Origin of the sequence: Flavitalea sp. (assembly GCF_035489435.1) — a bacterium.
In the GTDB taxonomy this organism is placed as follows: domain Bacteria; phylum Bacteroidota; class Bacteroidia; order Chitinophagales; family Chitinophagaceae; genus DATHKG01.
On sequence record NZ_DATHKG010000093.1, the window covers coordinates 1 to 57,671 of the forward strand.

At 41.4% G+C, this 57,671-nt stretch carries 52 protein-coding genes and 1 tRNA gene (1 of these 53 running past the window's edge); 34 read left to right on the forward strand and 19 right to left on the reverse strand.

Translation table 11 applies throughout. The annotated features are described in order from the left end of the window. Positions 1-420 precede the first annotated feature (420 nt). Positions 421-495, forward strand: a tRNA-Val gene (locus VK664_RS14490). 169 nt (positions 496-664) lie between these two features. Here the strand turns inward: VK664_RS14490 and VK664_RS14495 are convergent. Together VK664_RS14495 and VK664_RS14500 are read right to left on the reverse strand one after the other, a co-directional pair. Continuing rightward, on the reverse strand, positions 665-1,243 hold the full coding sequence (locus tag VK664_RS14495; protein ID WP_461399394.1) for a cupin domain-containing protein: 579 nt from the start codon (positions 1,241-1,243) through the stop codon (positions 665-667). Positions 1,244-1,508: 265 nt separating this feature from the next. Next, positions 1,509-2,120 carry a DUF1684 domain-containing protein gene (locus tag VK664_RS14500; RefSeq protein WP_461399395.1) on the reverse strand — a complete coding sequence of 204 codons (612 nt, stop codon included), beginning with the start codon at positions 2,118-2,120 and terminating at the stop codon, positions 1,509-1,511. A 457-nt stretch (positions 2,121-2,577) separates the two neighbouring features. Between VK664_RS14500 and VK664_RS14505 the strand changes: the two genes are divergently transcribed. The 10 genes from VK664_RS14505 (at position 2,578) to VK664_RS14550 (ending at position 12,344) form a co-directional block, all read left to right on the forward strand. Then, entirely contained in the window at positions 2,578-3,360 is a 783-nt protein-coding gene (locus VK664_RS14505) for a hypothetical protein (RefSeq protein WP_461399396.1), read from the forward strand. A gap of 161 nt (positions 3,361-3,521) precedes the next feature. Next, positions 3,522-4,418: a hypothetical protein gene (locus tag VK664_RS14510; protein WP_461399397.1), complete on the forward strand. Its 897-nt coding sequence runs from the start codon at positions 3,522-3,524 to the stop codon at positions 4,416-4,418. Between the two features lie 167 nt (positions 4,419-4,585). Then, entirely contained in the window at positions 4,586-5,401 is an 816-nt protein-coding gene (locus tag VK664_RS14515) for a thymidylate synthase (RefSeq protein ID WP_461399398.1), read from the forward strand. 28 nt (positions 5,402-5,429) lie between these two features. Then, the gene (locus tag VK664_RS14520; protein ID WP_461399399.1) at positions 5,430-5,927 is read left to right on the forward strand and encodes a dihydrofolate reductase; all 498 of its coding nucleotides are present in this window, start codon (positions 5,430-5,432) and stop codon (positions 5,925-5,927) included. A gap of 18 nt (positions 5,928-5,945) precedes the next feature. Then, on the forward strand, positions 5,946-6,743 hold the full coding sequence (locus tag VK664_RS14525) for an O-methyltransferase (RefSeq protein WP_461399400.1): 798 nt from the start codon (positions 5,946-5,948) through the stop codon (positions 6,741-6,743). 59 nt (positions 6,744-6,802) lie between these two features. Then, positions 6,803-7,933 (forward strand): Re/Si-specific NAD(P)(+) transhydrogenase subunit alpha, encoded by a 1,131-nt coding sequence (locus tag VK664_RS14530; protein ID WP_461399401.1) that lies wholly within the window; start codon positions 6,803-6,805, stop codon positions 7,931-7,933. A gap of 42 nt (positions 7,934-7,975) precedes the next feature. Continuing rightward, positions 7,976-8,284, forward strand: a complete 309-nt coding sequence (locus VK664_RS14535; protein WP_461399402.1) for an NAD(P) transhydrogenase subunit alpha part 2 — start codon at positions 7,976-7,978, stop codon at positions 8,282-8,284. A 12-nt stretch (positions 8,285-8,296) separates the two neighbouring features. Beyond that, positions 8,297-9,814, forward strand: a complete 1,518-nt coding sequence (locus VK664_RS14540) for an NAD(P)(+) transhydrogenase (Re/Si-specific) subunit beta (RefSeq protein ID WP_461399403.1) — start codon at positions 8,297-8,299, stop codon at positions 9,812-9,814. Between the two features lie 68 nt (positions 9,815-9,882). Next, positions 9,883-11,265, forward strand: a complete 1,383-nt coding sequence (locus VK664_RS14545; protein ID WP_461399404.1) for a methyltransferase RsmF C-terminal domain-like protein — start codon at positions 9,883-9,885, stop codon at positions 11,263-11,265. 41 nt (positions 11,266-11,306) lie between these two features. Next, complete coding sequence (locus VK664_RS14550; protein WP_461399405.1) at positions 11,307-12,344, forward strand: LysM peptidoglycan-binding domain-containing protein; 1,038 nt, start codon at positions 11,307-11,309, stop codon at positions 12,342-12,344. Between the two features lie 11 nt (positions 12,345-12,355). Here the strand turns inward: VK664_RS14550 and VK664_RS14555 are convergent, their stop codons facing one another. Beyond that, complete coding sequence (locus VK664_RS14555) at positions 12,356-13,156, reverse strand: 3-keto-disaccharide hydrolase (protein ID WP_461399406.1); 801 nt, start codon at positions 13,154-13,156, stop codon at positions 12,356-12,358. A 36-nt stretch (positions 13,157-13,192) separates the two neighbouring features. Next, positions 13,193-14,107, reverse strand: a complete 915-nt coding sequence (gene fmt, locus VK664_RS14560) for a methionyl-tRNA formyltransferase (protein ID WP_461399407.1) — start codon at positions 14,105-14,107, stop codon at positions 13,193-13,195. A gap of 207 nt (positions 14,108-14,314) precedes the next feature. Between fmt and VK664_RS14565 the strand changes: the two genes are divergently transcribed. Next, positions 14,315-14,770: an FKBP-type peptidyl-prolyl cis-trans isomerase gene (locus VK664_RS14565; RefSeq protein WP_461399408.1), complete on the forward strand. Its 456-nt coding sequence runs from the start codon at positions 14,315-14,317 to the stop codon at positions 14,768-14,770. A gap of 164 nt (positions 14,771-14,934) precedes the next feature. Here VK664_RS14565 and VK664_RS14570 read toward each other — a convergent pair whose 3' ends face one another. Further along, complete coding sequence (locus tag VK664_RS14570) at positions 14,935-15,831, reverse strand: lysostaphin resistance A-like protein (RefSeq protein WP_461399409.1); 897 nt, start codon at positions 15,829-15,831, stop codon at positions 14,935-14,937. A gap of 38 nt (positions 15,832-15,869) precedes the next feature. Between VK664_RS14570 and pepT the strand changes: the two genes are divergently transcribed. Further along, the gene (gene pepT, locus VK664_RS14575; RefSeq protein WP_461399410.1) at positions 15,870-17,117 is read left to right on the forward strand and encodes a peptidase T; all 1,248 of its coding nucleotides are present in this window, start codon (positions 15,870-15,872) and stop codon (positions 17,115-17,117) included. 66 nt (positions 17,118-17,183) lie between these two features. Here the strand turns inward: pepT and VK664_RS14580 are convergent, their stop codons facing one another. Further along, a complete protein-coding gene (locus tag VK664_RS14580; RefSeq protein WP_461399411.1) occupies positions 17,184-18,191 on the reverse strand; it encodes a YpdA family putative bacillithiol disulfide reductase in 1,008 nt (335 codons plus the stop codon). A gap of 355 nt (positions 18,192-18,546) precedes the next feature. Between VK664_RS14580 and VK664_RS14585 the strand changes: the two genes are divergently transcribed. The 3 genes from VK664_RS14585 to VK664_RS14595 all read left to right on the forward strand — a co-directional run bounded on the left by VK664_RS14585 (position 18,547) and on the right by VK664_RS14595 (position 20,752). Beyond that, positions 18,547-19,473, forward strand: a complete 927-nt coding sequence (locus tag VK664_RS14585) for an SPFH domain-containing protein (RefSeq protein WP_461399412.1) — start codon at positions 18,547-18,549, stop codon at positions 19,471-19,473. A 93-nt stretch (positions 19,474-19,566) separates the two neighbouring features. Continuing rightward, positions 19,567-20,256, forward strand: a complete 690-nt coding sequence (locus VK664_RS14590) for a MotA/TolQ/ExbB proton channel family protein (protein ID WP_461399413.1) — start codon at positions 19,567-19,569, stop codon at positions 20,254-20,256. Between the two features lie 91 nt (positions 20,257-20,347). Beyond that, positions 20,348-20,752, forward strand: coding sequence for an ExbD/TolR family protein (locus VK664_RS14595; protein ID WP_461399414.1), 405 nt, complete (start codon positions 20,348-20,350; stop codon positions 20,750-20,752). Between the two features lie 11 nt (positions 20,753-20,763). On the opposite strand, the gene prmC is transcribed toward VK664_RS14595, so the two are convergent. Beyond that, a complete protein-coding gene (gene prmC / locus VK664_RS14600; protein WP_461399415.1) occupies positions 20,764-21,612 on the reverse strand; it encodes a peptide chain release factor N(5)-glutamine methyltransferase in 849 nt (282 codons plus the stop codon). A gap of 129 nt (positions 21,613-21,741) precedes the next feature. Between prmC and ribD the strand changes: the two genes are divergently transcribed. Both ribD and VK664_RS14610 read left to right on the forward strand, forming a co-directional pair. Then, a complete protein-coding gene (gene ribD / locus VK664_RS14605) occupies positions 21,742-22,815 on the forward strand; it encodes a bifunctional diaminohydroxyphosphoribosylaminopyrimidine deaminase/5-amino-6-(5-phosphoribosylamino)uracil reductase RibD (protein WP_461399416.1) in 1,074 nt (357 codons plus the stop codon). Positions 22,816-22,903: 88 nt separating this feature from the next. After that, positions 22,904-23,569, forward strand: a complete 666-nt coding sequence (locus VK664_RS14610; protein ID WP_461399417.1) for an IMPACT family protein — start codon at positions 22,904-22,906, stop codon at positions 23,567-23,569. A 44-nt stretch (positions 23,570-23,613) separates the two neighbouring features. Here the strand turns inward: VK664_RS14610 and VK664_RS14615 are convergent, their stop codons facing one another. Both VK664_RS14615 and VK664_RS14620 read right to left on the reverse strand, forming a co-directional pair. Then, complete coding sequence (locus tag VK664_RS14615) at positions 23,614-24,504, reverse strand: 3-hydroxyacyl-CoA dehydrogenase NAD-binding domain-containing protein (protein WP_461399418.1); 891 nt, start codon at positions 24,502-24,504, stop codon at positions 23,614-23,616. Between the two features lie 17 nt (positions 24,505-24,521). Further along, positions 24,522-25,163 carry a carboxypeptidase-like regulatory domain-containing protein gene (locus VK664_RS14620; protein WP_461399419.1) on the reverse strand — a complete coding sequence of 214 codons (642 nt, stop codon included), beginning with the start codon at positions 25,161-25,163 and terminating at the stop codon, positions 24,522-24,524. A gap of 204 nt (positions 25,164-25,367) precedes the next feature. Here VK664_RS14620 and VK664_RS14625 point away from each other — a divergent pair, with 204 nt between their 5' ends. From VK664_RS14625 to VK664_RS14655, 7 genes are all read left to right on the forward strand, one after another. Further along, a complete protein-coding gene (locus VK664_RS14625) occupies positions 25,368-26,450 on the forward strand; it encodes an Mrp/NBP35 family ATP-binding protein (protein ID WP_461399420.1) in 1,083 nt (360 codons plus the stop codon). A gap of 27 nt (positions 26,451-26,477) precedes the next feature. Next, positions 26,478-27,116, forward strand: coding sequence for an FMN-binding negative transcriptional regulator (locus tag VK664_RS14630; RefSeq protein WP_461399421.1), 639 nt, complete (start codon positions 26,478-26,480; stop codon positions 27,114-27,116). Positions 27,117-27,286: 170 nt separating this feature from the next. Next, the gene (locus VK664_RS14635; protein ID WP_461399422.1) at positions 27,287-28,204 is read left to right on the forward strand and encodes a glycerophosphodiester phosphodiesterase family protein; all 918 of its coding nucleotides are present in this window, start codon (positions 27,287-27,289) and stop codon (positions 28,202-28,204) included. Between the two features lie 51 nt (positions 28,205-28,255). Next, a complete protein-coding gene (locus VK664_RS14640) occupies positions 28,256-29,041 on the forward strand; it encodes an SDR family oxidoreductase (protein ID WP_461399423.1) in 786 nt (261 codons plus the stop codon). A 31-nt stretch (positions 29,042-29,072) separates the two neighbouring features. After that, entirely contained in the window at positions 29,073-30,347 is a 1,275-nt protein-coding gene (kynU, locus tag VK664_RS14645) for a kynureninase (protein WP_461399424.1), read from the forward strand. A gap of 47 nt (positions 30,348-30,394) precedes the next feature. Beyond that, the gene (pyrF, locus tag VK664_RS14650) at positions 30,395-31,195 is read left to right on the forward strand and encodes an orotidine-5'-phosphate decarboxylase (RefSeq protein ID WP_461399425.1); all 801 of its coding nucleotides are present in this window, start codon (positions 30,395-30,397) and stop codon (positions 31,193-31,195) included. Between the two features lie 244 nt (positions 31,196-31,439). Further along, positions 31,440-31,655, forward strand: a complete 216-nt coding sequence (locus VK664_RS14655; protein ID WP_461399426.1) for a hypothetical protein — start codon at positions 31,440-31,442, stop codon at positions 31,653-31,655. A gap of 301 nt (positions 31,656-31,956) precedes the next feature. Here the strand turns inward: VK664_RS14655 and VK664_RS14660 are convergent, their stop codons facing one another. From VK664_RS14660 to VK664_RS14670, 3 genes are read right to left on the reverse strand one after another with little or no spacing between them, the layout of a single operon-like run. Then, positions 31,957-32,952, reverse strand: a complete 996-nt coding sequence (locus VK664_RS14660; protein ID WP_461399427.1) for a DUF4097 family beta strand repeat-containing protein — start codon at positions 32,950-32,952, stop codon at positions 31,957-31,959. Beyond that, positions 32,927-33,526, reverse strand: a complete 600-nt coding sequence (locus VK664_RS14665) for a hypothetical protein (RefSeq protein ID WP_461399428.1) — start codon at positions 33,524-33,526, stop codon at positions 32,927-32,929. The genes VK664_RS14660 and VK664_RS14665 overlap by 26 nt, the downstream gene beginning before the upstream one ends. Continuing rightward, complete coding sequence (locus VK664_RS14670; RefSeq protein WP_461399429.1) at positions 33,523-34,080, reverse strand: RNA polymerase sigma factor; 558 nt, start codon at positions 34,078-34,080, stop codon at positions 33,523-33,525. Before VK664_RS14670 ends, VK664_RS14665 begins: the two co-directional genes overlap by 4 nt. Positions 34,081-34,349: 269 nt before the next feature. On the opposite strand from VK664_RS14670, the gene VK664_RS14675 reads away from it, so the two are divergent. The 3 genes from VK664_RS14675 to VK664_RS14685 all read left to right on the forward strand — a co-directional run bounded on the left by VK664_RS14675 (position 34,350) and on the right by VK664_RS14685 (position 36,573). Next, on the forward strand, positions 34,350-35,534 hold the full coding sequence (locus tag VK664_RS14675) for an acyl-CoA dehydrogenase family protein (protein WP_461399430.1): 1,185 nt from the start codon (positions 34,350-34,352) through the stop codon (positions 35,532-35,534). A 141-nt stretch (positions 35,535-35,675) separates the two neighbouring features. Beyond that, a complete protein-coding gene (locus VK664_RS14680) occupies positions 35,676-36,185 on the forward strand; it encodes a shikimate kinase (RefSeq protein ID WP_461399431.1) in 510 nt (169 codons plus the stop codon). Then, entirely contained in the window at positions 36,178-36,573 is a 396-nt protein-coding gene (locus VK664_RS14685) for a DUF423 domain-containing protein (RefSeq protein ID WP_461399432.1), read from the forward strand. Before VK664_RS14680 ends, VK664_RS14685 begins: the two co-directional genes overlap by 8 nt. A gap of 78 nt (positions 36,574-36,651) precedes the next feature. Here the strand turns inward: VK664_RS14685 and VK664_RS14690 are convergent, their stop codons facing one another. After that, positions 36,652-38,622, reverse strand: coding sequence for a sensor histidine kinase (locus VK664_RS14690; RefSeq protein ID WP_461399433.1), 1,971 nt, complete (start codon positions 38,620-38,622; stop codon positions 36,652-36,654). A 166-nt stretch (positions 38,623-38,788) separates the two neighbouring features. Between VK664_RS14690 and VK664_RS14695 the strand changes: the two genes are divergently transcribed. Both VK664_RS14695 and VK664_RS14700 read left to right on the forward strand, forming a co-directional pair. Further along, positions 38,789-41,329 carry an FtsK/SpoIIIE family DNA translocase gene (locus VK664_RS14695; protein WP_461399434.1) on the forward strand — a complete coding sequence of 847 codons (2,541 nt, stop codon included), beginning with the start codon at positions 38,789-38,791 and terminating at the stop codon, positions 41,327-41,329. A 322-nt stretch (positions 41,330-41,651) separates the two neighbouring features. Beyond that, positions 41,652-42,311: a LolA family protein gene (locus VK664_RS14700; protein WP_461399435.1), complete on the forward strand. Its 660-nt coding sequence runs from the start codon at positions 41,652-41,654 to the stop codon at positions 42,309-42,311. Between the two features lie 244 nt (positions 42,312-42,555). Here VK664_RS14700 and VK664_RS14705 read toward each other — a convergent pair whose 3' ends face one another. Beyond that, complete coding sequence (locus VK664_RS14705; RefSeq protein ID WP_461399436.1) at positions 42,556-43,125, reverse strand: UbiX family flavin prenyltransferase; 570 nt, start codon at positions 43,123-43,125, stop codon at positions 42,556-42,558. Between the two features lie 37 nt (positions 43,126-43,162). On the opposite strand from VK664_RS14705, the gene VK664_RS14710 reads away from it, so the two are divergent. Then, positions 43,163-43,714, forward strand: a complete 552-nt coding sequence (locus tag VK664_RS14710; RefSeq protein WP_461399437.1) for a thioredoxin family protein — start codon at positions 43,163-43,165, stop codon at positions 43,712-43,714. A 676-nt stretch (positions 43,715-44,390) separates the two neighbouring features. Here VK664_RS14710 and VK664_RS14715 read toward each other — a convergent pair. Further along, entirely contained in the window at positions 44,391-45,653 is a 1,263-nt protein-coding gene (locus VK664_RS14715) for an aminotransferase class I/II-fold pyridoxal phosphate-dependent enzyme (protein ID WP_461399438.1), read from the reverse strand. A gap of 133 nt (positions 45,654-45,786) precedes the next feature. Between VK664_RS14715 and pafA the strand changes: the two genes are divergently transcribed. The 3 genes from pafA to VK664_RS14730 all read left to right on the forward strand — a co-directional run bounded on the left by pafA (position 45,787) and on the right by VK664_RS14730 (position 52,044). Next, positions 45,787-47,439, forward strand: a complete 1,653-nt coding sequence (gene pafA, locus VK664_RS14720) for an alkaline phosphatase PafA (RefSeq protein ID WP_461399439.1) — start codon at positions 45,787-45,789, stop codon at positions 47,437-47,439. Positions 47,440-47,744: 305 nt separating this feature from the next. Further along, the gene (locus VK664_RS14725) at positions 47,745-50,594 is read left to right on the forward strand and encodes a M16 family metallopeptidase (protein ID WP_461399440.1); all 2,850 of its coding nucleotides are present in this window, start codon (positions 47,745-47,747) and stop codon (positions 50,592-50,594) included. A gap of 736 nt (positions 50,595-51,330) precedes the next feature. Continuing rightward, positions 51,331-52,044, forward strand: a complete 714-nt coding sequence (locus tag VK664_RS14730; protein ID WP_461399441.1) for a DUF4397 domain-containing protein — start codon at positions 51,331-51,333, stop codon at positions 52,042-52,044. 281 nt (positions 52,045-52,325) lie between these two features. On the opposite strand, the gene fbaA is transcribed toward VK664_RS14730, so the two are convergent. From fbaA to VK664_RS14750, 4 genes are all read right to left on the reverse strand, one after another. Continuing rightward, a complete protein-coding gene (gene fbaA, locus VK664_RS14735) occupies positions 52,326-53,393 on the reverse strand; it encodes a class II fructose-bisphosphate aldolase (protein ID WP_461399442.1) in 1,068 nt (355 codons plus the stop codon). A 280-nt stretch (positions 53,394-53,673) separates the two neighbouring features. Further along, the gene (locus VK664_RS14740; RefSeq protein WP_461399443.1) at positions 53,674-54,759 is read right to left on the reverse strand and encodes a hypothetical protein; all 1,086 of its coding nucleotides are present in this window, start codon (positions 54,757-54,759) and stop codon (positions 53,674-53,676) included. Then, complete coding sequence (locus VK664_RS14745; RefSeq protein WP_461399444.1) at positions 54,740-55,564, reverse strand: ABC transporter substrate-binding protein; 825 nt, start codon at positions 55,562-55,564, stop codon at positions 54,740-54,742. Before VK664_RS14745 ends, VK664_RS14740 begins: the two co-directional genes overlap by 20 nt. A 975-nt stretch (positions 55,565-56,539) precedes the next feature. Further along, positions 56,540-57,671, reverse strand: partial view of a pyridoxal-phosphate dependent enzyme gene (locus tag VK664_RS14750; protein WP_461399445.1) — the 3' portion only. 236 nt of this gene lie beyond the right edge of the window; the window shows 1,132 of its 1,368 coding nt (coding positions 237-1,368); its start codon lies off the right edge, out of view; its stop codon occupies positions 56,540-56,542.

Sequence of the window (57,671 nt, forward strand, 5' to 3'; positions counted from 1 at the left end):
TTTATGCCCGTCAACATGGATGAATACAAAGAAAAACAACGGAAACAACAAATAGCTACCTTAGAAAAAAAACTCGCTAAATTAACAAACCAAGCAGCATGATTGAGCTCGGTGAAAGAAGTTATATAAAAGTGGTAAGTGATGAGAGTGTCACTTGTCACTTTCTGTATTTGGTTGTCATATTGTTAAACTAAAATAGCACAATGTCACTTCCTGAATTTGGAGTTAAGAATTTTTGTTAAGGCAAAGGGGACATTTTATCCTGATAATAGCTGTGAGCGTTTCTAATTACTTGACAATAGGAATGAGTGTTTATAATAAGTTTGAGTGAGGCCGGGTGTCGGCTAAAAAAATAAGATGAAATGAATGTTAGATGAGGGTTGAAATGGACATTAATTATTTTATATTTGCCGCTCAAAAGGACCGCTAGCTCAGTTGGTTTAGAGCATTACTTTGACAGAGTAGGGGTCACTGGTTCGAATCCAGTGCGGTTCACCTACGCCCTTGGGCGGTTGATGGTTTTAGAGAGGTTGAATATTAAGGGCTTCGGCGGACACGGTCCACTTAGATCGCTTTAAGCGTCCCTTTAAGGGTCCATTTAAGGGTTGACTTTTGAATGGGTAGATTTTTAAGGGCACCGGTGTACCAAATCCACTTACTCTGTTTAGTTTTCGGCATCCTCTGCTCTTAAACCGGGACCGACAATTTCCATTTCATGGTCTGTAAATATCTTATGCATTTCGGCAGGTGTAGGGTCGTGGGTTAATGAAGCGATTGCTACAAAAAATGCTTCCAGTTTTCCGGCTGGCTGCATAGTGATGTTGGCTTTGCCTGTTTCACTTAGCTGTATCCAGGCATGAGGGCTTTTTCTAGGGAGATAGATAGAGTCACCGGCATTGAGCCGATATTTGTCATCCCCCAACTTAAACAAATATTCTCCCTCAGTTACATAAAAAGTTTTATCCTGGGAATGGTGAACGTGCCTGGGCCAGCCGCGACCGGGTAAGACGGCTGTTTGTTCAAATATCGCAAGGTCTCCGTCGGTATCTTTACCGGATATTTTTACATCAACAATGCTGGTCAGAGCCACCTGCATTTCAATGTGTCCATGAATTCTTCCCTCACCGGCTTTTACTTTGAATCCTTTATCATTGCGGAACAGACTTCTCTTTAGTTGCGAAAAGGAGCCAAAGGGAATAGCCATTGACCCAAACAGTGATACAATGAATTTATTTCTTTTCATTCGTTCCTTTTTTGTTGTGAGGTCATGTACATTTTAGTAGGTCCCACACTTTATAGTTAAGTCCTGCGCATCAAGTTCGGGGCAACTTATTATTATAGGTTTTCTTGTTATTGTTGGTCAACTCATTGTTGATGAGTTTTGCTCTTTCTCGTTATTACCTGGTCTACTCATTATTGATGAGTTCTGCTCTTTCTCGTTATTACCTGATCTACTCATTATTGACGAGTTCTGCTCTTTAATATTAATCTCTGCTCAAACCTGCTTTTCACTTCCACTTCTTTCCATAGGCTTTTTCACCGGCTTTAATATGGGCTTGCAACTGGTTTTCCGGCGGTGGGATAGGACAGTTATAGCCATCAACAAAAGCACAATAGGGATTATAGGCCTTATTGAAATCTATTACAAGGGATGATCCGTTTTTGATATCTGATAACTTAAAATCCAGGTATCTCCCGGTAGCGTAAGTTTCTTCACCGCTGGTAGCATCTGTAAAAGGAATGAAAAATAAATCCTGTTGGTCAGGATTTGTTCTCAGGGCCAGGAGTTGATAAGCCGATAGCTGGTATGTCCGGTTGTTGATAGAAAACTTAACCAGGCCAATCTTCTGCGCCTGCTTTGTTTTTCCACTGGAGGTTCCCATACTAAAAACGGGCTGATTTCTTAATGGTTCATAAACTGCTTCGAGGCGATACGCAGACTGTACATCATAAAAGCTGACAAACGAAGTATCCTTTTTGATTATACCGGCGAGTTCCACTTTGTAATCTTGCTGATGCTCCTTAAGCTCAGTTATATACTTTAAGTTATCATCACCCTTTTGTGAAAACACTTTTATAAACGATATAATGAAAATCAGGCACAGTGAAAAACGGTTCATATTATCAGAAATTAGCTACGAATCAGATTTTAAGTCAGCTGCGATTTACATTGTCAGCTGCGATTTACATTGTCAACGGCGATTTGCATTGTCAGTTAAAGTGAGATTATCAGTTAGGGCGATTATCAGTTAGGGCGATTATCAGTTAATGTGTTTGTCAGTTAATGCGTTTGTCAGTTAGTGCGTTTGTCAGTTAATACGTTTGTCAGTTAGTGCGTTTGTCAATTAGTACATTTTTAAATAAGATTGTTTACAAAGATACATCTCTGGGTCACAAGGAATCGCATACCTCAAACCAACCTTTTTGTTGTTTTGACCACAAAAGAATAAACATGGTAATATCAGGACGAGTATCTAAATTTGAAAGAATTGCCTTGCATCAAAATATGAAACGAATTATGAAGCAATTCTCCCGGTTTCATAATTCATAACTCATAATTCATAATTCTCTTGCACCATGCCCAACAGACGTCAACTTTTCCGACTTATTGTTTTCTTGTTTGTATTAATGATTGGTAATAGCTTCCGGAATAACGATAACCCTCCAGCGAAAACTGGCAAAAGCGATCCTCAGGGTGAACTGCAGGCAGCTGATCCTCTAAAAGGCGCCTGGAAAACAACAGACAATTCCGGCGACCAGGTACTCATTTTTATTGACAATTATTTCACCCATACAGCATATTCCACGAATGCAAAAAAGTTTTTTTCTAGCAAAGGTGGTAAGTACAGGATTGATGGAAACAAACTGGTCATCAATTTCGAATTCAGCACTGTTGACAAAAATACAATCGGCACAGAAGCTGTATTTAGTTTCACAGTCCAGGGTAATAAACTCAATTCAGATATTAACGGCGGCAAATCGACCTGGAACAGGTCGGATGATGGTACAGGGGCACTTGCAGGTAATTGGCAGATCACCGGTCGGGTGCAGGGGGATAAAATGAATGAAATGAGGCCCGGAGCCCGCAAAACGATCAAGATTTTATCCGGCTCGAGGTTTCAATGGGCAGCAATAAATACTGAAACCAAAGAATTTTCAGGCTCTGGTGGGGGGAATTATACATTTAAAGACGGCAAATACACGGAAAATATAGAATTTTTCTCCCGTGACAGTACCCGGGTGGGGGCTTCCTTAACCTTTGAAGGTAGCATAGAAAACGGCAAATGGATTCATAAAGGATTGAGCAGCAGGGGCGAAAAGATCCACGAAGTTTGGAGCCGTCCTTCTCAGCCCATGTAGAACCGCTGCTTGTGCAAACAATTGCTTAAAATTGACTTTTTAGGTTTGATTACCCGGTTTCTGGATCTTATTTTGCAGAATGTCCTTAATCGCTATCCAATGATGACCCTGGTTTTTGCCCGATCAGTAACCCCAACATTGCGTTACTTAAACTGTTTGACATGGTATTATTGCTTGCATTTTTTGATGAGTTTACTTTATTTCTAAAAATAGTCTTGTGGATCGCTGTACCGCTCATAATTGTTAGCTTCCTGGTAACCACTATTTTTCATTATCGCCAAAAAAAGAAAAACGCCCTTAAAGCGGATGAAAACCCTGAACTGCCGGTGAATGAAGTGGTCGATATTTCATTGGTTTCGAGATTACAGAAAGAGGTTCTTCACTATAAAAGGCGAATAAAAGAACTTCAGCACGCACTTACTTTTGCGAAAGAAGTTATTCCACCGGAATCCCTTAAAACAAGGATGAGTTCCCTTCACAATGAAGTTTCGGCATTGGAAATAACTCCGGGTTCGCAGGTTGATTTTCAATTGGCCGCAAACGGTGTTAATGGAGGTGGATATTTTCCGGGCGAGGCGGTGTCAGAAAACGGTTCTTTATCCGGAAACCTGGCTTCTACCGATACTGATTCCCCTATTTCGGCAGCATATCTCCATGACCTGGTCAACGAACAAAAAACACATGTGTTGTTCCTTCAACAACAACTTGAAACCAGGATCAAAGCTTTTCATGATCTCGAGTTCCAGTTCAGGGAAAATGCAGCTTTGCTGGAAAAAATGACCATGTCTTATGAACATATCAAGCACCAGCTGGACGACGGCGAAGCGGCTGCCTCTATGTTCAGGATCGAAAAAGATTCGATGCAGGCACAGATCAGCCGGCTTGAAAACAGCCTCAGAGAGCTGCAGGACCAGCATAATAAAAGCCTGAAAATGCTGGATCAAAGCCCGGTAAACGCTATTGATAAAACTAATGATAAAACAAATGATGCCATAAACGCTAAACCTTTGATTTCCGTGGCTACCGAAACCGAGTTGTCTGAAACCGGGCATTCTTAATTATGAGTAAAGCGGATGAGCAGCAAACCGAACAATGAGCAAACCAAACAAACACCAGACCGGGTCAACATAGATATAAGAAGTTATGCCCGCCTGGATTTAAAAGTTATGCCCGCTTGTGAAAAGGTTGAAATATTAAATCAAGCTTCTTATCATAAATTGCAGCCATGCAGCAGTATCTGGACCTGGTAAAACATATTATCGACAAAGGAATAGGCAAAAGCGATCGTACCGGCACAGGTACGACCAGTGTATTCGGGCATCAACTCCGGTTCGATCTTGAAAAAGGGTTTCCCCTGGTTACGACTAAAAAATTGCATCTTAAAAGCATTATTTATGAACTACTCTGGTTCCTGCAGGGTGGCACCAATATTGGTTATCTGAAAGAAAACGGGGTAAAAATCTGGGATGAATGGGCAGATGAAAACGGTGAACTTGGCCCTGTTTATGGCAAACAATGGCGCAGTTGGGAAGGTGCAGATGGAAAGGTTTATGATCAGATTTCAGATGTAATCAGGCAGTTGAAAACGAACCCGGATAGCCGGAGAATAATTGTAAGCGCCTGGAACGTTGCTGACCTGGAAGATATGGCACTGATGCCTTGTCACACCATGTTCCAGTTTTACGTGTCACCAGCCACTTCTCCGGATGCAAAGCCAAGATTGTCCTGCCAGCTGTATCAACGTTCGGCGGATGTTTTTCTTGGTGTTCCATTTAATATTGCTTCCTATGCATTATTAACACTTATGATAGCCCAGGTTTGTGATATGTTACCCGGAGATTTTATTCACACTTTTGGTGATGTTCACTTGTACAGTAATCATCTTGAACAAGCGAAACTGCAGCTGAGCCGTGAACCATTTCCATTACCTGTTATGAAAATCAACCCGGAAATAAAGGATATATTCGATTTCAGTTTTTCCGATTTCAAACTTGAAAATTATCAATCACACCCTGCTATAAAAGCTCCCGTGGCTGTATAGCATCATTCTTTAAATTAATTTAGCCGGAATGATTATAAGTTTAGTTGTAGCAGCATCAGATAACAATGTTATCGGTAACAATAATAAACTGCTCTGGAACCTTCCAACCGACCTAAGATATTTTAAGAATGTTACCTGGGCGATGCCAGTCATCATGGGCCGTAAAACCTTTGAATCGCTGGGGAAGCCACTAAACGGAAGATATAATATTGTCATCACCCGGAAAAAGAACTGGCAGCCTGAAGGGGTGGTAGTAGTCAACGACCTGCAATCCGCTTACAAGGCCGCAGAACAAGCCGATACCAAAGAGGTGTTTGTGCTTGGAGGTGGTGAGATCTATGCACAAGCCATTAACAGGGCAAACAAAATTCATCTTACAAGGGTACATGGAAAATTTGAAGGAGATACACATTTCCCCCCCATGGATGCCTCCTGGAAGTTATCCTACAAGGTAGATTTTCCAAAAGATGAAAAACACGAATTTCCGTTTTCGATTGAGGTCTGGGAATCTAACAGGAAAGTATAACCGAAATAGGATCCATTGATGTATTCTCCCTCCCGGCTGTTTCTTAAATATCTCCGTTATTATATTAACTCATCCAATTCAAGGGGCCATGGAACACATTCCCCGTTTGTGTTTGACTTCATCAAAAAAATACTAAACGACCGGAAGGACTACCCAGCATATAAAATAATTGAGGCTGAAAGAAAGCTGCTTTTGAGCGATGAAACTTTGCTTAATGTAAAAGATTTCGGGGCTGGATCCGGGCATAGCAAAACAAACAGCAGGAAGGTGAGTGAGATTGCAAAACATTCACTGAAGCCAAAGAAATATGCAACATTGTTGTTTCGGATGGTGAGTTATTTTAAGCCGGATACGATTGTAGAACTGGGAACTTCCCTTGGCACCACAACAGCATATCTTGCATTGTCGCAGCCCTCGGCTAAAGTGCTGACTTTTGAAGGAGCAGATGAGATTGCTGCCCGTGCAAAGGTGTTGTTCGAAAAGCTTGGCATAAGAAATATCAGCCAGTTAAATGGAAACTTCGATGACACCATAGTGCCCGCAATGAAACGAGCTGGTAAGGCAGATTTTGTTTTTATCGACGGGAATCACCGTTACGAACCCACGGTAAATTATCTGCACCGGTTATTGCCTGTGATTCATGAATATACAGTAGTGGTTATGGACGATATTCACTGGAGTGAAGAGATGGAAAAAGCCTGGGAATATTGTCGCAGTCACCCCGCTGTAACCATGAGTATTGACCTGTTTTTTGTAGGTATTCTGTTTTTCCGGAAAGAATTCCGGGTACCCCAACGCTTTAGTATCCGATTTTAAAACGCCTTCCACTACAAAAAATTTTTGCTACCTTAATGGCTTCAACATCCATTTAAACTATGATCATCGGCGTACTCAGAGAACCAACATTCGAAACCAGGGTTTCTGTTTTGCCGGATATGGCCGCTGCTCTTGTCAAAAAAGGTGTGCAGGTATACATTGAAAAAAATGCCGGTGAACGCGCTTTTGCAGCAGATCCTGATTACGCAATTGTTGGTGCAATCATTCATTCCCGTGAACATGTTATAAAAGAAGCTGATGTGATCTTATGTATGCATCCCCCTGAAGCATCAGCACTGGATATGTTCAGATCTAAAATACTTATCGGCATATACCAGCCCTTATATTACCCTGCTATCGCAGCAAAATGGGCTTCATTTAATATTACCAGTTTCAGCCTGGATATGCTGCCACGCACCACAAGGGCGCAAAGCATGGATGTGCTGAGCTCCCAGGCGAATATTGCGGGATATAAAGCTGTTCTTGCAGGTGCGAATACCTATAGCCGTTATTTCCCGATGCTGATGACTGCCGCAGGTAGCATTGCGCCCGCTAAAGTGCTGATACTTGGGGCTGGTGTTGCAGGACTGCAGGCGATAGCAACGGCAAAAAGACTTGGATCGGTTGTTGAGGTGTTCGACACCAGGCCAGCGGTTAAAGAAGAAGTGATGAGCCTTGGAGCAAAATTCGTAGAGGTTGAAGGAGCTGCAGATGCAAGTAAAGCCGGTGGATACGCGGTTGAACAGACTCCTGAATTTATGCAGCGACAAAAAGATAAGATTGCAGAAAGCATAGCTAAGGCAGATATCGTTATCAGTACTGCGCAGATACCTGGCCGTAAAGCTCCGTTGCTTATTACAACGGAAATGATCGAAAGAATGAGAAAAGGATCAGTGATCATTGACCTGGCTGCAGCAACCGGTGGTAACGCTGAACTTACGGTAAACAATCAGACCATCATACACAATGGAGTTACCATCATAGGAAATTCTGCCCTGCCATCAACCATGCCTTCTGATGCCAGCAAACTTTATGGAAAAAACATGTTTAACTTTCTGCAGCTTGTCATCACAAAGGAAGGTACGTTGAATCTGAATTTTGCTGATGATCTTGTGATTGGATGTTGCATCACGCATAATGGAACAGTGGTGCATGAACGTGTGAAAACGCTGGTAACAGAAACTGCTTAGCATAATGGAAAACCGGGTTATGAACTGCTGAAATAAAAGTCTATGAATAATTTTCTCGATTGGGTTTTGCTGAACGAACAAATGATCTACATAGTAGCGCTCATGATCTTTGTTGGGATAGAAGTAATTGGCCGCGTGCCATCTGTGCTGCATACACCACTCATGAGCGGAGCTAATGCTATACATGGCGTTGTGATTATCGGGGCGATTATCGTGATGGGTAAGGCCGAGCCTGATAATTACCTTGCACTGACACTTGGATTTTTTGCCGTGATTCTTGGAACCCTGAATGTGGTAGGTGGATTTGTTGTTACTGACAGGATGTTGGAAATGTTCAAAAAAAAGAAATAGGAATTCACTGATATGGAACTAAGTATACTCACACTCATTTATATCATCGGATCCCTGACTTTTATCGTTGGTCTGAAGATGTTGTCAAATCCCGCCTCAGCTAGAAAGGGTAACCTGATCGCAGCCGGTGGTATGACTCTCGCAATAGTGGGTACCATATTTTTATACGAAGATGAAGGTAATGGCCTGGGTAATTATGCCTGGATATTCGCGGGCCTTGCCATAGGTGGTGTCATCGGCACAGTTGCCGCAAGGAAAGTGAAGATGACGGCCATGCCTGAAATGGTGAGTTTGTTTAATGGAATGGGTGGGGCTTGTGCTGCGCTGATTTCAATTGTTGAGTTTAATCACCTGCTTGCACAACCGGTTGTGAATACCAGCATGGTGTTTTCAGAAACCCGTGAACATGTGGAGTTTTCGATTGACAATGGCATATCGACTCATCAGTTGCTTATCATACTCGCTGGTCTTGTGATTGGTGCTATTTCATTTGCGGGCTCCATGATCGCCTGGGGTAAACTCAATGGAAAGATCAAAGATTTTACTTTTAAGGGGCAGCATATAGCGAACCTTGTTGTTTTTGGTCTGATACTGGCAGGCGCTGCCTGGCTTTTATATAACATAAATGATGCGTTCGAAGCCGCGCCGGTTTTTGGAAACAATCTCAGGTTGCAGATCACTTCCTGGCCTTATATTTTATTTTATAGCATAGTTACTTTGTCGCTTGTTTATGGGATCATGTTTGTGTTGCCGATCGGCGGTGCGGATATGCCGGTGGTTATTTCATTGCTTAATTCATTTACCGGCGTTGCTGCTGCCTGTGGCGGGTTTCTTTACAATAACAAGGTTATGCTCACAGGAGGTATCCTGGTTGGCGCTGCGGGAACCTTGCTTACCATTCTGATGTGCAAAGCAATGAACCGTTCCTTGCTGAATGTGCTGGTCGGTTCATTTGGTGGTGGTGCAAAAGGTCCGGAAAGTGCTAAAAAAGACCAGGGTAATTATAAAGAAATCAGTATTTCCGATGCTGCAGTAGTGATGAGTTATGCCACCAGGGTTATGATTGTGCCTGGTTATGGCCTGGCTGTCGCACAGGCTCAACATGCCTGTCATGAACTTGAAAAAATGCTTAATGAAAAAGGTGTAGAGGTAAAATATGCCATTCACCCTGTTGCCGGTCGTATGCCCGGACATATGAATGTGTTACTTGCTGAAGCAGATGTTAGCTATGAAAAACTGATAGAGATGGAACAGGCCAATGAAGAATTTCCTTCGACGGATGTAGTATTGATCCTTGGTGCCAACGACGTGGTGAATCCGGCGGCCAAAACCGATACAAATTCACCGATCTATGGTATGCCTATTCTTGATGTTGAACTTGCAAAGCTTGTGATTGTAAATAAAAGAAGTATGAAGCCAGGTTATGCAGGTATTGAAAATGATCTCTTCTTCCAACCAAAAACATCGATGTTGTTTGGTGATGCAAAAAAAGTTTTGCAGGATTTGATTGCCGAAATCAAGAACCTGTAGCCAGCTTGCCCCCAGATTATAAGCCGATCTAATTTAATCAAGTTCGCCCGGGAGGCGTAAATTTACAGATGTCCTTACACAACTTGCCGGAATCATTGCTAAAGAGCCTGGAAGGTGTTCCGGGTTTTGACAGAAAAAAGTTTGAGCAGGTTCACTCAAGCAGGGAAGCAGTGACTGCGATCCGTTACAATCCATTAAAAAGTGCGGGATTAAATCCTGATCAGAAATACGAACGTGTACCCTGGTCTTCTTCCGGCTACTATCTTCCTGAACGACCCTTTTTTACGTTTGATCCATTGCTGCATGCCGGAGTATACTATGTACAGGAAGCATCATCGATGTTTCTTGAGCAGGCATTGAAACAAACAGTTTCACTGGATCAAACACTGAAAGTACTTGACCTCTGTGCATCTCCAGGTGGCAAATCGACCCTGCTGCAATCATTGATTAACTCAGACAGCTTATTGGTAAGTAACGATGTGATCCGTTCACGTGCAAATATTCTCGAAGAAAACCTAACTAAATGGGGAGCTGAAAATGTTGTTGTGACCAATAGCGATCCGAAAGATTTTACAAGGTTGGAAAATTTCTTTGACGTAATCGTAGTAGATGCACCTTGTTCAGGTTCTGGTTTATTCCGCCGTGATCCTGAAGCGATCGATGAATGGAGTGAACAAAATGTAGCGCTATGCTGCCAGAGACAGCAGCGTATTCTAGCAGATATTATTCCCAGCCTTAAAAACAATGGTGTACTGATCTATTCAACCTGTTCTTATTCACCGGATGAAGACGAAGCCATTGTTGATTGGCTGATCGACGAATTTAAGTTGATAAACCTTCCTTTGTTACTTGACAGCGATTGGGGTATTGTACCTTCCCTATCACCAAAATCCAGGGCACAAGGCTACCGGTTTTATCCCGATAAGTTAAAAGGGGAAGGATTTTTCCTGAGTTGTTTCAAAAAGACTGACGGCACTGAACAGCAAATAAGACCACCGCGGAAAACAATGTTGCAAAAGCTTTCAAAGGAAGAAAACAACATAGTTTTACCATGGATAGATAATGATCTGCCCCTGAGACTATGGAAAACCGGTGACCTGGTGTTCGCTATGCCTTCTTCACTTACGGAAGCTTTGCTTATACTTGCCGACAATCTCTATATCAGGAAAGCCGGAGTTGCTATTGGTAAAGTGGCAGGAAAGGACCTGGTGCCTGATCATAGCCTTGCATTGAGCAACATCATCAGTAATAAAACTGTTGGCATATCGTTAAAACTGCAGGATGCCCTGCAATATTTAAGGAAAGAAGAAGTTAAGACAGATGGTTCGGTGAAAGGATGGGCACTCGTATTGTACGAAGGGGTTAAGCTGGGATGGATAAAAGTATTGTCGAACAGGACAAACAATTATTATCCAAAAGAGTGGCGGATCCTGAAAAGCGAAAACAATTAAAATATTTCACATCTTTGCACGATAGCAGAAATACAAGACCTATGTTGAGAATCAGATTTATCATTTTGTTAATTGTCGTGTGCCAGGCAGTAAGTTCTCAGACAGGTTTGATCATCCAGGGATCTTCACCTGATCTTCACCTGGTGCATACAGTTGTTGCCAAAGAAAACTGGTACAGCATCGGGCGCATCTATAATCTCAGCCCGAAAGAGCTTGCACCTTACAATAAAACATCACTTGATAAGCCACTCAACGTCGGACAGTTATTGAGGATACCATTGACAGCCACAAATTTTTCACAAAACGATAAAAAACTTCCGGATGAAACATTTATTCCCCTTTATCATATTGTAGCGGAGAAGGAAGGAATGTATCGGGTAAGTGTAAACTATAACAAAGTTCCTGCTGCCAACCTTAAAAAATGGAACAGCCTAAGCTCTGATCAGCTAAAAAATGGTATGAAGCTGGTGGTCGGTTATCTGAAAGTAAAAGGTGATCAATCTCCGTTTGCTTCAGGTGGATCAAATAAAATAACTGTAGGTGGTTCTGCACCGGTTGCGATGCAGGAAGCGCCTAAACCAGTTACAAAAGAAGGCGAGACCAAGAAAAACGAAGACCTTGCTTCAAAACCGGTCGCCCAGAATTCAACCACAAAAAGCACAACGCCTCCTGTAGTTTCCGTAGCAAAAGAGGAACCGGCACCAGTTCCTGAAGAGCCCAATGCAAAACCGGAAGTGATCAATACCAGTTCAAACAATGGAGCTCCTGCAAATCATAAAGGTGGATTTTTTAAGAGCCAATACAATGAAAGCGGTAAAACCACCACCGGGAATGCGGGCACGTTTAAAAGCACCAGTGGCTGGGATGATGGTAAGTACTATGCGCTGATGAATAATGTTCCGATTGGAACCATTGTCAAAATAACATTCTCTTCTACGAATAAATCAATTTATGCAAAAGTACTTGGTCAGCTTCCTGAAATGAAAGAAAGTACTGGTCTTGCTGTACGCTTAAGCGATGCTGCAGCTTCCGAATTGGGTGTTGCTAACAGCAAGTTTTATATAGACGTAAAATATTAGAACAGGATCCCTTATTTTTCGAGGTTCATAATTTCTATTTTCCTGAATTCAACCGGGTGGCTTTCACTTTGTAGTGATATATAACCCGACTTCAGTAACATGCCATCTTTTTTTGCAGTCGAATCGTAGTTCGAAACATTGCCTCCCCCGATCTGTGGTTTTTGGTAAACCATTACTGTATCTCCATTTACAATATGTTTGATAACAGAATCTTTCAATACCATTACTTCAACGCGTACCCATTGATCGCCCCTGAAAGTCTTTGACTTAGAATTATAACAATGCGCCTTCATCAGTTTGTTGTCCATTTCAACCTGTGTACCCGGTGTGCAGAGATTAGCTGTGGTTCTTTCCCCGGTGGAATCACCTCCCAGTAATTGCACTTCGATGGATATAGGGAAATCCTGGTCCTTCAACATACTTTCGGGTGATTGGCCATGCACCATAATACCACTGTTGCGGAAGGCCCATCCTTCTCCATCTTTAGGTTGTTTTCCTACGAACCTGTATTCAACCGCAATGATATAGGAAGAGAAAGGCTTTTTATAAAATATATGTCCGTATTGCTTTTTGAATTCGTCGTTATAACCATCGTATGATACTTTTAACAAACCATTTTCTACCCGGAAAGTGTTTGCGTAATTATCATTGAGCTTGTAGCCCCTGATTTTTACTTTCCAGTCTTTTAGGTTTTTACCATTAAAAAGCTGAACCCATTTCTTTTTCTGTGGTTTTGGGTCAGACATGGACATCGTTAATAAACCAACAGCTGCGATCAACAATAAAGCAATTATCTGCAGGAATCTTTTCATGATTATATTTTTATATGCAAACTAAGTGGAACAATATTAGTTTTTAAATCGATATCCCCTTAAAAATTCGGTAGCACTCATTTTTTTCTTTCCTTCAAGCTGAAGCTCATCAACACGAATGAAACCATCTGCAGTAGCAAATTTGAGATAAGTTTTTCCGTCGGTTTGCAATTTGCCGGGTTGTTCTGAATTGTTTCCGGATTCTTTTTCAGCCCTGAATATTTTCAGCGTTTTACCATCAAGCATAGTAAACGCCCCGGGGTAAGGTGATAATCCACGGATCAGGTTGTAAACGGTGACCACATTTTTATTCCAGTCGATACGACAGGTTTCTGTGAATATTTTTGGTGCATGAGGAATGTTTTCAGCGAAAGGTTGTGGCATTTCACTGATATTATTTTCTTTGATACCGGTTAGTGTTTTTACAATCAATTCGGCTCCTACCAGTTTCATCCTGTCATGTACTTCACCGGCAGTTTCCTCGTCCCCGATAACAAAACTTTTTTGAAGTAGTATGTTACCCGTGTCGATGGCATGTTGCAGTTTGAATGTTGTTACACCAGTTTCTTTTTCACCATTAATTACAGCCCAGTTGATAGGCGCCGCACCCCTGTATTTAGGTAATAGCGAGCCATGGACGTTTATAGTGCCGAGTGGTGGCATATTCCAGACTAATTCCGGCAACATGCGAAAAGCAACAATAACTTGTATATCTGCCTCTAAATCAGCCAGTGCATTGAGAAACTCAGGACTTTTTAGCTTTTCAGGCTGTAATACCCGCAAGTCATGGCTTGTTGCATAAGTTTTAACAGCACTTTCTGTGAGTTTAAGGCCTCTTCCTGCCGGTTTGTCTGGTGCTGTTACTACTCCAACTATATTAAATCCGGCCTTAACCAAAGCATCGAGCGAGGCGACAGCAAAATCCGGTGTTCCCATAAAAACGACACGCATATTTTTCAATTGGCTGGAATTGTTTTTGTATTATAAAAAATTAATAGCTGATGACAAAGGTAAGGTTCCGTGGTGACCGGAAAGATGGTTAAAACAGCAACGATGATGATAAATAATTAATTGGCTGTAGAAAATTTATCCATTTACTTTGCCGGAATAAATCAACTTTGATTCAGCACAATTCAATCAAAGTCCAAAAATTATAACATGCAACAAGTAAAATCAGGTGACACAGTGAAGGTTCATTATCATGGCCGCCTTACTGACGGAACAACATTTGACAGCTCAGAAGGCCGTGAACCGCTGGAGTTCGAAGTCGGCTCTGGAAATGTCATCAAAGGTTTTGATGATGGGGTAACAGGGATGATCGTGGGAGAGAAAAAAACAATAAATATACCTGTTAATGACGCTTATGGACCTAAAGACGATACGATGATCGTTGAGTTTCCGAAAGCAAATTTTCCGGAAGATATGAAACCGGAAATAGGCATGCAGCTTAACATGACTAACGGTAGCGGACAAGTGATACCGGTTGTGATCACCAATATTGCTGATGATTCAGTAATGCTCGATGCGAATCATCCTTTGGCTGGCGAAGAGCTGATATTTGATCTTGAGCTGGTTGAGATTGGGAAACCGCCGTCCCGGATAATTATGCCATAAGGAACTGGGGATTCATTGGTGAGTGGTTAGTGGTTAGTGGTGAGTGAAGTGAAGAAATTTATGGGTGCTGAAATAATTCATTAAGGATATCGGTCCCGGCTGCAATTGCGCCGGGATTCTTTTTTAAGTGATTTTTGGAATATGTTGAAATAAATTCGGCAGGTTCAATACTTAGCTTGTTCCTTTTGTGAATTGTGAATGTCGGTTAATGAGCTAGGAAATTGGTTACGATAGTAGAGATATAGTGCCAGGCTTGCGATGATGAATAGGACGGTCTGGATGATTGAGGCTTCAAAACCAAATTTTCCGCCTGTTATTAGCTCATTTCCTGAGATGGTGACCTGGAACAATGCCGGTAGCTCAAGACCACTCACGGGAAAGCCGAGGACCGGCCCCTGCAGGAAGTTCCAGCTGAGATGAAAGAAAATCGCGAACCATAGGTTATGCGTGTAGATATAACTGATACCAAGAAAAATACCTGCAAGAAAAACGTTGAAAAGCGCAAGCATCCCTGCTTCCGGATTGCCGCTGTGCAGAAATGCAAACAGCATGGCAGAGGTAATTAAAGCCAGCCAGGGACTGAAAGAGTCCAGCAAATTATTAAGAATATAACCCCTGAAAACTGCTTCTTCTGCAATCGCTATCACACACATTAGAATGAAGCCGGTTGAAAGATTTTGGGGTGATAACATCGCACCATGATATTCCAGGTCGTTAGTAAAGTAGAGTGTTATCCAACCGACGCCCAATATGGCCATTGCCATGAGCACGGCAATTAATCGAAGATTTGATCCATAAACGGGGTCGTTGCCAGGCAATTTCCACCGGAAACCGATGGATGTCAAAGACTTTTTATCTATTAAGGCCCTGAAGACAGGCAATGTTACGAGCGTTGCAAATGCAAAGATTGCCGTACCTGCGAAAACAGGTCCGATCGTTACATTCAAAGTGGTTTGACTGTACAACCAAAGTCCGAGAAGATAAATGCCAGAAAATACAACAAGAAAAATAAGCGCCCGCATCCAGCCTTTTTCAGGTACGGGTTTTTTGGAAGTAGACAATGGTGTAGAAGTTTTATCTTGCCAAAAATAAGCATTACATGTTTGAAAATTATGAATATACCGTTGCGGAACGATTTACGAGATATGCAGCGATAGATACACAAAGTGATCCCAACTCAACTTCACAGCCATCAACAGAAAAACAGAAGGATCTGAGCAGGTTGCTGGTGCAGGAACTTAAAGTTATGGGAATCATGGATGCTGAACTTGATGAATATGGATATGTATATGCAACTATAAAATCAAACTCTGAAAAACAGGTTCCGGTTGTATGTTTCTGCGCCCATGTGGATACGGCACCGGACTCCAGTGGAACCAACGTTAAGCCCCTGATACATTACGACTATGATGGTAGTGATATTGTTTTACCGGACGATCCTGCACAGATCATCACAACAGCAGAACATCCTTACCTGTTGCAGAAAAAAGGCGATGATATAATAACAGCCTCAGGTACAACGCTACTTGGCGCGGATGATAAAGCCGGTGTAGCGGTTATTATGGACATGGCTAATTATCTGGCTCAGAATCCTTTGTTTAAACATGGTGATATCAGGATCTTGTTTACACCTGATGAAGAGATAGGCAGGGGAGTGAATAAGGTTGATATTCAAAAACTTGGTGCTGAAGTCGGTTATACATTGGACGGAGGTGAACTTGGTTCTTATGAAGATGAAACCTTTTCAGCCAATGGAATGAAATTGGTTTTTCATGGGATAAGTGCTCACCCCGGTTATGCCAAAGGAAGTATGGTCAATGCTATGAAAGTTGCTGCAAACTTTTTGGATTCATTACCAAAAGACGAATTCTCACCCGAAACAACAGATGGCCGGTATGGATTTGTTCACCCGGTTGCCATGGAAGGTAGCGTAGAGAAAGCAACTGTTCAGCTAATACTCAGAGATTTTTACACGCACAAGGTCGACGCCTATATAGATTATATTAAACAGAAAGCAGGGGATGCGCTGGAACTTTTTCCAGGGGCTCAGGTTGAATATTTCCCGGAAGAACAATACAGAAACATGAAAGAAATCATCGATCAGCATCCACGTATTTCAGCGTTTGCACATGAGGCGATAGCGCGGGCAGGTGTCAAGGTAATTGAACATAGCGCCCGTGGAGGAACAGATGGATCAAGATTGTCTTTTATGGGATTACCTTGCCCGAATATCTTCACCGGCGAGATGGCATTTCATGGTAAACACGAATATGTAAGCATACAGGATATGCAAAAAAGTGTTCAGACAATTGTTCACCTGGCTGGCATCTGGGAAGAGAAATCTTAACAGAAGAGAAATCTTAACCCTAGAAAAATCTTAACATAGATATAGTTACTCTGAATTGCGCGATGATTAACAATCATAGAATTTTACTTCTTTCCAAGCTGGTACTTTCTTTGCAACAATTGCTTTGATAATCTTAACCGCATGTTCTCTTGAGTTCTCTATAAACCATACATGTGTATTCATTCCCCCGCAAACAACACCGGCAAGATATAGGCCAGGCAGATTGCTTTCCATTGTTTCGCTGTTATAAGCCGGGCACATAATATCATCACCTGATAACTCAATACCGGTTTCCTTAAGGAAAGCAAAATTGGGTTTGTAACCAGTCATTGCGATTACATAGTCGTTATCAATGACAATCTTTCCATCCGGTGTTTCTGCTTCAACGGTTGTTTCTGTGATGCGAGTTATCCTTGAATTAAAATAAGCCTTTATGCTTCCTTCCTTTATCCGGTTTATTATATCCGGTCTTACCCAATATTTAACCCGCTCCCCGATTTCGGGACCTTTAACGATCATCGTTACAGATGCACCTTTGCGATAAGTTTCCAATGCCGCATCTACCGCTGAATTACTGGCGCCAACAACTACTACCTTCTGCATAGCATAGAAATGTGCTTCCTTGTAATAGTGAGTTACTTTGCTAAGACCTTCCCCGGGAACACTCATTAACACCGGGATATCGAAAAATCCGGTTGCTATAATTACATTATTGGCCTGGTAGGTTTTGTTGCGTGAAGTGGTAATCGAGTATCCGCCCGATAATTGCTTAACCGACAGTGCCTGCTCCTGCAGGTGGATCCGGAGTTCATTGGAAGTGGCAACGCGTCGATAGTATTCCAGCGCTTCCGGCCGTGTAGGTTTGAAGTTATTCGAAACAAATGGTATCCCCCCGATTTCCAGTTTTTCTGAAGTAGAGAAAAAGCTCATGTTAGCCGGGTAATTAAACAACGAATTCACCAGGGCACCTTTCTCAAGGATCAGGTAAGAAAGTCCATGTTCTTTGGCAGCAAGGGCACTGGCAAGGCCAATCGGGCCACCTCCGATGATCAGTATATCAAAACGATTTTCCATTATGTCGCAAAATTAGCCGTTAATTGAATAGAAGTTCCTATTTAACAGGAGTGCCATTTATTTGATAGAAGTTTCTATTTAACAGAAGTAACCTTTTATTGAATAGAAGTTCCTATTTAATAGGAGTACCATTTATTTAATAGAAGGTTCTATTTAACAGGTGTAACCATTTATTGAATAGAAGGTTCTATTTAACAGGTGTAACCATTAAATGAATGGAAGGTTGATTGCAGAAGGAATTCGTAGATACCGGATACATAAAATAAATGACCTGTAGATCAGTCTTACCGCCAGTTAATAAATGTAAAAGAATAGTGGACTAAAATTTTGTACATTCAGCACCTAAAAATACATTATGGAGCTTTTTTCTCAATATTGGTGGATAATCATCATTTTGATCGTTCTGTTTGCAGGCTTGAAAACGATAAACCAGGGTATGGTTGGAGTCGTAACCGTTTTTGGTAAATATCAAAGGATATTGCGTCCGGGCCTGCGTCTGATTATCCCTTTCATAGAACAGATTTTCAAAAAGATCAGTATTCAGAACAGGTCAATTGAAATGGAATTTCAGGCTGTTACTGCCGACCAGGCGAACGTATATTTCAAAAATATGCTGCTTTATGCCGTACAGAACGAAAGCGAGGAAACCATAAAAAAAGTTGCTTTTAAATTTATAACGGAGCGGGATCTGATGCAGGCGCTCACGAGAACGATAGAAGGTACAATCAGGTCATTTGTTGCCACCAAGCGTCAGGCCGAGATCCTGGCACTGAGAAGGGAGATTGTTGAATATGTTAAAGAACAGATTGATGTATTGCTGGAAGAATGGGGTTATCACCTGCTGGATCTGCAGATCAATGATATCACTTTCGACCAGGCAATCATTGAATCGATGAGCAGGGTCGTTGCAAGCAATAACCTGAAAGCCGCTGCTGAAAACGAGGGCCAGGCGCTCTTAATTACAAAAACAAAATCTGCAGAGGCAGAAGGTAACGCAATCAAGATTGCTGCTGAAGCAGAAAGGGAAGCCGCAAGACTACGCGGGCAGGGGGTGGCTTTGTTCCGGGCAGAAGTGGCTAAGGGAATGACTGAAGCAGCTGAGCAAATGAAACAGGCTAATCTCGATACCAATGTGATCCTTTTCAGTATGTGGACAGAAGCGATAAAGAATTTTGCAGAATATGGTAAAGGAAATGTGATATTTCTTGATGGAAGTCCCGACGGAATGGAACGCACCATGAAACAGATCCAGGCGATGATGGTAAAACATAGCGGACAGTAATTTGCAATCGTAACAAAGCTTTAAGAAATATTGAGCAGCGAAATCCGTTTTAGGCACACATTTGTTTACATTTACACCTAAAACAAAAACCGGATGAATTGGTTCTTCCTTCAGATAGATACGTTAAATAAATCAGTCCAGGCTTTACCTGCAGCGGCAGCTCCCGAGATCAGCATCATAGATATGTTGACTAAGGGAGGTGTGCTCATGATTCCGCTTGCACTCCTTTTCGTGATCGCAATCTTTATATTTTTTGAACGTCTTATTTATATCCAAAAGGCTTCAAAAATAGAAGGAAATTTTATGAATATTATCCGTGACAATATCGTAACGGGTAATCTTAGTGCGGCCCGTTCACTCGCGCGCAATACTAATAACCCGGTAGCAAGAATCATTGATAAAGGCATTCAGCGGATTGGCAAATCCATCGATGCCATAGAAAACAGCATGGAAAATGTGGGTAAACTCGAGATGTATAAACTCGAAAAAAATCTGAATATACTTTCACTGATTGCCGGTATTGCCCCAATGTTTGGATTTCTTGGAACCATCTTTGGTATGTTCCAGTTGTTCTTCCGCCTGGCTTCCACCGGCGAGTTCACCATCCAGTCTATGGCTGATGGTATCTACACAAAACTCATTACTTCAGCAGTTGGTTTGATCATCGGTTTGCTGGCCTATATCGCCCATAATTACCTGAATACGCAGATTGATAAAACTGCTAACAAAATGGAAGCTGCAAGTGCTGAATTTGCCGACATTTTGCAAGAGCCGACCAGGTAAGTTTAAGGTGATATCCGGTTCCTGGTTGCAGCCTGGAGTCTAACAAAGTATTTCTAACAATGTATTAAAGCCAATAACAGTAATATAAATTATGAATATCAGGAAACGATTAAAGTCACATGCGGAGGTCCATACAGGGCCTTTGAATGATATTCTCTTTATCCTGATGATGTTCTTCCTGATTGCCGCCACACTAGCCAATCCGAATGTTATCAAACTTTCGACCCCAAAGGCCAAAGGTGATACCCGGGCCAAACAAAATGTTGTGGTAAATATCGATACCAAGGATCAGTTTATCGTAAATGGCAAAGTTGTGGCAGCGGAAAATCTGCGTCTCACACTTCAGCCATTAATTGCAAAAGATTCTTCCAATGCGACCATTGCTATCAATGCTGACAAAACAGTACCGGTTGAAGATGTGGTCGCCGTGATGCGGATCGCAAGGGAACTGGGAGCCAGGACTGTACTTATGGTAGATAAGACCGGCGTACAATAATTATCCGGAAATCATTTTTCAGCACGGATCATTCGGGGTCTGTCAAACAGATCATTTTTTAAACGGATGTTTTTATATCCCTGCTGTTCAAGAATGGTGGTGACCCCATCAGCTCCCTCTTCATGAATTTCAAAGTATAATTTTCCACCAACAACAAGATTTGTCCTGCCCAGGTTGCCAATTGTCCGATAAAAAATATATTGGTCTTCTTCAGGAGTAAACAAAGCTGTATGGGGTTCATAGTTGAGCACATTAGGACTCATTGCCTGTTTCCCTGATTCAGGAATATAGGGAGGGTTGCTGACTATGATATCATAAACGGGCAAGGTTGCTGATTGAGCAAGATCAAGTATATCACAGGTAAAAAAATCAACTTCGACCCGGTTAACATCCGCGTTTCTTGATGCAACAGACAGCGCAGCCTCACTGATATCGCAGGCGGCCAGTTTCAGGGCATCGTTTTTTGATTTTAATGTAATTGCGATGCAGCCGCTACCTGTACCGATATCAAATACAGCCAGAGATTGCAGGTTTGTATCCTGTAATATCCATTCTACCAGTTCTTCAGTTTCCGGTCTTGGTATCAATACATTTTCATTTACATAGAAGTTGAGTCCATAAAAATGTGCTTCTTCCAATACATATTGAACCGGTCTGTATGCAAGCAAATCTCCCAGGTAGTCCTGAAGTTGTTTTTCCTGCGATCCGGTCAGGGGGCGATCTTTGTGCACTAACCTGTCGATCCTGGATAAACCAGTAACTTTTTCAAGTACCCAGTCTGAGATAGTGGTGGATTCCCGGCTTTCATAAATGCCCGTAAGTGCTGTTTTCAGAAAATCTTTAGCTTCTTGTAAAATCATAACTGGCTTCAAAAATAAAGATTTAGCAGCCTTAACACAGTCAGAATAAACTACGCAGGAAAATAAATTTACAATCGATATTTTTGGAGCTTTCTCCCACCTACGCTAAAGCTTCGGCGGGCAAAGCAAATGGACAGACACGAATTATATATGGGCCGCGCAATTGAACTGGCAAAGCTTGGTGCCGGTAGCACCGGCCCAAACCCCTTGGTAGGTGCAGTGCTCGTTTATAAGGATCGAGTTATTGGTGAAGGTTATCACCGCAAATATGGGGAAGGACATGCCGAAGTAAACTGTCTCAGGGCAGTCGGAGAAAAGGACCAGGAATTTATCGCCGTCAGCACGATGTATGTAACCCTGGAGCCCTGCAGCCACTATGGTAAAACGCCTCCCTGTACTGATCTTCTTATTTCTAAAGGAATAAAAAAAGTTGTAATCGGCAGTCGTGATCCTTTTCCCGCAGTTAATGGAAAAGGTATCGAAAAATTGAAGACAGCCGGAATTGAAGTTAGCCTGGGCTTAATGGAGAAAGAATGCCTTGAACTTAACAAACGTTTTTTTACTTTCCATACCAGGCACAGGCCATATATCATTTTGAAATGGGCGCAGACAGCGGATCATTTTATTTCAGCCGATAACAGCGGACGTTTGATGATCAGTAATGAATACACAAACCGGCTGGTCCATAAATGGAGAAGCGAAGAGATGTCAATCATGGTTGGTACAAATACAGCAAAGACTGATAATCCATCGCTCACCACAAGATCATGGAGCGGCCAAAACCCTGTACGATTGCTAATTGATCATACTCTGAAATTACCACCAGGTTTGAATTTGTTTAATAACGAGGCGCCTACGATTGTGTTTAATAAAATCAAAAATGAGCATTCGGGAAATCTTCGTTTTGTGAAGATTGATAAAGCAGACGATAATGCCAAAGCGCCGGACCAGGATCTCTTAAATGTACTGAAGGCTTTGTATGATCTGCAAATAACTTCTGTTATAGTTGAAGGCGGAAGAAAGCTGATCCAGTCTTTTATAAACCTGGGATATTGGGACGAAGCCAGGGTCATCACCAATCCGATGCTTTATGTGTATACCGGAATCACCGCCCCGGTATTAAAAACTGGGAGCCTTATCGAAACAGCAGAGAGCGGTGTGGACATAATACAATATTTTACAAATTCAGAACCCTGGATATAATGTTGTCATTTCAAAAGCGACGAAACGCAATGATATCTTTACAAACAAACAATGGTAACAAAAACAGACGTAGAAACCCAAACAAACAATGGTAACATCAGTGAACAGTAATCAGAAGAATAGCGGAATGGGTATAGCAGAATCATATAACACGATTGATCAGCCCTCATCCGCAGAATTTAAAGACAGGGGATCTAAGTTCATAGCCAATGCTTTTCCTGTTTCTTCTGTCGAGGAGTTTAAAAAGTGCCTCGAAGAGATAAGAAAAATTCATAGCAAAGCAACGCATCATTGTTTTGCATACCGCATTGGGGCGGATAAAAACCTCTTCAGGGTTAGTGATGATGGTGAACCCTCTGGTACTGCCGGCAAACCGATATTAGGACAAATTGATAGTAAGGATCTCACCAATACCCTGGTAGTTGTAACCCGCTATTTTGGGGGAAGCCTGCTGGGTGTAACAGGCCTGATCAATGCATATAAGATGGCAGCCAGTATGGCGCTCCAGGTAATTCCTGTTGTACGCAAAGACATCGAAGTTTTTTATCGGCTTCATTTTGATTACGCGCGGATTAATGACATTATGCGGGTTGTAAAACAAAGAAATGCCAGGATCATCTCGCAGGAACTTCAACTGTTTCCTGAAATGGTAATTGCAGTGCCGTTAAAAATATCGGAGATTACGCTCAATGATTTGAACGATTTACAGGGCCTGGAATACAAAAGAATAGAGATGGGAATAGAAAAACGCTGATGAAATAGTTTCGTTCAGGTAAAGAGTTTTAACCGAAGAATAATTTATTTACTGAAACGGTTACTTATAATCAGATCTTTCGAGCCCTTTGTATAGGTATAGAATCCTTCTCCGGATTTAACCCCAAGAAAACCAGCAGCAACCATATTCGCCAATAGGGGACAAGGTGCATATTTTGGATTGCCGAACCCATCATGTAATACCTGCAGGATAGAAAAACAAACATCAAGACCAATAAAATCCGCTAATTGTAATGGTCCCATCGGGTGAGCCATACCAAGCTTCATTACAGTATCTATTTCTTCCACTCCAGCCACTCCTTCATAGAGAGAACAGATCGCTTCATTAATCATTGGCATCAATATCCGGTTCGCAATAAAACCAGGATAGTCATTTACAACACAGGGAGTTTTTCCCAGCTCAAGACTTAAGGCTACAATTGCCTGGGTAATACTTTTGTCCGTAGCATATCCATTGATGATCTCGACCAGTTTCATTACCGGTACCGGATTCATGAAATGCATTCCGATCACCTGTGAAGGTCTTTGAGTAACTGCTGCGATCTTTGTAATTGAAATGGAAGAAGTATTTGTAGCCAGGATCGCTGCGCCGGGTGCCAATGAATCAAGCTCACGGAATATTTCCAGTTTCAAAGTAGTGTTTTCCGTGGCTGCTTCCACTACCAGGTCTGCAGCGTTCACTCCTTGGCCGATAGAGCCAAAAGTGGTGATATTGCCAAGTGTCACTGCTTTTTGTTCTTCTGAAATCGTTCCTTTCGCAAGCTGGCGATCAAGATTTTTAGAGATTGTCTGAATCGCGTATTCAAGCTGCCTGCCATCCAGGTCAACCAGGTTAACCCGGTATCCGGATTGCGCAAAAACATGTGCTATCCCATTGCCCATGGTGCCGGCGCCGATCACAGATATATTTTTCATGAAAATTGATTAAGCCGTCACTTCTTACTTTTATAATCACCGCGCTTCCATGCCTTTATAAATTCGTTCCAGGCAAAAGGATTGAAGATGTTCTGCGGTGGTGCCTGGCCGGAATAATACGCACGTTGAGACACCCCCTTCAGCATAATATTGGTTGCTTCACGCCCATCTGAGGGCAGCCCTTTTGACAAGACGCTTCGTTTCGATTCGTCTGCATTTTGCCTGGCAATTTCCAACATATCATCCGGCATCTGAACATTTACAAAATCCCGGTCGAACTGCTCCTTGGTTGGTCTTGGTCGGATAATCGTTGCCGGTAGATACATGGTATCAGTTACCATCAGCTGTATCATGCTATGCTGATTTCCCTCAAGAGTGCGGGGAATCTCAACGAGCTTCGGCTTATAACCAATACTTGAGAATTCAATCATGTCCCCTTTCTCAACAACAATTGAAAAAACCCCATCGGCATTTGTTTGTGTACCGCGGTTACTACCCTGGATCACTACACTTACATAGGGGATGCCCTGCAGACTGTCTGCCGTCATAACGACCCCGAATAACATCACCACTGAATCTTTCAGTTTTTCAAATTGCGCATTTGCGGCAAATGGCACTCCCACAGACAGTATAAAGAGAAAGAGTAGAATTCGTTTCATTGGTTTCAAACCTACGTTATTTTATGAAAATCCGATACCTAAAAATAAATTTTAACACATGGACCTGACTGTCTTATAGTAGTTTACACAGATATAAAAATTTATAAACAAGGGTTCACCAGTAAGTAATAAATAGTTAAACAAAATACCCCCGCTATTGGTTAATTTTGCAGCCTGATATTAATTTAACAAATTATTCTATACATGACCACAGAGCAGATCATAGATGCGTTGCGGATTGTCCAGGAGCCAGACCTGGGTAGTGATATTATTTCATTGAACATGGTTAAAGACGTTGTAATAAAAAACAACGACGTTTCATTTACACTTGTACTCACCACGCCTGCCTGTCCGCTTAAAGACATGATGCGGAACGCTTGCGTGGATGCTATTCAAACCAAAGTAAACAAAGAAGCGGTCGTATTGGTCAATTTTACTTCAAATACTACCTCCAACCGTCATGATCCAAAATCGGTTCTTCCCAATGTGAGAAATATCATAGCGGTAGTGAGCGGAAAAGGCGGGGTAGGTAAAAGCACTGTTGCTTCGAATCTTGCCATTGCGCTGGCACAGGGTGGTGCAAAAGTGGGTCTCATGGACGCTGATATCTATGGTCCAAGTGTGCCGATTATGTTTGGTGTGCGTGGAGAAAGACCCATGATGATGGATAATGGTGGTAAAGGCATGATTGTTCCCCTTGAGAAATTCGGGATCAAACTGATGAGCATAGGGTTGTTGGTTGACGAGAAAAACGCAGTTGTATGGCGGGGGCCGATGGCCAGCAGCGCTATAAAACAGTTTGTTACCGATGTGAACTGGGGCGATCTGGATTATCTCGTTATCGATATGCCTCCGGGAACAGGAGACATTCACCTTACGCTGATGCAGGCAGTTCCGGTAACTGGTGCCATTGTTGTGTCAACTCCACAGGAGGTTGCATTGGCTGATGCAAAAAAAGCTATCGCCATGTTTGCGCAGATGGGGGCAAAAGTTCCCATCATCGGGCTTGTAGAAAACATGAGTTATTTTATCCTGCCCGGTACCAGCTCCCGGCATTATATCTTTGGAAAAGATGGCGGCAAAAACCTCGCTGAAGAGTATGAAATTCCTTTTCTTGGGCAGATACCGTTGGACCAGGAAATCAGGGAAGGCGGTGATAGCGGCATTCCGATTGTTGCATCTGAATTAGCGGGTCGTGAAGCATATCTTGACTTTGCGGCGAATGCGGTCAGAAGCATCTCAATGCGAAATGCCAATATCAGGGAGACTGAGATGCAGCTGAGCTGATCATAAATTTCAATCATACCATACAAGATGTACAATCTTCCCGAATACAAGGAAAAGGATCAGGCTAAGATCAGGTCCTTTATGGAAGAAAATCCATTTATCCTGATCTGCGGTGTTGCAGCCGACAATACTCCTGTTGCTACTCATGTACCTGTTTTGATCCGTGAAGATGCTTCCGGAAACATATATCTTCTTGGCCACATGATGAAAGGTACCGACCATTACAAGGCTTTCCTTGATAACCCCGCTGTGCTCGGTATTTTCAGTGGGGCTCATACTTATGTAAGTGCCAGTTGGTATTCCAATAAACAAACGGGATCTACCTGGAACTATATGACGGTTCATGTAAAAGGCAATTTGAGTTTTCTAAGCAAGGATGAGCTTCGTACTATTCTTAATGATACCACTTTTCATTTCGAAAATGATCCTGCTTCGCCATCCTTATTCGAACGTCTTCCGGAAGATTATATCGACAGGTTAACAAAAGCTATTGAGGGCTTCAGGATTGATATCATCTCGATGGATCATGTATTTAAGTTAAGCCAGAACCGGGATGAAGAAAGCTATAAAAACATCATAAGCAAACTTGATGAAGGGGATCCGCAATCAAAACAAATTGCAGCGGAAATGAAGTCGAGGCTGCAATGTCCTTTTCCGCATGAATAACCGGTTTCAATGATGTGATATCTATTCCGGTTTAATATCTATTCCGGGAAAGAGCATGAACATCACTGGTGATAAACTTAATGTATGATTCATATGAACCTGATGATTAGTTCACCGGTAATCTTTAGTTTCGATCTTCAAATTTATTGTTTCGATTCTCAAAGAAAAATATGAAAAAATGTTCACAGGGTTTTGCGATCCTCTCCATTGCTGCATTTCTTTTTTCTTGCGACACAAGCAAGCAGCCATCTGCAATTGAACAAACCGGCACAGCGGTTCCGGCTTCTTTTGATAAACAGGGACATCGGGGAGGTCGCGGGCTAATGCCGGAAAACACGATTCCTGCTATGATTAAAGCCGTCGATCTCGGGGTAACTACCCTGGAAATGGATGCTGTGATTACGGCTGACAGGAAAGTTATATTATCTCATGACCAATATTACAACAACGAAATAACAACCGTAGAAGCTGGAAATCCTATAACTAAAGAAAACCAGGACTCGTTTGCAATTTATACAATGACTTATGATCAAACCCTGAAGTTTGATGTGGGTCTGAAGCCATATGCTGCATTTCCACGCCAACAAAGAGTAAAAGCAATAAAGCCCTTGCTGGTTGATGTAATAGATTCCGTAGAAAGTTATGTGGCAAATAACAAGAAATCACCGGTTTACTATAATATCGAAACAAAAAGCAAACCTTCGGGAGACAATAAGCTTCATCCGGCCCCTGAAGAATATGTTGATCTCCTAATGGGTGTTATCAATCAAAAAAATATCGCAACCAGGTCAATTATTCAATCCTTTGATTTTCGAACTTTACAGGTGATGCATAAAAAGTATCCTGGAATAAAATTGGCGGCTTTGATTCAGAACCCACGTTCGGTTGAATATAATATCAAAGAACTTGGCTTTATTCCGGATATTTATAGTCCTCATTTTTCATTGGTAACACCACAGATAGTTGAACAGTGTCATAAGGCAAAAATGAAGATCATACCCTGGACAGTAAATGACAAAGCAAAGATTACCGAACTTCAAAACATGGGAGTAGATGGGATAATCTCCGATTATCCTGATTTGTTTTAATAACCCGGTCTGTTTTAATCACCTGTTCTAAACGAATAACTAATCTCAACTATGCACATATCATTGACAGGAACAACAGCAGTAATCTGTGGAAGCACCCAGGGCATAGGAAAAGCAATAGCGGAATCATTTGCTGCAGCCGGCGCAAACTGTATCCTGGTAGCGAGAAACAAAAAATCATTGGACGAGGTTATTGCTGTGCTGTCAGTAAATGAAGATCAGAAACATCAGGCGATAGTAGCTGACTTTTCAGACATTAACCAGGTGAAGTCTGCGATTGCTGAAATCCTGGCTATTGGCGATGTTCATATACTGGTAAATAATAGTGGTGGACCTAAACCTGGACCCATCATTGAAGTTGATCCATCAGATTTTGCGAAAGCTTTTGAACAGCATGTTGTCTGTAACCAATTGTTGGCGCAGGCCTTTCTTCCTGCCATGAAAAGACTTCAATATGGCAGGATCATCAATATCATCTCTACATCAGTGAGGATACCATTGGCAAACCTTGGGGCTTCCAATACAATTCGTGCAGCAGTAGCTTCCTGGGCTAAAACACTTTCCAACGAAGTGGGTTCCTTTAATGTAACTGTTAATAATATTCTGCCCGGCCTCACTGAAACTGCCAGGCTCAGTTCACTTATTGACAACATGGCTAAAAATAGCGGCACAACGAAAGAGCAAGTAAAGGAAAATCTGAAAAAGGAAATACCAATGAAACGTTTTGGCGAACCAGCCGAGTTGGCAGCACTGGCTACTTTCCTTGCATCGCCTGCAGCTTCATATATTACCGGAACCAGTATACCGGTGGATGGAGGAAGAACAGGTACCGTATAGGAGTTTCGCTATTAATTAAATAAAATACCGCATGGAGTTTAGGAGCGATGTTGATTTTGCGTTGGAGCTGGATAACAAAGATCCGCTGAAGCATTTCCGCAATCGGTTTATCGTTCCAAAACGCGAAGGCAGGGAGCAAATCTATTTCCTTGGTAATTCACTCGGACTGCAACCTGTAAATACAAGTGATGAACTGGGTAAGGTTTTGAAACAGTGGGCAGACTATGGTGTAGAGGGTTTTTTTCATGGTACTGAACCATGGCTCGAATACCATGACAAACTCACAAAACATCTTGCAGTAATCGTTGGCGCTGAACCTTCCGAACTGGTAGTTATGAACCAGTTGAGTGTTAATCTTCACCTGATGATGGTGAGCTTCTACCGGCCTGAAGGCAAAAGAAACAAAATCATTTGTGAAGCAAAGGCGTTTCCAAGTGACCAGTATATGCTGGAAACACATATAAAGCATCTTGGGTTTGATCCCAAAGAAATCCTGATAGAAGTATCACCACGACCTGGGGAATACAATATTCGCCATGAGGATATATTGAAAGCGGTTGCTGATCACCGTGAGGAACTGGCTTTGATATTATGGGGCGGGATAAACTATTATACCGGGCAGGCTTTTGACATGAAAGGAATGGCCGCTGCTGCGCATGAAGCAGGGGCTAAGATTGGCCTCGATCTCGCACATGCCGCCGGGAACATCAGGCTCGCACTGCACGAATGGGATATAGATTTTGCCTGTTGGTGTAGTTATAAATACCTCAATTCCGGGCCTGGCGCAGTTGGGGGTGTTTTTGTCAATTCACGCTATCATCATGATCCCGGAATAAAACGTTTTGCCGGGTGGTGGCGTTATGATAAACCCACAAGATTCAATATGGAAAAAGGATTCATCCCGATTGGCACCGCCGAAGGTTGGCAATTGAGTACTCCTTCAATCTTGTTGTTTGCCTCACATTATGCGGCGTTGACGGTTTTTAGTGATGCCAGGATGAATAATATCCTGGAGAAATCTTCACTAATGAGCAGCTATCTGTTTTTCCTTTTGAATGATATTATCAGGGAGCAGTTTTCAGACAAACTTGCAATTATAACACCTACCGATCCTCGTGAGCATGGCTGCCAGGTTTCGATGTTCTTCAGGGAAGATGGGCGTTTTGTTTTTAACCGGTTAGCGGAAAATGGGATATTTGCTGATTGGCGGGAACCCGGTGTAATCCGCATTGCTCCCGTACCATTGTACAATAGTTTCAGCGAGATTTATACATTTGCAGATTGTTTGCGGCAGGTTCTCCGGTAAGAACAAAAAATTTATTTCTTCACAATACAGCTGATTATCTTTGCGACATGACAAAAGCGGAACTGATACAACAGATCAGGCTAAAAGAATCCTATCTATGCATTGGATTAGATACCGATGAAACAAAGATCCCTCCCCATTTATTGTCTGCTGCCGATCCTGTATTCGAATTCAACAAAAGTATTATTGATGCTACAGCTGAATACTGCGTGTCATATAAAATCAATACTGCTTTTTATGAAGCCAATGGTTTGAGGGGATGGCAGTCTATGGAAAAAACTGTTAATTATATTCCATCTACTCATTTAAAGATCGCGGATGCAAAACGAGGTGACATTGGCAACACTTCTTCTCAATATGCAAAGGCTTTTTTTGAGACCATGAATTTCGATGCTATTACCGTTGCACCTTATATGGGCAGGGATAGCGTTAAGCCATTTCTTGAATACAAAAATAAATGGACCATCTTACTTGGACTTACTTCCAATTCAGGCGCACGTGATTTTGAAATGATTAAGTATGATGATGAATATCTTTTTGAAAAAGTGATGAGAGCAGCCGCAACCTGGGGCAACTCAGAAAACCTGATGTTTGTTGTTGGTGCTACCCAGACCGCCATGTTTGAAAGGATAAGGAATCTCATCCCTTCACATTTCTTCCTGGTTCCTGGTGTTGGTGCCCAGGGAGGAAGCCTTGCAGATATTTCTCACAAAGCAAAAAATACCGATGTTGGCTTATTGGTAAACTCGAGCCGCGCCATTATTTATGCATCCAACGAAGCTGATTTTGCTGTACAGGCTGGTATTGCAGCAAAAGAATACCAGGCAGAAATGAAATTATATATCTGATCTAACGTTCACCGATAATACAATTGAAGGTCATCTTCCCCCCAAATACCCAAAAACATCCCCGTTTGTGGGGCATATTCCCCAACCTGCCATAAAGCTTAAATTTTACTTTAAACGTGTAATAAGTTAAAATTCAATTTCTTACACTAACTCATCACTCATAACTCATAATTCATAATTCTCTTAGTACGGTTGTTGCCACTATACTGGTAATAACATTTATAAACACGATAAAACGAGAATTATGAAAAAGATATTAATGACTTTTGGACTGGCAGTAGCAGCTTTTGGATTTTACAGTGGTGCCTTTGGTGAAAATACCAATTATGTACACGAAGATTATTCTACAATAAGTAATGACTTCCAGGATACGATACCTGGTAGAAAAAGAGATACCACTAACAGGAAACCAATGCCACAGGATACCGTAAAAAGGGATTCTATCAGGGTTCACTTTTAATATCCTGTTGACCATATGCCGAGTCTGAAATCCTTATTGAAGAACCCAAATGGATATAGGCCCTGGTTACAGTAGTTTTCGACCTATGAAATATTTCGTCCTATGAAATATTTAATTATCTAACGACCTATGAAATAATTAACCCGGTTTGTCACATGAGTTCAACCAGGGTTTTGAGATACTCCGATCAGTATGCGTTTGCAATTATTTCGTTGAAATTGCAGACAATATACTGATCGGATTTTTTTAGATATTTACTTTTAGATACTTACTTTAGAAATCCACTTTTAGATACTCGCTTTTAAATATTCACTGCCCCTTTACCATTCTTCTTTTTCTCATCTTTTTTCAGGTCCATTTTAAGTTCGTGTCCTACGGTGATATTGCTGAACTCAGCTGTGATCTTCAGATCTACCGTGCCACTTCCTGACTTGCCGGTGTACTGTTTTTTAAATCTTGGACCATCATCGTCATCATCGTTTTTTGCATTGCTAATATCGAAGTCGGTCTTATTTGTAAAATCCCCAAAATTTGTAGAGATGTTATATTTTGCCGAAAGACCTTTATTTACGTTCAGTTGCAGATTCGTGAAATCGTTTCTTATCACCAGCCCTTTCAGTTTATTGTCAATATTAAGTTGAATCCCGCTGCAATGTTCGAACCTTGCTTTTACGTTTCCATCCATATTTCCGATGATGGCGCGCGAAAATTTTATTTCAAGTTCACCATTGCTTATGCTTGCAATGTCTGCTGATCCAAACTCAACTGTTATTTGTTTTGTATTTACGAGTTTGCCCGTGGTAAGAGAACCGAATTTGGATTCTATCTCCACCTCTCCGGTAAAGTCAGAGATGATGGTTGCACCGAATTCATTTGAAGCGTCGAGTCGATTGCGTGAAGGCATAACCACAACATAGTTGATATTGAAACCTTCATCTTTGTAAGTTTTGTTATTATTCCTGCGTTCGTTCTTGCTATCCAGCACGGTGCGAAAATAGACGCCATTACTTTTTTTACCTTCATCAATGGATATCCGCTCGAGAATATCATTGGCCCTTTCCTCAGTGTTTCCTTTTGCTGTCATTGTAATTTCAACCTTGATTTCATTTTTATCCCAGGTGGAAATTTTTAACTCACCGAAACGATTGTCCAATGTCACAAGATCATTGGCAGATAATGGATAGGTTTTTGAGACGGTTTTCTTTTTTTCGATAAGCGGGTTTTCAGTGGCGAAACCCTGTAGTGCGAAAGTGGAAAGTAAAATGAGAAAACTATATGTTTTTAAAGTTGCTTTCATTTGATGATGTTTTTGATTGTTTGATTTGTTTGATAACGCGGAGTTGTTGGTTCAGAAGATCCGTCTGCAGCTGAAGATTCTGAATCATTGCTTCCAGCAATTGTTCACGATTAGGGTTTGCGGGTAACTCTTTCCTGAGCTTGTTATATGCACTGTCCAGGGTTGTGATATCACCCATGAACTGGCGATACAATTCGGGTTGATCCTTCCCGATTTGTTTCAGTTCATTTTGTTTCAATTCTATGAGTTGGGTGAAGTGATAAACTTCTTTTGCATAGGTGGGATTGATTTCATCCAGGATATTATTTTGTTCAACAGGGTTCCGACCCCGGGTTTCATTGTCGCTGAGCGATCTCTCATTATTGCGTGTGAGCAAAAAGTAAGCTCCGGCTGAGATGGCAACGACTACTGAGGCTGCGATGAGCCATCTGCTGAAAACGGTGATTTTAGCTCCGCTTTTTTTTTCCGGCTCTGCCACTTCCTTTTCAATTGCGTTCCAAACCTTAGGTGAAGGTTCTTCTGAATCAAATTCTGTCCTGTTCTCCTTTATGAAATCTTCTAAACTTTTTTTCATGATAGTCCTCCCTGTTTGAGTAAAAACAATAGTTTCTGCTTGGCTCTTACATACTGTGTTCTTACCGTGTTATGGGTAATTCCAAGTATTTCTGCTATTTCCTCATGGTCATATCCTTCGAGCAGATATAGCGTGATTACCGTTCGGTATCCGTCCGGTAATAGTTTAATTGAATTTTTTACGGCATTGATGCGGAATTGTATTTCCTGTTCGTCCACTTCCTCTTCTTCCGGTTTCAGGTATACATCAGGATGGTCAATATCAACCAATTCAAATTTCCGTTTCCGGAGAATGTTGATGGATTTGTTTATCACGATCCTTTTGAGCCAGGCTCCGAATGTTGACCTGTAATTGAAGTCAGTAAGCGATCTGAAAGCGTCGGTAAAAGCTTCCTGCAAAACATCCTCCGCATCATCCCTGTTGTTTACAATCCTCAGGCTGGTGTTGTACATGGCCTTGCAATATTTGTCATACAAAGCCTGGAACCCTGGAATATGACCGCGCTTACACTGCTCTACCAATTCATCTTTTATGTAGGTTGCTGTAAGCTCCAAATGATTAAAAATTTAATTGTCTGATAAAGAGACGCAGGTAGTTACACGATGTTGCATGAGAATTCGGTAATTCCAGTTATGAGTTATGAGTTATGAGTGATGAGTGAAGTTAATGAGTGTAAAGAAAATATCTGATACTTTTTAGATAACTGATTGAAAATGAATCTAAACTGTTCCTCGAGGGTGTATATTTCTCACTCATAACTCATCACTCATAACTCATCACTGATTCGATAGAATCCTCTAAATTTACTTTTCAAAACTATTACATGGCCGCACGTACTGACCAGTTTTCGAGCCCGGATTATTTCAAACTGGATGAACTATTGACTGAAGAACATATACTTATCAGGGAGTCTGTACGCAATTACGTAAAAAAAGAGATTTCCCCGATCATCGAGGATTACGCTCAACGTGCAGAATTTCCGGAGCAGATTGTGAAGCAATTAGGCGAACTGGGCTGTTTTGGCCCGACGATTCCCGTTGAATATGGGGGTGGGGGACTTGATTATATCAGCTATGGCCTGATGATGCAGGAACTTGAAAGGGGAGACAGCGGTGTACGTTCAACCGCATCGGTGCAGGGTTCGTTGGTCATGTTCCCGATTTATGAATATGGAAGCGAAGAACAGCGGAGAAAATATCTGCCGAAACTGGCCAGCGGAGAATGGCTGGGCTGTTTTGGTCTTACCGAGCCAAACCACGGCTCAGATCCGGGGGGAATGCTGACCAATATTAAAGATGATGGGGATCATTTTATCCTGAATGGAGCCAAGATGTGGATCAGCAATGCGCCATTCGCCCAGGTTGCGGTTGTATGGGCCAAAGATGAGGCCGGGGATGTGAGGGGAGTGATTGTAGAAAGAGGTATGGAAGGTTTCAGTACTCCTACAACCCATGGAAAATGGAGTCTTCGTGCTTCGGCAACCGGTGAACTCGTGTTTGACAATGTAAAAATCCCGAAAGGGAACCTGCTGCCAAATGTCAAGGGATTAAAGGGTCCGTTGAGTTGTTTAACGAAAGCAAGATTCGGGATTGCCTGGGGCTCACTTGGTGCAGCCATGGATTGTTATGATACTGCCCTTAGATACAGTAAGGAAAGAATACAGTTTGACCGGCCAATTGGCGGTTTCCAGCTTCAGCAGAAAAAACTCGCCGAAATGATCACCGAAATTACAAAAGCGCAATTGCTTAACTGGCGGCTCGGTGTGCTTATGGACGAAGGCAAGGCCACGCCGCAGCAGGTGAGTATGGGTAAAAGAAATGGTTGCGAAATAGCCGCCAATATAGCCAGGGACGCAAGGCAAATGCTGGGTGGTATGGGTATCACCGGCGAATATTCAATCATGCGTCATATGATGAATATTGAATCTGTGATTACCTATGAAGGCACACATGATGTACACCTGCTGATAACCGGCATGGATGTAACGGGCATCAATGCATTTAAATAGAAGGTTTATCCGGCAAATTAATTGTGCAATTTTTATATTGCAGTTTTACAATGCTCCTTTAAATTGCAGTTTTACAATGCAGCGTTGATACGTACAGTGTTTCAACTTTCCAATTACTTTCATAGCTAACTTTGCAAACTCATGAGGATTTTTTTGATAGGATTTATGGGCTCGGGCAAAACGCATTGGGGCAAGCAATTGTCGGAAAGACTCGGTATACCTTTTTATGATCTTGACGAAGTGATTATCAATGCTGAAAAACGTTCTGTTGCGGATATTTTTACTGAATCAGGAGAAGAATATTTCCGGGTGAAGGAAAAGGAATTTATGGAAAACCTGGTTGATGACAACATCTCACTAATACTTTCATGTGGTGGCGGAACACCCTGTTTTTTCAATAATATAGACTATATGAAAAAATATGGGCTGGTTGTCTGGCTCAATACAAATATCGATGTTCTTGGCAACCGGCTTTTAAAGCAACGCAGCCACCGGCCGGTTTTGAAGGGTATTCGAGATGAAGAACTGAAAGCGTTTATTGTTAAAAAAATGAATGAGCGTCGTATGTATTATGAACAGGCCGACCTGATCATCGACAATGAAAATGATATTACTGTTTCTGAATTTGCCCAAATTATATTGCATGCATAAAGGATTTCTAATTACCGGAAGTTTACTGGCAGCGCTTGCTGTAGGACTGGGGGCTTTCGGGGCACATGGATTGAAAAAGATTGTACCGGTAGAAACGATCAGCACTTTTGAGACCGGGGTTAAATACCAGTTCTATCATTGTTTTGCATTGATACTTGTAGCGATCCTATTTGAAAAATTTTCCGGTTCATGGATGTCATATGCAGGATATGCATTTATTGCTGGTATATTGTTGTTTTCAGGATCACTCTATTTATTGACACTGCTAAAGGCAACCGGTACCGTTGGATTAAATGGTATCGGAATTATCACCCCATTTGGTGGTTTGTTTCTTATTGCGGGTTGGATATTGATGGCTGTTGCTTTTGTGAAATCGGGACGGATTTGACATCCACCCGGGGTTTCACCCCGGGCTATGCGAAGTCAACCCCTTCAGGGTTGTTTGAATGCAGATGTCGTTACCCTTTCAAATCGCTAACTCAAATCTTAATATCGTCCCGTTCTGTTGTAGAAATATTAGTGAGCCATTGATGGATTCCATACGCCTGCGCATATTTGCGAGACCATTTCCGAAACGGCGCGTATTGCTGATGTCCATTCCTTTACCGTTGTCTGCCACTTCTATTACAAGCTGCTCATTATATGTACTGATCGAGATGGAAACTTCCGTGGCCTGTGCATGTTTAATGATGTTTGTCATTGCTTCTTTAACACTGAGAAAAATATTCCTTCTTTTCTCCCCGCTCATTTCCACTTCCGGAATCGTGGAAGGCGTATGAACATCACATTTAATAGCTGTACCATCAAAATATTCTGTTGCATTCGCTCTTATATAAGCTATCATTGATTCAAGCGTATCATTGGAGCTTTTCATGGTCCAAATGATCGTGTTCATTTTATTAAGGAGTTCATTGGCCGAATGAGAAATCTTTTCGATCTCAGGCAAGGATTGGGTTTTCAGTTTACTTTTTACAATTTCACTCATCAGCCGGATGGCAGTAACACCCGAGCCCAGTTCATCATGCATATCAGCAGATATCCTGTCCCTTTCTCCCTGTTGTGCTGCCATAACAGCCATTTGTTTTTCAAACTCCTGTCTTTCATTCTGGAGTTTTAAACCTTCCCTTTCTTTAACCCTTTCAATAATATCCACACGATTCTTAAATGCAAGACCTGATAAAAATAACATCAGTTCCATTACCAGCCCAATCTCATAATAAACAAGGGGCCGGTTAAGCAGGCTGAAATTCGAGTTGGTCGTAAATTTAAAAGGAGAGACCAGCATAATAAATGAGATGATACTGAAGATCACCACCGCAATGTTTCCCGCTACGAGATATTTCATCAAACGATCCTTGTTGCGTATACCATAGATGATGAAGATAATTCCTATGATCAGGAAAAATTCTTTGCTGACATCTTCAAGAATCGAAAGGACAAAAAACTTCTCCGTTGTAAAATATATGATCGAATAAATGATCATCATGGTGATATTCAGCCCCTGGCCAATCTTGAATACTTTTTCCAGGAACGGATGATTGTTTTTGGTGTCCAGAAAGGTGCGCATGAATGCCTGGTAATAAAATACAGAAGCGCATAGAATCATCAGATCGAGATACTCGATATAAAAGAAGTTGAATTTATTTAAACGCGTGCCTAAAAACGAAATAAGAAAAAGCAGCAGGCCGGTGAAAAAAGCATACAAGGCATAATATAGATATTCTTTGTTCCTGTTCTGGATAAACGCTGCCACTGAATAGATAATCATCATCAGCATCATTCCACTCGCTATATAAGTAACTATATCAAGGTCAGCTCTTTTTACAATGGCAACCGCTTTGTGTTTGTCAATATAGTCAGCCCTCATGATGATAGGCACCAGGGTATTTTGCGAAGACCTTAAAAAACGGAGCCGGGCAAAAAAGACAGCCTTTTCACCGGGCTGCATGGAAATCGGGTGATAGCCGTCAATATTCTTGTCAGGAAGAATTGAATCCTTTAAGACCTGGAATGTTGAGTTTATTGCTCCCGCGGTTGCTTTAAAAATTCTGATTTGGGTAAAATAGGTTCCGGGATAAAAACTAACAGTCCTGGGTAGATCTGTATCATTCGCCAAAGTAAACTTCAAAAACAATTCTTTTTCAACCCAGTCAGCAGGCAGGTTTTGTGATATTTTCGAAGGCAGAAAATTAGCGAATTTTAACTTTGCCGGGATCTGGTGATCTTTGATAGTTCCTGGTTCTGTAAGTTCGTATCTGACCAATGTGTCGATGATTCGCAGATTGCGAAAACTATTTATTTCGATAACGGAATCCTGGGCGATGGAATTGAAAGGAAAAACAGTGGCAGCAAGTACACAGAACACCAGCAGGCCAATAATCCGCGGGATTATACGTTGTAAATAATATTTAAGATGCAGGGAACTGGTGTTGCTCATAAGCTATGGAGCTACGGTATTGTGTGCAATGGAAAAGTACAGATTTTTCTGCTACGTTAACCTGCTACCTTTATTAAGTATATATCCTTACTAAAGATTAAGCAAATATCAGGGTTAATATGGGACCCACAACCTCACAAAGCCTAAACTACTTATATTTGTGAACATGGCAAATCGTGCGAAATCAAGTAAAAAAAGCCAGACAGCTGACAAAAATAAATTAAAGCCGGAGAAAGAAGAGCGTGTAACGGTAAAGGAACTGGCAAGAGATGAGAGAACCCATAAAATACTGGGTGTTGTATCCCTTTTGTGCGGCCTGTTTTTACTTATAGCATTTGCGTCCTATCTGTTCACGTGGAAAGTTGATCAGGATAAGGTTTTCCGTGGTGCCGCCATATTATGGCCATCCGAAGGTATTAAGACTGCTAACCTGATGGGAAACCTCGGGGCATATATTGCTCACCAATTCTTCTATAACGGTTTTGGGCTTGCTTCTTTTATTTTCTGCACCTTATTTTTTGTTGTCGGCGCTAATGCAGTCTTTGCAAAAAAGATATTTTCTATTGGCCGGAACATACGTTATCTGCTGGTTGGCATAATCTATTTCTCCGTTGCCCTTGCTTTTATAAGCAGCGGAAGTTTTTTTCCGTGGGGTGGAGAATTTGGTAAACTGATCAGTAACTGGCTTTCGGTAACACTTGGTATGTTTGGTACAGCCGCTCTTTTACTGGTGGTCGGAATTGCCTATATCATCTGGCGGTTTAACCCGGTATTCAAGGTTCCTGAATTTCAAAAACAGAAAAAAGCAGTCGGAGCCGGAGACGTGCTGCTGGATAATGACAACGATTTAACCGGCCTTGAAGAAACACTACCGGTGAAGGATATCCCAAAAGGCAGGAACAAGAAGCTGCATTCTACAGCAGTTGAAAATACCCCGGCACATGATCTCCGGTTAATAGAGAAAAAAGCTTTGTCTGATGAGTTGTCTTCCCCGGCAAAGACTTTTGAAGAAGACCTGGATGACGAGATCGGTACTCAAAATGAATTACCGGTTGAAATGATACCCGAACCAATTGTCAGCAAGGCCGGTGACAGGCTGGGAAAAAAGCCATTGGCCGATATTCCACTCGAAATCTACAGTGTGCCTGAGAAACCGGTTCTTGATGAAGATATTGCCGAAAAACTGCCTGAGAACACTACACCATATGAACCTACACTGGATTTAAAGGATTATAAATATCCCGGGCTGGACCTGCTTGAAACCCATGGCAGCGAAAAGATCATCCAGGATCCGGCAGAGTTGGAAGCAAACAAAAATCAGATCATCAATACCCTTAAGAACTATGATATATCTATTCAAAAAATCAGTGCGACAGTAGGGCCCACAGTAACTCTCTATGAAATTGTACCTGCCGCAGGTGTGAGAATCTCCCGTATCAAAAACCTGGAGGATGATATCGCCTTAAGCCTGGCTGCATTGGGTATTCGTATCATTGCGCCGATTCCTGGTAAAGGAACCATCGGTATAGAAGTGCCGAATGTTAAGAAGACAGTGGTAAGTATGAAGTCGCTACTTGCTTCCGAGAAGTTCCAGATGAATAATTTCAGTTTACCGATAGCGATCGGTAAAAAGATTGATAATGATAATTTCATCGTTGATCTTACAACCATGCCGCATTTGCTGATGGCTGGTGCTACAGGACAAGGTAAGTCGGTTGGATTAAATGCTATATTGGTTTCGCTGTTGTATAAGAAACATCCATCCCAGCTAAAGTTTGTCCTCGTTGATCCAAAAAAAGTCGAACTGAGTATATATAGGACCATTGAAAAACATTTTCTTGCCAAGTTGCCCGGTGAAGAAGATGCCATCATTACTGATACAAAAAAAGTGGTTCATACCCTGAATGCCTTGTGTATTGAAATGGATACAAGATATGATCTGCTGAAAGAAGCGGGGGCAAGGAATATCAAAGAGTATAATGAGAAGTTTATCAAGCGCCGGCTGAATCCTGAAAAAGGGCACCAGTTCCTGCCATTTATTGTTTTGGTAGTTGATGAGTTTGCTGACCTTATCATGACTGCGGGTAAGGAAGTTGAAATGCCAATTGCGCGCCTGGCGCAACTTGCTCGTGCGATCGGTATACATCTTATCATTGCCACACAAAGACCATCTGTTAATATTATTACCGGTACCATCAAGGCGAATTTCCCGGCACGTATCGCGTTTAAGGTTTCTTCGAAAGTAGATTCCCGTACGATCCTGGATACAGGTGGCGCAGAACAATTGATTGGAAAGGGTGATATGCTTATTTCGTACAATGGAGAATTGACCCGTTTGCAATGTGCTTTTGTAGACACCCCCGAAGTTGAAGGCGTTTGTGACTTTATCGGTGATCAACGAGGTTATGCACAAGCTTTCCTTTTACCGGAATATGTGGACGAAAAAGAGCTGGAGGGCAAGGATTTTGATATAGGTAGCCGGGATGCTTTATTTGAGGATGCTGCCAGGTTGATTGTTCAAAGCCAGATAGGTTCGACATCATTGTTACAACGAAGAATGAAGCTTGGTTACAACAGGGCAGGAAGGTTGATGGATCAGCTGGAAGCGAGTGGGGTAGTGGGACCGAGCCAGGGATCGAAGGCCAGGGATGTGTTGATCAAAACAGAAGCAGATCTTGAGCGTCACCTGGTTGATCAACTTGGTTAATAAAATAGTTGATTCAATAGTAATTAGGAAGTTGATCAATTTGGTTCGTTTGAAAATTTGATGAACTGGTTGCTCTGGAGGTTGATCAATTTGGTTCGTTTGAAAATTTGATGAACTGGTTGCTCTGGAAGTTGGTCAATTTGGTTCGTTTGAAATTTGATCAACTGGCTGGTATGGAAGATGATCATTTGGTTTTATTAAGAAAATGTTATAAGTATCCCATATTTTGTTTTGTATTGCGACCGGGAAAATTTAAGACAACCTTATCCTTAGTTTGATCATCTCCCCATATATTGCGTAAAATTTCTTTTAAATATTCAGCATGAGAAAACTAAGTTTGTTTGCCGGGTTACTGATGATTGTCACAAATTTGTTTAGCCAGGGTGAGTTAGCAACCAATGATCCGGCTGCAAAAAAGATACTGGATGCGGTAAGTGCAAAGTTCAAAACTTATTCAGCGGTACTTGCAAACTTTACCTTAAAAATTGAAGATGGCAAAGGAAAAGTACAGGGCACAAAAACCGGTACTGTGTCAATGAAGGGTCAGAAATATAAGATCAATATCCCCGGCCAGGAAATATTTTGTGATGGCAAAAACGTCTGGACTTTTGACAAAGCGGCCAATGAGGTAACAATTTCACAACTTGATCCATCCGCAAATTCAATCACGCCGCAGAAGTTGTTTACAAACTTTTATGACAAGGATTTCCTTTATAAACTGAACGGAGAAAAGAAAGTGGGCACCAAAACAGTGCAGGAAATAGAATTGACCCCGGTTGATAAAACCAAGGCTTTTCATAAGGTTTATGCAATGGTTGATAAAAATACCCAAAGCATTTACAGTACCCGCGTACTTGAAAAGAATGGCAACAAATATACTTATACAGTCAACAGCCTGAATGGTAAAGCTCCTATTGCGGATGCTGTTTTTGTGTTCGATAAAAAGAAATATCCGGGAGTAGAAGAGGTGGACCTAAGATAAGTTAAGTTGGTTATTTTCTTTCGCCGAAATAAGTATCAAGGGGATATGCGTTGACCTAAACAGATCCAATTTAGACATGATCTTAACAGGTTAGATATGATCTTAACAGGAAAATATTGTAGCTGGAATATCGTAGCTGGAATATCGTAGCTGGAAAATATTGTAACTGGAACATCGTACCTGGCAAATATCGTAGAGGGAATATACGATCAACCCGGATCATTATTGAATAAGAAGCGGAGATTTATTGCGTATTTCCAGTACCCCATCTGAAGGTTTGAATGTCCAGGCCAGCTAAGTCGAGTATCCGGTCTGTAACTGTTGCTGCCACCGCGTCGATGGTAGCAGGTTTGCTATAAAAAGAAGGTGTTGCAGGACAGATAATACCACCCGCGAGAGTCACAGTTTCCATATTCCTTATATGTATCAGGTTATAAGGTGTATCCCGGATCATACAAATCAATTTCCGCCTTTCTTTAAGGATAACGTCTGCAGCACGGGTTATCAGGTCGGTTGAAACTCCCGTGGCTATACGGCTGAGGGTACCCATTGAACAGGGAGCGATAATCATAACATTGTATCTGCCGGAACCGGAGGCAAAAGGTGCCATAAAATCACCTGTTTCATAGAATTTTACGGCGTATTTATCATAATCCTGGTTATCGAGCTCTGTTTTCCATACGAGTTTGGCATTTTGGGTCATCACGACCGCGAGTTCGCTCCATTGATCCTTCATTGTTAATAATCGGTCGAGAAGTAGTTTGGGATAGATTGAACCACTGGCGCCAGTGATCGCCAACACAATTTTATGCATGGTATTTGAGTTATCTTACTGTCAAACAAAAGTAGTTATGCGAAGTGTAAAATGGCTTTTTTTATTTGGGGGCATACTCCTGGTGGGTTTATCTCTTAGAAAGCCTGAAACGCTTCAAAAGCAGCATGTCTCGGCCAGTAAAGTGAACTGGCTCACCCTGGAGCAGGTGGCAGACAGCCTGCGGGTAAACCCCAGGCCGGTTCTTATTGATCTGTATACAGAATGGTGCGGCTGGTGCAAAGTGATGGATAAGAAAACATATGCTAATAAAAATGTAGCTGACTATCTTCAACATAAGTTCTACACCGTAAAGCTGGATGCAGAAACAAAAAAGCAGATTACCTGGAATGGTAAACGCTACAGCTTCAATCCCAATTATCGTACGAATGATATAGCCCTCTATTTAACCAACGGACAGCTATCATATCCAACCACAGTAATTATACCTCCGGATAACGGTGCCCCACAAGCGATACCTGGCTACCTCGAGCCAAAAGACTTTGAACTGATCTTAAAATATTTCGGCGAAGAAAAATTCGGCAAAGTGGCGTTCGAGGACTATCGTAAAAACTTCAAAAGCAAATGGTAGGAACAGAATTATGAGTTATGAGTTATGAGTTATGAGTTATGAGTTAAGTTATGAATGAAGTAATGAAATATGTAGTGACAAGGAGAGGTCCCCATTCATCACTATCTTTCATAACTCATAATTCATAACTCATAATTCTCTTTTCCTACCCACTTACCTTGAATTTTACAAACTTTTGAGAGTCCATGCAACTTTTCTTTTTTTAATGAAGTCATAGCCTTGGTTTTTCATAGGATATTGGATTTAATACGGGGCTGGATTTCTATCCTGGCCCTTTTTTATTTTAGTATTATCGTGCTATAAAGCCCTTCATATGTGCTATCAAGCCCCCATATAAGTATTTAACCTTAATTGGTTCTTGATATAAATCAAGTAAGCTAATTTTTTACCAAAAAAAAAATACTAATACAACTAATGTTTCAACGCTATCATCTTATATTTGATTTTTCATAGGATAAGGTTTAATGGTTAATGGTATTTGATTAGTGCAGCCTCCCTTTAGGGAGGCTTTTTTTGTGCAAGTCCAAAAAATTCCCACCCAACCAGCCACAAAGTAGCGACCCAATCAGGCACAAAAAAACTGCCCCTTAAGAGGCAGTCTTTTTATCATATATTATTTTATTGCTAAGTTATCTCATCTTTCTCCCATTAACTTTCATAACTCATAATTCATAACTCATAATTCTCTTAACGCCATATTTGGGATAAATTCAACCTTATATGAACCGGCGTCAAGCTTTTGTTTGGTTTCGTCGAAAGCCTGCAGAGTCAGCTGAATATCTTCTTCTGTATGCGCAGCCGTAGGAATCAAACGGTAAATGATATGACCCTTAGGTATCACAGGGTAAACTACGATTGAACAGAATATATTATAATTTTCACGAAGGTCCATCACCATCGCCGTAGCTTCTTCAACGCCGCCATTCATATAAACAGGAGTAACCGGAGAATCCGTTTTACCTATATCAAATCCTCTTTCTTTCAGACCACTCTGCAACAATCTTACATTTTGCCATAGCTTCTCACGAAGTCCAGGTTGAGTTCTTAACAATTCGAGACGTTTCAGATTGCCCAGCACAATAGGCATTGGAAGGCTTTTTGCGAAAATTTGCGAACGGATATTATAGCGGATAAAATCAATGATCGTTTTCGGGCCTGAAAGAAAAGCGCCTATGGATGCCATTGATTTCGCGAACGTAGAGAAATACAGATCGATATCATCCTGTACTCCCTGTTCTTCACCAGCACCAGCACCGGTTTTACCAAGTGTTCCGAAACCATGTGCATCATCAACCAATAATCGGAATTGGTACTTCGATTTTAAAGCCACTATTTCTTTTAGTTTGCCCTGGTCGCCGGCCATTCCAAATACACCCTCAGTGATCACAAGGATACCGCCGGCTTTTTGCTTTTCAATCAACGCAGTGGACCTTTGAAGCTGTCTTTCAAAGTCGGCAACATCGTTGTGTTTATACACATAACGATGGCCGGGATGAAGACGCAGGCCGTCAATAATACAAGCATGGCTTTCTGCATCGTAAACCACTACATCGTGACGACTGCAGATCACATCAATAATACTTGACATACCCTGGTAACCAAAGTTGAGCAGGATAGTATCTTCTTTTGATTCGAATTCAGAAAGCTCTTTTTCGAGTTGCTCGTGATTATTTGAGTTTCCGCTCATCATCCTTGCACCCATGGGCGTAGCAAGACCAAATTTAGCAGCAGCATCAGCATCTGCTTTTCTAACCTCGGCATGATTTGCGAGACCGAGATAATTATTCAGGCTCCAGACAATCTTTTCTTTACCACGGAAATTCATCCGGCTGCCTATCGGACCTTCCAGTTTTGGGAAAGCAAAATAACCATGCGCTCTTTCACGATGTTGTCCTATCGGACCATAATTTTTCAGAAGCCTGTCAAAAATATCTGCCATATATGTTGGTTTGATAATAGAATTAAATCTGTTTTCAGATAGATTAAATTCACGCAAAGGTAATGGATTTGCTACTTGTGCCCGATTGAACCGCTTCAAGTTTTCCTACATTTGTTGAAAATTATTCAATCTGATGAAGAAATTACTTCTGGTTTCAAGTCTCTGTTTTGCTATTTCTTTAACATTTGGTCAAACAAAATCTTCCACAACTTCTGCTTCTTCTACGAAACTCCGCCCTAAACTGGTGGTTGGAATCGTGGTGGACCAGATGCGTTGGGACTACCTCTATCGTTATTATGATCGTTACGCTGCAAATGGCGCTTTTAAAAAATTCCTGAACCAGGGTTTCAGTTGTGAGAATGCCCTGATTCCATATACCCCGACCATCACGGCTTGTGGGCATACCTGTATTTATACCGGCAGTGTTCCGGCTATACATGGTATCACTGGCAATGGCTGGTGGGATCGGGAAATGGGGCGTTCAGTTTATTGCACCGAAGATAATTCTGTGAAAACAGTGGGCGCAACCGGCAATTCTGGTCAAATGAGTCCAAAAAATATGCTGGTAACCACTATCGCTGATGAACTGAAGCTGGCAACCAACTTCCGCAGCAAAGTGATTGGCATTGCTATTAAGGACCGGGGTGCAATATTACCGGCTGGTCATTCTGCTGATGCGGCTTATTGGTTTGATAGCAGGAGCGGCAACTTTGTAACTTCTACCTATTATATGAATGAAGAACAAGCCTGGGTAAAAGCTTTCAATGCGCGTAAGCTTATGAACGGGTATTTTGAAAAAGGCTGGAGCACATTATATCCTATCGGAACTTATGTACAAAGTACCAAAGACGATAAGCCATATGAAGGCAAGCCTTTTGGCGCTGATCAACGCGGCTTCCCTTATGATCTGAAAAAATTCGTTGATAAATCGTTTGGTGTTGTTTCAAGCACACCTTATGGAAATACACTCACCATTGAAATGGCCAAAGCAGCCATCGAAAATGAAAAATTAGGTGCAGATGATATCACGGATCTGCTTGCGGTAAGTTTCTCCAGCCCGGACTATATTGGCCATGCCTTTGGTCCGAATTCTATCGAGGCTGAAGACAACTATCTGCGTCTCGATAAAGAAATGGGTGAGTTCTTCACTTACCTTGATTCCAAAGTAGGAAAAGGAGAGTACCTGGTATTTCTTTCGGCTGATCATGGAGTGTCTCATGTTCCGGGCTTCAATACTGAAAATAAATTGCCAGGTGGTGTGATACCTGATGAGAAGTGGAATAAAGAAATCAATGAAGGTTTAAAAAGTCAGTTTGGAGCTGATAAACTGATCATAGCAAATACAAATTACCAGTTACATCTGAATAATAAGCTTATTGATTCTATGAAACTGGATAAGGCTGCCGTGAAAAAATGGATCATTGCTTATCTGAACAAACAACCGGAAATTTCAAGGGCTTTCGACCTGGAAGATATTGCCGGTACCACATTGAACGCCAAAATAAAGGATATGGTAACCAATGGTTATTATCCAAAAAGAGGGGGTGACATCCAGTTGATCCTGCAACCCGGATATATTGACGGCGGGGCGACCGGCACTACCCATGGAAGCTGGAACCCATATGATGCTCATGTTCCTATGTTGTTTTATGGATGGAAAGTAAAACCCGGTAAACTAAGCCGGGAAACACATATGACCGATATCGCACCAACCATTTCAGCCCTGCTGAAGATCCAGAACCCAAGTGGGAACGTAGGTGAAGCGGTGGAAGAGGTCCTGAGATAAATTTTTTTTATATATTTCCGCCGTCCTTGCAGGATAATTACGGAATATAATTTAACATGCAGCCGTTGGTACAGATTTTCCGTCTGAATCAGCGGCTGTTGTAATTGGGACAATCGCAATATTCCCCGTTTTTTACATAAGTGGAAACCGAATTGATTCGCGTCATTGATAAATTTGTTGTCATCAGTAAAATTCAACTACCATAATTTCCGGGAACTTTAATAGCTAACTTTCTAAGACCAACAATTACTAACTGCTAACTTAAAATAATTACTAACTGCTAACTTAAACAAGTCCATATGTTAATGAAATCGATTTTTGCATTGCTGTTCCTGGTTGTTGTCCAAACCGGATCGGCGCAGACGAGCCAGGTAAACACGGCAGACAAGATGCCCCTGGATAGTAAGCTAACGGTAGGCAAACTCGAAAACGGGCTAACCTATTATATAAGGCCAAATGCCCGCCCCGAGAAAAAAGTGGAACTGAGGCTGGTAGTTAATGTAGGGTCTGTATTGGAAGATGATTCTCAGCAAGGTCTCGCGCATATGGCCGAACACATGGCCTTTAACGGGACAAAAAACTATAAGAAAAATGAGATCATTTCTTTCCTGCAATCAATCGGGGTTGGATTCGGAAATGATCTCAATGCATATACAGGTTTTGATGAAACCGTTTATATACTTCCCATTCCTACCGACAAGGCAGGCAATCTTGAGAAAGGATTTGATATCCTGGAAGACTGGGCGCATAATGTTACTTATCTGGACGATGATATTGATTCTGAAAGAGCTATTATACTTGAAGAAAGTCGTCTTGGAAAGGGTGCTTCAGACAGGATGTATAAGAAGATTTATCCAAAACTTTTTGCAGGATCAAAATACGGACAGCGTATACCGATTGGCCAGGAAGATATCATTAAGAATTTTAAACATGAAGAGATCAGACGTTTTTATAAGGAATGGTACCGGCCGGACCTGATGGCAGTGATTGTGGTAGGTGATATCACCAAAGAAAAGGCTGAAGAGCTGATCAAAAAACATTTTAATGCTCTCACCAATCCCGCTAATTCAAGGCCAAGAGTAAACGTGGAATTACCGCCTTATTCGTCAAGCACAGCAACATTGGTCACTGATAAGGAAGCAACGAGCTACCAGCTTGCAATCAACTATCCTGCTTTTAAAGCTCCTGAGAAAACGACTGTGGGAGACTTCCGTAAGGATCTCGTGCAGAGTCTGTTTACAACCCTTATGAACCAGCGCTTACAGGAGCTCACACAAAAAGAAAATCCTCCATTTCTTTATGGCGCCGTTGATTTTGGATCTTATGCCCGTGGATACGATCAGTTCAGCGCTTATGCAGGAACGGGTACCGGTGATATGCAGAAAGGTCTCAATGCTTTGACCGAAGAAATTGAGCGCGTTAAACGTTTTGGTTTTACGGCTAATGAACTGGAGCGGGCAAAAAAAACGATGGAGGCCAACTATGAGCGTGCATGGAACAATCGTGATAAAACAGAATCAGCCAATTATGTGAATGAATATGTGAGTCATTTTCTTCAGCAGGAACCGACACCAGGAATTGATAAGGAATTCGAATATGTGAAGGCATTGTTACCTGGTATTAAACTGGAAGAAGTGAACGTCGTTACTACAGTGTTTAAGGACGAGAAAAATAAATTCGTTTACGCGATGGGTCCTGATCCTAAGGCAGACCAAAAATTGCCGACTGAATCAGAACTGCTAGCGGTTATTGATGACGGTGGCAAAATGGAACTCAAAGCCTATGAAGAAAAGGCGGTGGCTGCCGATCTTTTAAACAAAATGCCGGTAGCCGGAAAGATTGTGAGCACCACCAAAGATGCTGTACTGGGTACCACTGAGATGAAACTGAGCAATGGTATTACTGTTACTTTGAAACCTACCGATTTCAAAAATGACCAGATTTTGATGGCTGCAACCCGGCCAGGTGGAAAAAATAATTATGGTATTAAGGACAAATACAATGCAGAATATGCAGTGCCTATAGTGAATGCAATGGGTGTTGGTGAATTTTCTCCAACTGATCTCAAGAAAGCATTGGCTGGAAAAACCGCAACTGTTAGCCCGAGCTTTGGTGCTCTTACTGATGGCTTGCGTGGCAGTTCATCTGTTAAGGACCTGGAAACAATGTTCCAGTTAACAAATTTGTACCTGACCCAACCACGGAAAGATACGGCGCTGTTCCGTTCTTATGTTCAGCGTAATAAATCACAATATGCAATGCTTAGCTCTAATCCCCAGGCAGCGTTTATTGATACCATGTATAAGGTGATGTATGCAAACAATGAGCTGGCACCAGTGGCTGTTCCCAAATCATCTTATTTTGATAAAATTGAACTTGACAGATCACTGGCTATATATAAAGAGAGATTTGGTGATGCTACAGGTATGCATTTTGTTTTTGTTGGTAGCTTCAAGGAAGCAGATATTAAACCATTGATTGAGAAATACATTGCGAGTCTGCCTGTGACAGGTAAGAAGTTCAGTTTTGTTGATAATAAGGTGAGACCTATCACAGGAACAAAAAAATTGAATTTTAATAAAGGGAAAGAACAGAAAAGCCTGATCCTTGCAATCTATAGCGGTGAGATTCCTTATAGTGAAGAGCTTGATTTGAAATTGCAGGCAATGAGTGAAGTACTGAATATCCGCATCATAGAAGAGCTCCGCGAAAAAGTGCAGGGCATATATGGAGGCGGTTCATTTGCAGCCCTGGAGAAATCACCTTACTCAAACTATTCTTTCATGCTGCAGTTGCCATGCGGTCCGGAAAAGGTCGATACTTTGCTGAAAGCAGTAAACAACGAATTCCGCCAGATTGCTGATAAAGGTCCTGAGCAATCTTACCTTGATAAGGTAAAGCAGCAATGGAAAGAGCAATACAGAACAAGTATGAAAGAAAACGGAACCTGGGTAAGTAACCTTATTGAACTGAAGGAGAAAAAAGGTGATCCGAAACGTTTTATAAACTATGAAGAGTTTGTAGATAAGCTGACCGTGAAGGATATTCAACAAGCAGCTAAACTGGTGTTTAATGGTAAAAATCAGTTTACCGCCGTCCTGATGCCGGAGGAAGTAACGCCGTCAAAAGCTGATGCGCCCAAAAAAGCGTTTTAATTCCAGTGGTGAGTGGTGAGTTGAGTTGTTGAGTTATTAGTTATGAAAGTGAGTTATGAATTAAAAGAAAAAGATTTCAATAACTTGTTTCATAATTCATAACTCATAATTCATATCTCTCTTAAAGTGGACTCGGTACTGGTCTTTCTACAGACTTGCAATTGTACAGGTACAATTGGTTTAGAGATTAATGATAATTCTTGAGCCCTGTAAAATATTACATTACATGGATTACATAATGTGGATTACACAATGTGGATCACATAATGTGGATTACATTACATGAATTACATTATGTGAATCACACCCCGGGGTTTCACCCCGGGCTATGCGAAATCAACCCCTATCGGGGTTGTACATCAAGCGTTTTAACTCATCACTCAATAACTAAACTCACCACTTACCACTCACCACTCACCACTTTCAATACGTGTCCGCCACAATCGCATAATTGTGTGGAATTGGTCGCCAAAAACAGGGATATGAGGAGACATTAGCCACATGATTTTCCCGATACCCAGGACTAATGAATAATTATAGCTACCTGCAGTTCTATATGTAGAAACAGTTCGCAGGAAGTTGAGCCATAATTCATAAAGAAAATATAAAGTCGTTCAGGAATGGCACTACACTCTATGGGTTATTGATTATTAGTAACATATGGCATGTTAATTGAAATTGCCTTAGCGAATTATCTTCTCACTAACCAACAATTCTTAAAATTAAAACAACAACTATGACGAAAAAGATCCTGACGTCGCTTGCGCTTGCCTCGATGGTACTGTTTATGAACTCGTGTAAGAAAGACGATGACGATGGCCCCGTTGAACCTTCTAATTACATGGTGGTTCACGCTGCGGTAGGTGCGCCTTCCCTTGAATTGTATCTTGATGATGTTAAAGCCAGCGCTTCTGCAATTGCTTATGGTACTAATTCTGCTTATGGCTCTATTGCTCCTAAGCAGTACGGTGTAAAGCTTGCAGCAGTTAATACTATTAATCCCGTTGTTGAGACCTCTATCAACATGAATGATGGCCGTAGCTATTCAATCTTCGCCTATGATACTTTGCTGGCCAGCAAGTTGAAAGTGTTTACCGTGGAAGATGATTTATCAGCACCGGCCTCCGGCAAAGCAAAAGTGCGATTTATACATTTGAGTCCTGCCACATCGGCTAGCAAACTTGCTGTTGATCTTGCAGCCAACAACACTGTTCTGTTTCCAAACCGAACTTATGCTGATGTAGTAACAGATGGAAGCAAAGCAAACTTTATCAGTGTTGATGCCGGAACTTATGTAGTTGATGTACTCCTTGCAGGTTCATCCGTAAAGCTTCTCAGTGTTCCGGGCATTGTTGTAGAGGCAGGTAAAATTTATACAATCGTAGCTAAGGGTATCTTTGGCAGAGGCGGTTCAAATGAACTTGGTGCCCAGTTGATTATCAATAAGTAAAGCAGTAAATTAACAAAAGTAAAAACAGTTAATTAGCAAAAGTAAAAAAGAGGCCCTGTAGGCCGAAGCGTACAGGGCTATGATCTTTATATAGGATCTCGATTATTCTGTTATATTGAATAATTCTATCTAAAGGATGACATCACAAAGATAGTCACATCCCTCTAGCTTTGAACAGTTTGCGTGATTGATTTAAAGCAACAAAAAACTCCCGCTCAACAATTCTGATGAGCGGGAGTTTTTATATTTGTGATTTTTACTAGCTTCTATTCGTGTTTTTACTATGCATTGCGATTAATGCAGTTCAAATCTTCAAATGCAACTTCCAATCTCTTAATAAAAGTCTCTTCACCTTTGCGTAACCAGACACGTGGATCGTAATATTTTTTATTTGGTTTGTTTGCTCCTTCAGGATTTCCAAGCTGGGCTTGCAGAAATGCTTCGTTTTTCTTGTAATAATCTTTTACACCTTCCCAGAATGCCCACTGCATATCAGTATCGATGTTCATTTTGATTGCTCCATAACCCAGTGCTTCACGAATCTGGTTTTGCGGAGATCCGCTGCCACCATGGAATACAAAATACACAGGCTTTGGCTTGGTTTTCAATTCTTTTTCGATATAGACCTGGCTGTTTCGTAAGATGTCAGGACGAAGTTCAACATTACCGGGACTATAAACGCCATGCACATTTCCAAAGGCAGCAGCAACAGTAAACATATTACCAACTTTGCTTAATTCGGTATAAGCGTATGCAACGTGCTCGGGCTGAGTATATAATTTGTCGTTTTCAACACCACTGTTATCGACGCCATCTTCTTCACCACCAGTTACCCCGAGTTCGATTTCGATGCTCATTCCAAGTGGAGCCATTCGTTTGTAAAACTCAACTGAAGTATGTATGTTTTCTTCAATTGGTTCTTCAGAAAGGTCGAGCATATGTGAACTGTAAAGCGGCTGTCCTTTCTCCTTAAAATATTTTTCACCCGCATCGATCAGCGCGCTGATCCATGGGAGCCATTTCTTAGCAGCATGATCAGTGTGTAAAACTACAGGTACACCATAGTGTTGGGCAACGGTGTGAATATGAAGTGCACCAGAGATTGCGCCGGAAATATTTGCCTGGAGTTTATCATTTGGCATGCCTTTACCAGCATAAAACTGAGCACCACCGTTTGAGAACTGTATGATTACGGGTGAGTTTACTTTTGCTGCAGTTTCAAGAACGGCATTGATGGTATCGGTACCGGTTACGTTTACTGCTGGTAACGCGAATTGATTGTCCTTGGCATCATTGTACAATGCTTCTAATTCCTTACCAAACAATACCCCGGGTTTGTATTTTTTCATGCTTTAAAAATCTTTTACTGTTTTTGTTAAAATGATTAGTATTATTCAGGCGCGAAGGTAAGCAATCTGGATTGGAAAAGATCAGGCCTGAAAGGGTTTGTTCAGGCTCAAAATGAGCCTTATTGAACGGATTTTGATGGGAAATCCCACTGCTGCTCCTCAAAAATTGGACGCATTTCTAATTGGAGACAATTCTTATTCAAGATATTGCAAATTGCGTGCATTTCTAATTGCGTGCATTTCATATTGAAGACTTTCCTAATTCAAGACATTAATGGAATTAATCTCCGAACCGGCTCTGGATTTTTGGGATAAGCAGCAGGTTCTTGCGCAAGGTCTGTTTAAGGTTCATTTTGACTATCTCTCCCATAGAATGACATCTTTTAAAACCCATATTTTTCTCCTGGTAAAACTGGTAAAGTTCCTCTTTTAACTGGTTTACCTTTTCCGGGGTAGAGATAGTGTCAACCGTCATGATATCGAGCAGCGCTTTGATCCGGTACCTCGCGGAAGCCAGCCTGAAAGCAACCAGGGTTCTCTCTTCGGTCTGGTACTGCTCAATCGAATCTTTGTTCAGCAGCTTCAGGCTTAGATCAACCAACGCATGATTTTCCTTGAAGAACTGGGGCATATAAAGATTCTTTCGACCTTCAAAAGATTGCTGGTCAAAATCGATACTGCGGATGCGGTACTGGAAGTCTTCGATATCAGGAGTAATATCAACCACGAAATTATAGCTTCTCATGTCACCAAGCAATCGCACAAAACAACGTTCATTAAACTTCACGAATTCCTTTGCAAGGCGGATCTTATTGGCAACACCATCGTTCAGGTATTGTTTGATGAAAAGGTCGCCGGGTATACCCGCGATATGTTCTTCTACAAGGGTATTCAGATGTGTGAAAAATGTAATGCGGTTGGGAGATAACATATGTTCGAGCTCAAGACCATAAACCCTTGAAGCATCAGCTACCTTGATATAATAATGATCATAGTTGTCATTGAATTTGTTTACGATTCGTATCCTGAAGGGATGAGAATTGCCAAATGTGCAATAGTCTATCCGGGCAACGTCAAGATGTTTTGTGAAACTATAATCGCCTTCAGTTTTTAATATCGCATAGATATTTACAAGTCCTTCGCGGATAAAGTCCCATTCACGTTTATCATAAATCACTTTCTCCCAGTAGGTATCAACACCATTTTTATCAAGAATAGGAACTGAATAAGTGTAGTGAAGGAGATCTCGGTAAGCGACCGGCAGTTTCACTTCGCGGCCATGATAATTGAGATATGCCCGCAGCGCATCATTCACCGGGAACATCGGTTTTTTCTTCGAAGGCTTATCAACTGGTTCCTGCGGCATCCTGCAATTTATTGATTAAAGTCTGGAAATAGGGGGCTGACCTGGTAAGGCGGCTGCCATACCATGAAAACAGTTCGCCATCAACAAGCATGACGATTGAGCCAGGAAACAATGATTTTATTTCCTTAACATGTTTTTCTGTGAATGGATAAGGTTCTGTAGAAAGAAAAATAAAATCACAGTTTTTTGCAGTTATTGCTTCAGCGGTTGTTGTTGGATATCTTGACTCATGCGCAAAAACATTTTCGAATCCACATTCCTGCATCATGCTATGAATAAATGTATTGTTACCTACAGCAATATAGGGATCCTGCCAGATGAGATAACAAACCTTAAATTTTTGGTTTGAGGAACGATGTTGTTCTGAAGATTGAGATTGTTTCCCAAAACTATCACGAATGTTGATGATAATTAGCTGTCCCTTATCGGTTGTGGCGGTGATCCGGCTGATCACATCTATCATTTGCAATGCATCATCCAGGTTATTGATATCACTAAGCCAAACGGGAAAATTTTCAGCCAGGATATCTATATCTTCTTTCCGGTTTTCTTCTTTGTTCCCGATGATGAGGTCGGGTTGCAATTGATATATAAGCTGAAGGTTAGGATTTTTTGTTCCGCCAACGCGGTGTTTTGTCCGAAACCAATGATCGGGATGTATGCAGAATTTTGTAATGCCAATAACCGATTCATCAAGACCGAGATCAAACAATAATTCGGTTTGTGATGGAACGAGGGAAATGATTTTTGTCGGGGGAGATTTAATCTCAACGGATCTGCCTGCCTGGTCGGTGAAATAAGGCATGTTTTTTTGCCGGAAGATAAGGCTGAAAAAAACTTAATGTGCAAAATCCGCAATTACCTCCTGCTAAAATTGATTTAGCAGGAGGGTACTGGATAAATTAAATGCGGTTTTAGTAAAGGACTTGGATAACGGGTAAAAGTTTCTTCATTCAGGAATACTGGCTTTTTTAGTTTGTTCAACACATGGATGGTTAGGCCATGGATAAGATTATAAAATCTAATAGGATACGGATCGTGCATCATGGATTAGGTGATGACGGGTTTCTAAGGATATGGACGGTTAATCAAGGATACGATCAAAAACTAAATCTTTCTAAGGATATGGACGGTTAATCAAGGATAAGATCAAAAACTAAATCTTTCTAAGGATTGGTTTGGATGTTCGTTTGGTTTTTCAGGATTGGTTTGGATGTTTGGTTGGTTTTTCAGGATTGGTTTTGGTTTTTCAAGGCAATTCCTGGATTCTAAGTGTTGGTTTTTCAGGATTAGTTTGGATGTTTGGTTTTGGTTTTTCTGGCATAGCCTGGATTTTAAACAGGTTAGGATAAGGTTTGGTGTTTAGGATAAGGTTGGTTTCTTAAGATATGGACTACTAAAAACGGACTCGGAAAAATCAAAAAAAAGAAGTTGACTGATACTGGATTTTTTGGTTTTGGACAGATATTGGATACTTGGTTTCTCTTTGGATATTGGACGTTGGTTTCTCTTTTGGATATTGGACGATTGATAAAAGCTATCAATCAACTTCTGCATCAAAAGTATACAGACAGGGCAATGTGCACAAGAGCAGTTCTGCTCTATTTAAAATCTATGGTTTTTACTGTGAAAATCGTAAGTATGCAGTGCGGGTATGTATAAAGCACGATGAGGTCATCGTAACTCTACTAAAAATGCGTAGGTAGTTGAGGAAATTAAGAATATGATTGACTTAAATCAAGCGATTTTCATGCCAAACTGTGGATAACCCAGATGAATATTAATTGCTGAGTGCCTGGATCACATCATATTTTGTAACGATGTGGAAATCCCCTGTATCGTCTTTTCCGAGTACAGCACCATTTTCTTTATTAATAAGGGTACTGATACGTTCAAGCGTGGTATCAAATGAAATAATTGGGTAGGCTGGCTCAAGTACTTCGGTGACTTTCCGGTTTTTAATGTCTTGTCCATCAATCATCATCTTTGTAAACAACCCACCTTCACTGATTGCCCCAACCGGCTCACCATTATTATTATTAACTACAGGGATGTTTTCAACATTGTATTTCTGCATCAGTTCAAAAGCTTCACTCACAGTCTGATCCTCTGTTACTGTTATAAGTTTCTGTGTACCTCTTGTGCTGATAATATCCTTAAATGTTTTTACATCCAGGAATCCTCTTTCGATCATCCATTGATCGTTGTATATCTTACCTACATAACGGCTGCCATGATCATGAAAGACCACAACAACCAAATCATCTTTTTTCAATTTCTCTTTTAACTGCATTAACCCCTGAAGGCAACTGCCCGCGCTGTAACCACAAAACAAACCTTCTTCACGTGCAATTCGTCTTGCCATCACCGCACCGTCTTTATCTGTTACCTGTTCGAAATGATCGATCACACTCATATCATAGTTCTGTGGCACAAAGTCTTCACCAAAACCTTCCGAGAAGTATGGATGCACTTCATTCATATCTTCTTCTCCTGTTCTGTAATATTTAGTTAGCAATGATCCGAAAACGTCAATAGCCCAGATTTGAATGTCTGGATTTTTTTCTTTAAGATACATGGCTACACCGGTTACCGTGCCACCTGTACCCGCCGTGCAAACAAGATGTGTGATTTTTCCATCTGTCTGTTTCCAGATCTCCGGGCCTGTGCTTTCATAATGTGCCAGGCGGTTTGCGAGGTTATCATATTGATTGCAGTAAAATGAATTTGGTATCTCGGTAGCCAGGCGTTTTGAAACTGAATAATAACTGCGTGGATCATCGGGCTCAACATTGGTTGGACAAACAATAACCTCGGCACCAACAGCTTTGAGGATATCCATCTTTTCTTTTGATTGCTTATCGGTGGTGGCGAATATGCATTTATATCCTTTCACAACTGCAGCAAGTGCA

Excerpts from the sequence above, each read along its gene's own strand:
- VK664_RS14510 (WP_461399397.1), top strand. The coding sequence starts at position 3,522 with ATGGTATTATTGCTTGCATTTTTTGATGAGTTTACTTTATTTCTAAAA.
- VK664_RS14515 (WP_461399398.1), top strand. The coding sequence starts at position 4,586 with ATGCAGCAGTATCTGGACCTGGTAAAACATATTATCGACAAAGGAATA.
- VK664_RS14590 (WP_461399413.1), top strand. The coding sequence starts at position 19,567 with ATGAATTGGTTCTTCCTTCAGATAGATACGTTAAATAAATCAGTCCAG.
- VK664_RS14740 (WP_461399443.1), bottom strand. The coding sequence starts at position 54,759 with ATGCCGCAGGAACCAGTTGATAAGCCTTCGAAGAAAAAACCGATGTTC.
- VK664_RS14550 (WP_461399405.1), top strand. The coding sequence starts at position 11,307 with ATGTTGAGAATCAGATTTATCATTTTGTTAATTGTCGTGTGCCAGGCA.
- fbaA (WP_461399442.1), bottom strand. The coding sequence starts at position 53,393 with ATGAAAAAATACAAACCCGGGGTATTGTTTGGTAAGGAATTAGAAGCA.
- VK664_RS14505 (WP_461399396.1), top strand. The coding sequence starts at position 2,578 with ATGCCCAACAGACGTCAACTTTTCCGACTTATTGTTTTCTTGTTTGTA.
- VK664_RS14500 (WP_461399395.1), bottom strand. The coding sequence starts at position 2,120 with ATGAACCGTTTTTCACTGTGCCTGATTTTCATTATATCGTTTATAAAA.
- VK664_RS14660 (WP_461399427.1), bottom strand. The coding sequence starts at position 32,952 with ATGAAAGCAACTTTAAAAACATATAGTTTTCTCATTTTACTTTCCACT.
- fmt (WP_461399407.1), bottom strand. The coding sequence starts at position 14,107 with ATGCGTGTCGTTTTTATGGGAACACCGGATTTTGCTGTCGCCTCGCTC.
- VK664_RS14745 (WP_461399444.1), bottom strand. The coding sequence starts at position 55,564 with ATGCCTTATTTCACCGACCAGGCAGGCAGATCCGTTGAGATTAAATCT.
- VK664_RS14715 (WP_461399438.1), bottom strand. The coding sequence starts at position 45,653 with ATGGCAGATATTTTTGACAGGCTTCTGAAAAATTATGGTCCGATAGGA.
- VK664_RS14630 (WP_461399421.1), top strand. The coding sequence starts at position 26,478 with ATGTACAATCTTCCCGAATACAAGGAAAAGGATCAGGCTAAGATCAGG.
- VK664_RS14725 (WP_461399440.1), top strand. The coding sequence starts at position 47,745 with ATGAAATCGATTTTTGCATTGCTGTTCCTGGTTGTTGTCCAAACCGGA.
- VK664_RS14525 (WP_461399400.1), top strand. The coding sequence starts at position 5,946 with ATGTATTCTCCCTCCCGGCTGTTTCTTAAATATCTCCGTTATTATATT.
- VK664_RS14615 (WP_461399418.1), bottom strand. The coding sequence starts at position 24,504 with ATGAAAAATATATCTGTGATCGGCGCCGGCACCATGGGCAATGGGATA.
- ribD (WP_461399416.1), top strand. The coding sequence starts at position 21,742 with ATGGACAGACACGAATTATATATGGGCCGCGCAATTGAACTGGCAAAG.
- VK664_RS14695 (WP_461399434.1), top strand. The coding sequence starts at position 38,789 with ATGGCAAATCGTGCGAAATCAAGTAAAAAAAGCCAGACAGCTGACAAA.
- VK664_RS14640 (WP_461399423.1), top strand. The coding sequence starts at position 28,256 with ATGCACATATCATTGACAGGAACAACAGCAGTAATCTGTGGAAGCACC.
- VK664_RS14535 (WP_461399402.1), top strand. The coding sequence starts at position 7,976 with ATGAATAATTTTCTCGATTGGGTTTTGCTGAACGAACAAATGATCTAC.
- VK664_RS14595 (WP_461399414.1), top strand. The coding sequence starts at position 20,348 with ATGAATATCAGGAAACGATTAAAGTCACATGCGGAGGTCCATACAGGG.
- VK664_RS14700 (WP_461399435.1), top strand. The coding sequence starts at position 41,652 with ATGAGAAAACTAAGTTTGTTTGCCGGGTTACTGATGATTGTCACAAAT.
- VK664_RS14555 (WP_461399406.1), bottom strand. The coding sequence starts at position 13,156 with ATGAAAAGATTCCTGCAGATAATTGCTTTATTGTTGATCGCAGCTGTT.
- VK664_RS14730 (WP_461399441.1), top strand. The coding sequence starts at position 51,331 with ATGACGAAAAAGATCCTGACGTCGCTTGCGCTTGCCTCGATGGTACTG.
- pepT (WP_461399410.1), top strand. The coding sequence starts at position 15,870 with ATGTTTGAAAATTATGAATATACCGTTGCGGAACGATTTACGAGATAT.
- VK664_RS14635 (WP_461399422.1), top strand. The coding sequence starts at position 27,287 with ATGAAAAAATGTTCACAGGGTTTTGCGATCCTCTCCATTGCTGCATTT.
- kynU (WP_461399424.1), top strand. The coding sequence starts at position 29,073 with ATGGAGTTTAGGAGCGATGTTGATTTTGCGTTGGAGCTGGATAACAAA.
- VK664_RS14690 (WP_461399433.1), bottom strand. The coding sequence starts at position 38,622 with ATGAGCAACACCAGTTCCCTGCATCTTAAATATTATTTACAACGTATA.
- prmC (WP_461399415.1), bottom strand. The coding sequence starts at position 21,612 with ATGATTTTACAAGAAGCTAAAGATTTTCTGAAAACAGCACTTACGGGC.
- VK664_RS14675 (WP_461399430.1), top strand. The coding sequence starts at position 34,350 with ATGGCCGCACGTACTGACCAGTTTTCGAGCCCGGATTATTTCAAACTG.
- VK664_RS14495 (WP_461399394.1), bottom strand. The coding sequence starts at position 1,243 with ATGAAAAGAAATAAATTCATTGTATCACTGTTTGGGTCAATGGCTATT.
- pyrF (WP_461399425.1), top strand. The coding sequence starts at position 30,395 with ATGACAAAAGCGGAACTGATACAACAGATCAGGCTAAAAGAATCCTAT.
- VK664_RS14655 (WP_461399426.1), top strand. The coding sequence starts at position 31,440 with ATGAAAAAGATATTAATGACTTTTGGACTGGCAGTAGCAGCTTTTGGA.
- VK664_RS14665 (WP_461399428.1), bottom strand. The coding sequence starts at position 33,526 with ATGAAAAAAAGTTTAGAAGATTTCATAAAGGAGAACAGGACAGAATTT.
- VK664_RS14565 (WP_461399408.1), top strand. The coding sequence starts at position 14,315 with ATGCAACAAGTAAAATCAGGTGACACAGTGAAGGTTCATTATCATGGC.
- VK664_RS14545 (WP_461399404.1), top strand. The coding sequence starts at position 9,883 with ATGTCCTTACACAACTTGCCGGAATCATTGCTAAAGAGCCTGGAAGGT.
- VK664_RS14685 (WP_461399432.1), top strand. The coding sequence starts at position 36,178 with ATGCATAAAGGATTTCTAATTACCGGAAGTTTACTGGCAGCGCTTGCT.
- VK664_RS14625 (WP_461399420.1), top strand. The coding sequence starts at position 25,368 with ATGACCACAGAGCAGATCATAGATGCGTTGCGGATTGTCCAGGAGCCA.
- VK664_RS14680 (WP_461399431.1), top strand. The coding sequence starts at position 35,676 with ATGAGGATTTTTTTGATAGGATTTATGGGCTCGGGCAAAACGCATTGG.
- VK664_RS14530 (WP_461399401.1), top strand. The coding sequence starts at position 6,803 with ATGATCATCGGCGTACTCAGAGAACCAACATTCGAAACCAGGGTTTCT.
- VK664_RS14610 (WP_461399417.1), top strand. The coding sequence starts at position 22,904 with ATGGTAACATCAGTGAACAGTAATCAGAAGAATAGCGGAATGGGTATA.
- VK664_RS14520 (WP_461399399.1), top strand. The coding sequence starts at position 5,430 with ATGATTATAAGTTTAGTTGTAGCAGCATCAGATAACAATGTTATCGGT.
- pafA (WP_461399439.1), top strand. The coding sequence starts at position 45,787 with ATGAAGAAATTACTTCTGGTTTCAAGTCTCTGTTTTGCTATTTCTTTA.
- VK664_RS14620 (WP_461399419.1), bottom strand. The coding sequence starts at position 25,163 with ATGAAACGAATTCTACTCTTTCTCTTTATACTGTCTGTGGGAGTGCCA.
- VK664_RS14540 (WP_461399403.1), top strand. The coding sequence starts at position 8,297 with ATGGAACTAAGTATACTCACACTCATTTATATCATCGGATCCCTGACT.
- VK664_RS14580 (WP_461399411.1), bottom strand. The coding sequence starts at position 18,191 with ATGGAAAATCGTTTTGATATACTGATCATCGGAGGTGGCCCGATTGGC.
- VK664_RS14705 (WP_461399436.1), bottom strand. The coding sequence starts at position 43,125 with ATGCATAAAATTGTGTTGGCGATCACTGGCGCCAGTGGTTCAATCTAT.
- VK664_RS14585 (WP_461399412.1), top strand. The coding sequence starts at position 18,547 with ATGGAGCTTTTTTCTCAATATTGGTGGATAATCATCATTTTGATCGTT.
- VK664_RS14710 (WP_461399437.1), top strand. The coding sequence starts at position 43,163 with ATGCGAAGTGTAAAATGGCTTTTTTTATTTGGGGGCATACTCCTGGTG.